This is a genomic window from Ensifer adhaerens (genome assembly GCF_002940685.1).
Taxonomy (GTDB): Bacteria; Pseudomonadota; Alphaproteobacteria; order Rhizobiales; family Rhizobiaceae; genus Ensifer; species Ensifer adhaerens_E.
Genome location: NZ_PNFP01000028.1, coordinates 1 through 56,919, shown reverse-complemented (window position 1 = coordinate 56,919; position 56,919 = coordinate 1). Strand labels below are relative to the sequence as shown.

Sequence of the window (56,919 nt, the reverse complement as noted above, 5' to 3'; positions counted from 1 at the left end):
CGAGCCTCAATTGGGCGGGGTTCTATTTCCTCGAAACCGACGACGAACTCGTGCTCGGGCCGTTCCAGGGCAAGCCTGCCTGTGTGCGCATCGCCGTCGGCCGTGGCGTCTGCGGCACGGCCGTCAAGGAAGACCGATCGATCCTCGTGGAAGACGTCCATGCCTTTCCGGGTCACATCGCCTGCGATGCGGCCTCGCGCTCGGAACTCGTCGTTCCGATCCGGCGTGACGGGCGGGTGATCGGCGTCATCGATCTCGACAGCCCGGAGCCTGCGCGCTTCGACCACGACGACCGGATCGGTATCGAAAAGCTCGCGGCGATCTTCGCTGCGGCGATCGCGCAAGCCGCCGCCGTGGATGATCTGGCAAGGATTGGCCGGCTCTCGCTTCGGGCCGCACGATGACGGATGCCGCTTCGCCCGTCGCTGTCGAAACGCACGCGCGCGTGGCGCGCAAGATCGATGTCGTCGTCATCGGTGCCGGGCAGGCGGGATTGTCCTCCGCCTACCATCTGGCTCGGCTCGGGCTGACGCCTCACAGGCAATATGTTGTCGTCGATCAGTCGCCGCAGCCGGGCGGGGCCTGGCAGTTTCGCTGGCCGTCGCTGACCTTGAATACCGTCAACGGAATTCATGATCTTCCCGGCATGAAATTTTCCGAAGCGGTCGATACCAGCAAGGGCGAGGTCCATGCGGCTGTCGCGGTGCCGCAATATTACGGCGCCTATGAGAAGGCGTTCGACCTCCCGGTCCGCCGGCCGGTGGCTGTCAAAGTCGTGTGCGAGCGGGGTGAACGCTTCAGGGTCGAGACGGATGACGGCGCCTACGCCGCCCGCGGCATCATCAACGCGACCGGCACCTGGGAGGCTCCCTATATTCCGCCCTATCCGGGCGCGGAACGCTTCAAGGGACGCCAGCTGCACACGAAGGATTATCAGGCGGCCGGGCAGTTTGCGGGGCAGCATGTGCTGGTCGTCGGGGGCGGTATCTCCGCCATCCAGCTGCTCGATGAAATATCGAAGGTGACGTCGACCACTTGGGTAACACGGGAGGAGCCTGCCTTCCGCGACGAGCCGTTTACACCAGACGTTGGACGCGCCGCCGTGGCGATGGTCGAGGATCGCGTTCGCCGCGGTCTGCCGCCGGGCTCGGTTGTCTCCGTGACCGGCATTCCGGTGACGCCTGCGATCATTGCCGCACGCGCACGCGGCGTGCTTGAGCGCCAGCCGATGTTTGCCGAAATGACCGAACACGGCGTGCGCTGGGCCGACGGCCGCGAACTGGCCGTCGACGTCATTCTCTGGAGCACCGGCTTCAGAAGCGCGCTCGATCACCTGGCGCCGCTCCAGTTGCGCAATGTTGACGGCGGTATCCTGATGACCGGTCGGCTGGCGACGCAGGTGGCAAAAGACCCGCGGATCCATCTCGTCGGGTACGGGCCGTCGGCTTCCACCATCGGTGCGAACCGGGCGGGAGGTGCCGCCGCCCGCGAGCTTGCCGATTTTCTTCATCTGACCTGACAGACACCAGCGCGATCGCGAAGGGTCGTCGCCAGAGAGCAGCCGCGCAGTGCTCGCCGGCCGCGTTGGAGTTGCGTGCCGCTTTCATAGATGTATGACGTTTACTCATAATATTGCGCGATTTTTTTCATTCGGTCATAGTTTCGATAACAAAAGCCGACGGGCAGGAGAATCGCGCTAGCGCGTGCGCCCAGCCTCAGTACGGGGAACCCATGATCAAGTTCATTCTCAATCGCCTCGTGATGGCGATACCGACGATTGTCATCGTCTCGGTGGCCGTCTTCACGCTCATCCGCCTCATTCCCGGCGACCCTGCCGCGCTGATGCTCGGCGACATGGCCGAGCCGCAGCAGATCGCCGCGTTGCGAACGGAGCTCGGTCTCGACCGCAGCATCCCGGAGCAATTCGTCATCTGGGCCGGCAACATCCTCTCGGGGGATTTCGGCACATCGATCGTCACCGGAGAGCCGGTGCTGCATCTGGTCGTCAGCCGCTTCTTCGTCAGCGCCGAGATCGTCGTCATCGCCGTGTTTCTCGCAAGTCTCATTGCGGTGCCGGCCGGCGTCATCGCCGCCTGGCGGCAAAACAGCCTGACCGACCTTGCGCTCGTCGGCACGGCGACCGTGCTTCTGTCGATCCCGACCTTCTGGCTCGGCCTTCTTCTTCTGCTCGCCTTCGGTCTCAAGCTCGGCTGGCTGCCGGTGCTCGGCTATGTGCCGATCTCGGAGAACTGGAAGGCCGGGCTGCTCTATATGGTGTTGCCGGTCATGACGCTTGTCATCCACGAGATGGGCGTGATCATCCGCATGGCGCGCGCCTCCACGCTCGAAGTGCTCCGGCTCGACTACATCACCCATGCCCGCGCCAAGGGTCTCTCAGAAAGTGCCGTTCTCTGGCGGCATGCCTTCAAGAATGCCTTCGGCCCGACCTGGACGATGATCGGCCTGATCCTCGGCAATCTGCTCGGCGGCATCGCGGTGATCGAGACGGTCTTCACCATTCCTGGCCTCGGCCGGCTGATGGTCGATGCGATCTTCCAGCGCGACTACCCGGTCATTCAGGGCTGCCTGCTGCTCGTCGCCTTCTCCTATGTCGTCGTCAACCTGGTGGTCGACCTTCTCTATCCTCTCTTCGATCCGCGGGTGGTGGCAGAATGAGAAAGCTCACTTTCAACGGCGTCATCGGCGGCGGCCTGATCGGGCTGCTTGTTCTCGTCGCCCTTATCGGCCTCGTCTGGACGCCCTATGACCCGATGGCGCTCGGCTTTACCGCACGGCTTGCTGCACCCGGTGTCGCGCACTGGCTCGGCACCGACGAGTTCGGCCGCGATGTCGCGAGCCGCCTGATGGTCGGCGCCCGCGCCAGCGTCTGGATCGGGTTCCTCACCGTCACCTTCGCCGTCGTCTGCGGCACCTTCATCGGCATTGTCAGCGGTTATGCCCGCGGTTGGGTCGATGGCGTGATCATGGCGATCAACAACGCGCTGCTCGCCTTCCCCGGCATTCTTCTGGCGCTCGGACTGCTCGCCGTCTTCGGCGCCAACCAGTACGGCATCATCTTCGCGCTTGGCATCGCCTACACGCCGTCGATGGCGCGTGTGGTGCGCGGCGCGGTGCTGTCGCTGCGGGAACGCGAGTTCATCGAGGCCTCGCGCGTCATGGGCAATGGCGAGATCTACACGATGCTGCGCCACATCCTGCCCAATTGCGTCGCCCCGATCACGGTGCTTGCGACCTCGATGTTCGGCTGGGCGATCCTCTCGGAAAGCGCGCTATCCTTCCTCGGCCTTGGCGTGCCGCCACCGGCACCGACCTGGGGCAACATGCTCGCCGCCGGCCGCCCCTTCATCGAACAGGCCGTCTGGCTCGGTTTCTTCCCCGGTCTCTGCATCGCGCTCACTCTGCTTGGCATCAACCTTCTGGGCGATGCGCTGCGCGACAAGCTCGACCCCCGCATGCGAGGCCTGAAATGACCGGAAAAACTCCTCTCAGCACCCCTCTTCTGAGCGTTGGGGGTCTCTCGCTTGCCGTCACCCACTCGGGCAACCAGGTGGTGAAGAACGTCAGCTTCGACATCGCTCCCGGCGAAATCGTCGGCATCGTCGGCGAGAGCGGCTCCGGCAAGACGCTGGCGACACGGGCGATCATCGGCCTCATTCCGCCGGCCGTCCGCCATGTCGGCGGCACGATCCTCTATCGGGGCAAGGATGTGCTCGGCATGAAGGACCGGGACCTGCGTCAGCTTCGCGGCGGCGAGGTCGGCGTCGTCTTCCAGGAGCCGATGACCTCGCTCAACCCGTCGATGACCATCGGCCGGCAGCTCGAGGAAGGGCTGATCCTGCACACGAAGATGTCGGTCGAGGAGCGTCGCGCCGCGATCCTGTCGATGCTGACGCGTGTCGGCATCCGCGAGCCGGAGCGGGCGCTGACGGCGTACCCGCACGAGTTCTCCGGCGGCATGCGCCAGCGCATCATGCTGGCTTCGGTCATGCTGCTCAAGCCGGCTCTGCTGATCGCCGACGAGCCGACGACGGCGCTCGATGCCGTCGTCCAGCGCGACGTGATGGAACTGATGGTCGAATTGACCCAGGCCGAAGGCACGGCGGTGCTCTTGATCAGCCACGACCTGCCGATGGTTGCCCGCTACACCAACCGCTTCGTCGTCATGGAAAAGGGCGTCGTCGTCGAGCAGGGGCTGACCGAAGAGATCCTCCAGGCGCCGCAGCATCCCTACACCCGCAAGCTGCTGTCGTCGCTGCCCTATCGCGGCACCGCCCGTGAACTCGACATGACCCGCACGCCGATGGTGTCGGCGCGCAACATCGTCGTCGAATATCCCGGCCGCAAGGGCTTGTTCCGTAAACACGCGCCGAAGCGCGCGCTGCACGGCGTCAGCGTCGACATCCATGTCGGCGAGGTCGTGGCGCTGGTCGGCGGCTCCGGCTCCGGCAAGACGACGCTCGGCCGGACGATTGCAGGCCTGGTGCAGCAGACGGAAGGCGAGATCCTGTTCCAGGGACGCGAGCGCAGTGCCGACTGGCGCGACTACCGCCTGAACTGCCAGATGGTGTTCCAGGATCCCTATTCGTCGCTTGATCCTCGCATGACCATCCAGGCATTGGTCGAGGAGGCGCTCCGACTGGTGCCGGATCTCGATACGCCAGCCAAGCGCCGTCGTGCGCTTGAAACGCTGGAGGAAGTGGGTCTCAGCGCAGATTTCGCCAATCGTTATCCGCATGAGCTCTCGGGCGGCCAGCGCCAGCGCGTGGCGATCGCCCGTGCGATCGCAAGGCGGCCGAAATTCCTGATCGCCGACGAGCCGGTGTCGGCGCTCGACGTCACGGTCCGCGCGCAGGTGCTGGAGCTCTTCTCCAACCTGCAGAAGCGCTACGGCTTCTCGTGCCTGTTCATCAGCCACGATCTCGGCGTCGTCGAGCAGGTCGCCGACCGCGTCATCGTCATGCAGGACGGGCGCATCATCGAAGAGGGCGATCGCGACCTTATCTTCGATGCGCCGAAGGAAGCCTATACCCGCAAGCTGCTCTCGGCGATCCCGGCGCTCGACCTCAACCAGACCGGCGGCGTTACCCTCAAATGGCGGCTGGAGGCCTGACATGACGACCGAACTCAAGGCAGCCGCGATCGCGGCCGAACTCCATGCGATCGCCGATGCCGAGCCCTTCGTCACCCGCTTCCTGGTGCGCAATCTCGTGACCGGGGAAACGATCGGACGCCGCGAGCGCGAGGAGACACCGTCGGCGAGCACCCGCAAGACCTCGATCATGATGGCGGCCTTGAAGGCGGTGGCCGAGGGGCGGCTTAATCTTGACGAGCGCATCACCTACGAAGCGCGTTTCGCTGAGGAAGTGGCAAGCGGCATGTTTCGCTACCTGACGCCCGGCATCGTGATCTCGCTGCGCGACGCCATCGTCGGCATGATGGTGCTGAGCGACAATGTCTGCACCAAGATGGTGTTCGAACGGCTGACGCTCGAAGAGGTCGATCGCTACTGCAAGGCGCTCGGCATGGTGGGTACCCACCATCGCTTCCTGATCCCGCCGCTGGCGCTGAAGCCCGATCATTCGCTGGCCGACGTCACGACGACGACGGCCGCCGACCAGGTGATGCTGCTGGAACTGATCCTGGCGGCGCAGGACGACGTCGGTGCGGCCGCGAGGCTCGGCATCTCCGTCGAGCTCGCCGCCTTCGCCCTGAAGACGCTGAAGAGCCAGGTGCTGCGCTACGGCATCCGCTCGCGCCTTCCCTTCGATACGGTGGCGGCCTGCAAGGGTGGTCGCGGCAAACGCGGCCGCATGGATGCCGGCGTCGTCTATCGCGACGGCAGGCCGCTCTATGCGATTGCCGCCTTTACCGACGGCGTCCCCGCGCTGATGCCTGACGGCACGCCCGGCTACACCATCGCGCTCGAAACCATCGGCAAGCTCTCGCAGGCCTGCTGGCGCGCCTTTTGAACCAACAACAAGAGAGAGGAACCCATGAAAACCATACTTCTTGCCGGCACCATGCTGATGAGCGCGATCGCACTCGGCCATGCCCGCGATCTGACAGTCGCCCAGAGCTCGGACATCCGCAGCAATGAGCCCGGCGTCAACCGGGACGGCAACACCGACTCGGTGATCTTCCACATCGTCGAAGGTCTCGTCGGCTATGCCGAAAACGGCGAAGTGAAGCCGCTGCTGGCGAAAAGCTTTGAGGCCTCCGCCGATGGCCTGACCTATACGTTCAAGCTGCGCGACGACGTGAAGTTCCACAACGGCAAGGCGCTGACCGCTGACGACGTGGTCTGGAGCTGGAACCGCTACATGAAGCCGGAGACCAAGTGGACTTGCGCCGGCGATTTCGACGGCAGCAAGTCGATCAAGGTGACGAACGTCGCTGCGGTCGATGCTTCGACCGTCACCATGAGCATCGAGAAGCCGTCGGCCGTGTTCCTTGGCCTGATGGCGCGCCCCGAATGCGGCTACACCGGCATCGTCTCCAAGGATTCCGTCGGCGCCGATGGTGCCTATGTCGCGCCCATCGGCACCGGCCCGTTCAAGTGGGCCGAATGGACGAAGGGTGAGTATGTCCGGCTCGAAAAGAACGCCGACTACCTTTCGCCCGCCAATGACGGCAAGCCGGATGGCATGGTCGGTTCGAAGCGGCCGCTCGTCGACGGCATCAAGTTCATGGTGATCCCGGACGCCTCGACCGTGAAGACCGGCCTGCTTTCGGGCGCGCTCGACACCGCCGAAGTCTCGGCCGATCTCATCGCCGAGTTCAAGGACAGCGACACGATGCAGCTCATCGTCAAGCGCAACAACGGCAAGAACCTGCTCTACTTCCAGACCCGCGACAAGATCCTGAGCAACGTTAAGGTCCGCCGCGCCATGGCCGAGGCGCTCGACCTCGACCAGCTCGTCGCCGCCGTCTCCAACGGCACAGGCGAGGCCAACGCCTCGATGGTCTCGGCCGACTCGATCTTCTACTCCGACGTCCAGAAGAAGAAGATTCCGATGGATCTGGAAAAGGCGAAGAAGAACCTCACTGACGCCGGCTACAATGGCGAACCGATCACCATCATCGCCAACAAGCGCGGCAACGTGCCGAGCTTCCCTGCCGCCGTCATCGCCCAGGCGATGATGCAGCAGGTTGGCCTCAACGTGCAGATCGAAGTGCTCGACTATGCGACCCAGGTCGATCGCCGCCGCTCCGGCAACTACCAGGTGATCTCGCAGTCGGTGTCGCCGCGCCTCGATCCGGCGCTGATGTACAGCTTCTATGTCGGCAACAAGGACAAGAACGCCTCCTTGATGTGGGACAACCCCAAGGCGGTCGAACTGATGAAGGCCGCCTATGTCGAGGCCGACCCGGCCAAGCGCCAGGCGATCTTCGACGAGTTCCATCAGCTGATGCTCGACGAAGTCCCCGGCATCTTCATGTACGACATGGTCGACATCTGGGGCGCGACCAAGAAACTGCACGGCCAGCCGGTCTGGCAGTCGAACACCCGCCTCTGGGAAGTGACGCTCGACGACTGATCCGGCTTCGGTCGCTCATCAACGACGGGATGGCGGCGGATCAGCCGCCCTCCTCATTTCATTCACAAACACACCGATGCGATCGCGCTCGCCGTCGCAAAAGGAAGATTCATGCCCAAGCCAGCCGCACTGACCGCCCTTGTCGACACCATCGAAGCGCTGAAACCCGAATTCGCCGCGATGAGCGACACCATCTGGGCGCATGCGGAACTGAGCTTCCACGAGGAAAAGTCGGTCGCGACGCAGATCGCGATGCTGGAAAAGCACGGCTTTGGCGTGACGCGCGGGCTGGCCGACATCGACACCGCCTTCGTCGGGGAGACGGGCGAGGGCGGTCCGGTGATCGCCTTCCTCGGCGAATTCGATGCGCTCGCGGGCTTGAGCCAGGTGGCCGGCGTGGCGGAGGCGCGGGCGGAGATCGAAGGTGCTACGGGGCATGGCTGCGGTCACAACCTGCTCGGCACCGGCTCGCTGCTCGCCGCCGCAGCACTTGCCCGTTACCTCAAGGACAACAAGTTGCCGGGCACTGTTCGGTACTATGGTTGTCCGGGCGAAGAGGGTGGCTCCGGCAAGACGTTCATGGCGCGCGCCGGGATCTTTGCCGATGTCGACACGGCGCTCACCTGGCATCCCGCACCTTTCAACGGCGTGCGCTCGACCAACAATCTCGCCGTTCTCGAAATCTACTACCGCTTCAAGGGCGTTGCCGCGCACGCGTCGAACGGAGCGCATCTCGGTCGTAGCGCGCTCGATGCGCTGGAACTGATGAATGTCGGCGTCAACTTCCTCCGGGAGCACATGCCGCAGGATTGCCGTGTGCACTATGCGATCACCGATGCCGGCGGCAAGGCGGCAAACGTCGTGCAGGCCCGTGCCGAGGCGCTCTATCTGGTGCGCGCGCCGCAGATGCCGGAGGCCTTGGCGCTCGCCGCCCGTATCGACAAGATCGCCAAGGGGGCGGCGATGATGACGGAGACCGAGGTTGAGATCGTCTTCGACCGAGCCGCGACCAACCTTCTGCCCAACATCACGCTCGAAACGGCGATCCACGAAAACATGGTGGCGCTCGGCCCGGTGCCCTTCGACGAAGCGGACATCGCCTTTGCCAAGGAGATCCAGAAGACGCTCACGCCGGAGGCGATTTCGAGCAGCATCCGGCTCTACCAGATCAAGGGCGACGTCTTTGCCAACAGCCGCATGGACGGTTCGACTGGCCTGCATCTCGGCCTTCGCGACTTCGAGGGCCAGTCACATTTCCGCGCCGGCTCGACCGATGTCGGCGACGTCAGCTGGATCACCCCGACGGCGCAATGCTGGGCGCCCGCCTGGGCGATCGGCACCGCGCCGCACACCTGGCAGGTGGTGGCGCAGGGCAAGAGCCCGGCGGCCCACAAGGCTTTCGCCCATGCGGCCAAATCGCTGGCCGCGACCGGTCTCGACCTGATTCTCGACCCTGATCTTCTTGCGCGGGCTAAGGCCGAGTGGCGCGAAAAGACCGAGGGCAAACCCTACCAGTGCCCGATTCCGGACCACATCGGCCCCAAGCTCTGACTTCATTTTTTTGATGGTCCCTAACGCCCGCGCAGTGACGCGGGCGTTTCGTTTTCTGACGTCTGGCACGTCCGTCTGCCGGACGCCTGCGGCGCCGAATGCCGTCCGACTCTTGACGCGAATCGCAAGCTCCGGCATCTCTGTTACGGAGTTTTCCGAATAAGTGCCGATTGGCCGTATTTGAATTGAATCTCTGTTAGCGCGATGTGGCGCCGTTGAGCCGCTGACGCGCGCAAGGAGTATGGCAGAATGAATATGACGGCAACCCAGGCAAGACAGGACGCGGGTCACTCCCAGGCACGCCGTCCGGCCGACGAAGCGATCGCGGCCGATGCTCGCGCGCTTTCCGAACAGTTGAAGGCGATGCGTGAGCGCCTGTTCGCGCCGACGGCGATGAAGACCTTGCGCAGCTTCACCTCGGGCGAGGCGGCCAAGCTGATCGGCGTTTCTGACGGCTATCTGCGCCAGCTCTCGCTTGCCGGTGAAGGCCCGCAGCCCGATACCGGGCTTGGCGGCCGCCGCTCCTATTCGCTCTCCGACATCAATGCGCTTCGCCGGCACTTGGCCGAACAGGCGCTTGCCAAGGGCAATGCCGCCAAGGCGCGCAGCTATCTCAAGTGGCGCGATGCGGAAGCGGGCGAACACCTGCAGGTGATCTCGGTCACCAACTTCAAGGGCGGCTCCGGCAAGACCACATCGTCGGTGCATATCGCGCAATATCTGGCGTTGACCGGCCACCGCGTGCTCGCCGTCGACCTCGACCCGCAGGCGTCGCTGTCCGCACTCTTCGGTTACCAGCCGGAACTTGACCTTACCGGCAACGACACGCTCTATGGCGCGATCCGCTACGATGCCGAGGCGCGGCCGCTGAAGGACATCATCCGCAAGACCTATTTCGACGGCCTCGACCTCGTGCCCGGAAACCTCGAGCTTCAGGAATTCGAGCACACGACGCCGCAGGCGCTCAGCGCCCGCCACAACGGCGCCGATGCCGGCCCGCTGTTCTTTGCCCGCGTGCAGGCGGCGCTTGCCAGCGTTGCCGACGACTACGACGTCGTCATCATAGACTGCCCGCCGCAGCTCGGTTATTTGACGCTGTCGGCGCTCTGCGCCTCGACCTCCGTTGTGGTGACCGTTCATCCGCAAATGCTCGACGTCGCCTCGATGAACCAGTTCCTCTACATGACCTCGGACCTCTTGAGCGTCGTGCGCGAGGCCGGCGGCGAACTCAACTTCGACTTCCTGCGCTACCTCGTCACCCGCTTCGAGCCGAATGACGGGCCGCAGGCGCAGATCGTCGGCTTCATGCGCTCGCTCTTCGGCGATCGCGTGCTGACCTCGGCCATGGTGAAATCGACGGCGGTTTCCGACGCCGGCCTGACGAAGCAGACGCTCTACGAAGTCGGGCGCGAGAATTTCACCCGCGCCACCTATGACCGGGCGATTGAATCGCTGAACGCCGTCAACGGCGAGATCGAAACGCTCATTCACGCGGCTTGGGGGCGCTGATCGGCATGGCTGGCAACCGCAAGAACGAACTGCGTGCGCTCTTTTCCGGCAACGTCGCCCCGACGGCCCCTGCTGCGGAGGCTGACGACAAGGCGCCGGCGGCAACCGGCGTGCAGCCGGTAAAGCCCGTGGTCGTCCCTGCCGCCCAGGCCGATGTGCCGCGGGCGGCCTCCGGCGCGATCAAGGCCATGGGGCTTTCGCTCGGCAGCATCACCCGCGAGGCGGAAGAGGCACGCGCGCTGCGCGAGGCTTTGCACCAGGGCGAGCGCGTCGTCGAGCTTGATCCGGATCTGATCGATGCCTCCTTCGTCGGCGACCGCCTGACCGATGGCGAGACCGACGATCCCGAGTTCCTGGCGCTCGCCGACAGCATCCGCGACAGCGGTCAGCAGTCGCCGATCCTGGTGCGCCCGCACCCGGAGAAGCAGGGCCGCTACCAGACCGCCTACGGTCACCGTCGTCTCAACGCCGTGCGCAGCCTCGGCATCAAGGTCAAGGCGATCGTCCGCCCGCTTTCCGATGACGAGCTGGTGCTCGCCCAGGGCAAGGAAAACGCTGAGCGGCGCAACCTTTCCTTCATCGAGCGGGCGATGTTTGCCTCTGCCCTGGCCGATCGCGGCTTCGACCGCAAGGTGATCGGCGAGGCGCTTGCCGTGCAGAAGAGCGAGCTTTCCCGTCTTTTGCAGGTGGCCGAAGGCGTACCGCCGGTCATCGCCCGGGCCATCGGCCCGGCGCCGAAGGTCGGCCGCGAGCGCTGGATGGCGTTCGGCGCGCTGCTTGAGGATTTGGCCGCCGTGGAAACGGCGCAGGAGGAATGCCGCTCGCGCCGCTTCCTCGAAGCCGAAAGCGACCAGCGGTTCCAGATCGTCTTCACTCGCCTGTCGCGCAAGCCGAAGCCGGAGGCAGCGGCGAAGCCGGAAACGCTGCTTGACGCGGGCGGTCGCGCCTTCGCCAAGCTCAAGCGCGACGGCAAGAATGCCCGCATCGAGTTCTCAGCCGATGTCGATCCCGCCTTCATCGACGAGGTCGTCGAGTTGCTTGCCAAGCGGCATGCAGTCTTCGCGGCAGGCCGCGAAGGCTGACCTAAGCCCGGCTTCTTCAAGGTTCCAATCGGGCCTGCGTGACGCTCTCACGCAGGTCCGATTCGTTTTCCAGAAGGCGCCGGTGGCAGGTCGCCGCGGGCAGCCCTTTCCGGGCGCGGATATCACCTCCATCCAAGAAATATTTTCGGCCGCGTCAGGGCGGCGACAGGAGGTCGCGGCGCCCTTGAGGCGTCGGGCCTTGCCGTTGCAGGAAGCCCACAGAAAGGCGCTAATCGACCGCGGGTCCCGGCTCGAAACGGGGCGTTGGAAGGGACTTGTTAACCTTCATTTCCTATCGGTTAGAAGGCCCCGCGGCGATGTCTCTAGCTCTTCCAGGACCCATGCGTATTCCCAGGACAAACTTCTCACAGGCTGCTTTGCATGATGCAAACCAGGCGGATTATTTCGATGGTCCGCAGGATGATGCGTTGAGCGGTATGCCCACCCATGAGGCGGAAACCGCCGATCCCTATCAGTTGTACGAGGCGCCGTCGGCGCCCCGCCGGCCGGCAAACCAGCAGGTCGAAACCATGAACCGTGCGACCCGCCTCTACGGGCAGGGTTCCGCCTACGCTCCTGCACAGGTGACGTCGACGATGAGCGAACCCTTGCCGACCCTTTCGGAGATTGCCGGCCACTACGGCGACAGCACCTGGGAGAGCCATTTCTTTCTGGCGCCGAACGTGCGCTTCACCCGCACGCCCGAACGCGAATTCATGAAGCGGCGCGCGCCGCAGGTCGAAGAAAGCGAAACGACAGCCGAGGTCGAGGAGACCATCGGCGCGGTGGCGGCGGAGCCTGCGCCCGTTTCCGTGGAAACTGCCGAGGCCGTCGTGACGGCCCCGGTCGAGCCTGCGCTGGTCGAGGCCTCTGCCTCCGCCACGGACGAGGCGACGCAGGTCGAGGTCCCACTGCCGTCCTATAGCCCGTCCGAACTGTTGCGCATGCTGACCAACCAGCTGCCGACGTGGACCGCGGCGCAAAACACCATCGAGCCGGCCATGCTCGAGCACGCCGAGGCCGCCGCCGAGGACAGCGTTGCGCTTGCGCCGGTTCTCACGACGCCGATCGCCGTGACCGAGCCGGTGGCGCAGGCGGCAGCCGCTACGTCCGCCGATCCGGGTGCCCAGCATTCTGTCTTCCTGTCGGATTTTGCGTTCTTCGAATTCGGCCCGGCCGACGATGCCGACGTTGCCGACGCGCAAACCGCGCATCCGAAGCCCTTTGTCGAGACGCCGGCCCCGGCACCGATGACGCCCGTCGTCGCTCCTGTCGCTGTGGTTGCGCCGCCGGTGCCCGTGCGCTCGGTCGAAATCCGCCGCATGCCGCCGACGGCGATCACCTCGCTGTTCCGCGTCGTCGACGTCCGCGGCGCAAAGGTCGAGACTGTCGCGATTTCGCATGAACAGGCTTCCGCGGCTGCGGAAGATCCGGTCGTAACGCCGGTGCACACTGTCGTTGCCGATGCGCCTGCAGCCATGGCTGCGGCCGAGCCGGAAATCATCGAGGTCGAGCCGGTCGAGATCGAACAGCCGGCACCTGTCGCGTCGAAAGCCGCAATCACCATGCCGGCACAGGTTACCCGCGCGCCGAACACGATGCCGGCGATCGGCGTGGTTGAACGCACATTTGCCGGGGATGCCTACGAGTTTCCGTCCGAGGACCTCCTGCAGGAAGCGCCTGTCGGCCAGGGCTTCTTCATGACGCAGGAGCAGCTGGAGCAGAATGCCGGCCTGCTTGAAAGCGTGCTTGAGGACTTCGGCGTCAAGGGCGAGATCATTCATGTTCGCCCCGGTCCGGTCGTCACGCTCTATGAATTCGAGCCGGCACCGGGCGTGAAGTCGTCGCGCGTCATCAACCTTGCCGACGACATTGCCCGCTCCATGTCGGCGCTTTCGGCGCGCGTTGCGGTCGTGCCCGGCCGCAACGTCATCGGCATCGAACTGCCGAACGCGACCCGCGAGACCGTCTATTTCCGCGAGCTGATCGAGTCCGTCGATTTCCGCAAGACCGGCTACAAGCTGGCGCTTTGCCTCGGCAAGACGATCGGCGGCGAACCGGTCATCGCCGAGCTTGCGAAGATGCCACATCTGCTCGTCGCCGGCACCACCGGCTCGGGCAAGTCGGTGGCGATCAACACCATGATCCTGTCGCTGCTCTACCGGTTGAAGCCGGAAGAGTGCCGCCTGATCATGGTCGATCCGAAGATGCTCGAACTCTCCGTCTATGACGGCATCCCCCACCTTTTGACGCCCGTCGTTACCGATCCGAAGAAGGCGGTGATGGCGCTGAAATGGGCCGTGCGCGAGATGGAGGACCGCTACCGCAAGATGTCGCGGCTCGGCGTTCGCAACATCGACGGCTACAACCAGCGTGCCGCTGCCGCTCGCGAGAAGGGCGAGCCTGTGATGTGCACCGTCCAGGCCGGCTTCGAGAAGGGTACCGGCGAGCCGCTGTTCGAGCAGCAGGAGATGGATCTCGCGCCGATGCCCTACATCGTCGTCATCGTCGACGAGATGGCCGACCTGATGATGGTTGCCGGCAAGGAGATCGAAGGCGCGATCCAGCGGCTGGCGCAGATGGCGCGCGCCGCCGGTATCCACCTGATCATGGCGACGCAGCGTCCCTCGGTCGACGTCATCACCGGCACGATCAAGGCCAATTTCCCCACCCGCATCTCCTTCCAGGTGACCTCGAAGATCGACAGCCGCACCATTCTCGGCGAACAGGGTGCTGAACAGCTGCTCGGGCAGGGCGACATGCTGCACATGCAGGGCGGCGGACGCATCGCCCGCGTGCACGGCCCGTTCGTTTCCGACCTGGAAGTCGAACACGTCGTGGCGCACCTGAAGACGCAAGGTCGACCGGAATATCTCGAAACCGTCACGGCGGAAGAAGAGGAAGAGGAGCCGCAGGAAGAGACGCCGGTGTTCGACAAGAGCGCGCTTGCGTCGGAAGACGGCAACGAACTCTACGACCAGGCGGTCAAGGTGGTACTGCGCGACAAGAAGTGCTCGACCTCCTACATCCAGCGCCGTCTCGGCGTCGGCTACAATCGCGCCGCCTCGCTGGTCGAGCGCATGGAAAAGGAAGGCCTCGTCGGCCCGGCAAACCATGTCGGCAAGCGCGAGATCATCTACGGCAACCGCGACCACATGAGCGCCCCCGACAACGACGACATGGATTGATACCGGTCGTAGGCGCTGCCTCAAAAACACGGATTTCAAGCCGTCGCTGACAGGTTGTTGGCGGCGGCTTTTCTATCTTGGAGTTGGTGGTAGTGTCGCGTGCGCCAGGCGTGGTTGCGATGCTTCCGGCCCGGATGTCGCGCATGGGATGATCTGATCGGTGCAAGCAGTGGCGCATCACCGCAATGAGACAACGCTCTGGCGAAGCCTAGCGGTTGCCCTCATCCTTCATGCCATCGCCGTCTTGGCGCTTTTCTTCCTTCCACCACCTCAGCAACCCGTCGCGACCCCAGACGAGGCGATCGCCGTTGAGATCCTGGACTTGCCGCCGCTTCGCCCTGACGTGGTGCAGCCAGCGTCCGGACTGCAGGATGCACCGCCTGCGGCGCAGCCGGTTCCGGAAACGAAGACGGCTGTGGAAGCAGCCACGCCGCCACCGGATACCTTGCCGATCATTCAAGCAAAGCAGTTCTTTTCGGCGGCGATACTCGCCGACCCGCGTAGCAGGCAGGCGCTGGAAGGGCTCTCGCAGCTTGCAGCCGATGAGCGGATCGTCCAGCTCTGCAATCTCGAGGCAATGGAGCAGGTCCATCGCTGGAAGGCGGACTTCAGGCCGGACACGCTCACCGCCTACGCAATGGCCAAGATCAGGCTGGCCGGCCGGAACCTCCGCGCCGATGGGGCCGCCTTTCGCAGCAAGGGCCGCTGGTTCAACATCAAGTTCGGCTGCGCTGTGGCGCCGGATATCAAGAGCGTCATCGCCTTCGAGTTCCAGGTTGGTGATGAAATTCCGGAAAGCGAGTGGGAGGCGCATTTCCTCTCCGCTGACGCCAAAACCCAGTGATCGGGGCAATGGTAGAAATCCGGTCGTTGGTGCGCGCTTTGGCGAATTGTCCCAAGCTGGCTGCGCAGGCGGATCACGCCGAGGCCGTTCCGCCTTTGGCGTGGCCCGCGCGGCAGCAGTTTTTGAGCTGCTTCCCTGATCCGCAGGGGCAGGGGTCATTGCCGCGCAGTTGCAGCTTGCCGACCAGCGGCAAAAGCGCCGCGGAAGGAAGGAAGCCTGCCATCAGGATCGCCAATCTGGCGGAAATGCCAGGAATGACCAGCCGGCGACGGGCCTTGAAACCGCGCCAGGCGCAATCTGCCACATATTCCGGACTGGCTTTCGGCAAAGCCTTGAACAGGGCAGCCCTGTTGGCGCCGGACTTTTCGAGGAATTCGGTCGATACCGGCCCCGGCGCAACGCAGGTCACCGTTACGCCCGTCCTTCGCGTCTCCTGGTACAGCGCTTCGGAAAAAGAGCGAACGAAGGCTTTGCTCGCATAATACATCGCCATGTACGGACCGGGCGTAAAACTCGCGACGGAGGCTAGATTGATGATGCCGCCACGACGACGCGCGACCATGCCCGGCAACAGGTGCAGGGTGAGGTCGGCAAGCGCGCGAACATTGACATCGATCATGCCAACCTGGTCGGCAACCGGCAGAGCGGTCGCAGCGCCACGCAGACCATAGCCGGCACTGTTGACAAGCACGTCGCAGACGAGGCCTTCGCGTGAGAGAAAGTCTTCGAGGATGCGCGTCGCATCATGGCCGGAAAGATCGACCGGCAGGGAGAATGCCTCGCCGCCCGCTTGCCTGATCGCGGACTCCACGACGCGCAACCCTTCGATGGATCGCGCGACCAGAACGACCGGCGCGCCGTCTCGTGCCGCCAGCTCGGCAATCGCCCTGCCTATGCCCCGGGACGCTCCGACAACGACAATGGCGGGCCGAGTTGATTGATGCGATGTCATGCCGATGGCTCCGACGCAGCGCTTGACGGGTTGTCGGCTTCGGAAAGGCGCGCCACTTCCTCGGCGATCTGCCCGTTCAAGATTTCCTCGAAACGCGCCAGGGCGCGCGCGACGTTGGCGCCGTCCATGACGCGGTGGTCATAGTGGATTCTCACGGTGACCGATCCGTCGTCACCGATCGGCCCATAGTTGAAGATCGTCGTCAAAGGCGTCAGCGGATTGAGCGATTCCGCGCCCAGGCCGGAATAGACGGACAATTGGAAGGTACCGAACCGGTGGCCCCGTTGACGACCCATGTTCAGGCTGAGCCACATCAGCAGCCGCCGCAAGGGCGCCGGCAACCGCGCGATCTTCAGCGCCCGCCGGAATTCCCTGATCTCGAGCACCGGACGGGACCGCGCCTCCTGGAGCAGGGCGCTCAATTCAGCAATGGACCGCCGTTCGGGTGTCTTGATCGTATTGAGAAGCACAACCCGTTCACCTTCATGCTCGCGCTCGTGGGCAACGGACGCGATGCTTCCGGGGTATTCATAGAGTTGCGGTCTCGGCAGCTTGACGTAAGCCCGGCGAAGCTCCGGTGTCTCCGTCGAAAGCAACCCGTAGCCCTTGAGAAACAACACCATCCACGAGGGCCGATCCGATCGGCCTGCGCGGGCTTTGTGCAACGCGCTGATGTTCATCTGTCGCTGCACCGTTACCCGGGGAACGCCGATCGAAAATCGCATCAGATCTCCGACAAGGCGTCTTGCCGCAGAAAGCTTGACCGGTCGGCCGCGCATCGTGCCACCTCTAGTAAAGATAGGGAATAATTCGCTTCGTTCTGTCCATGTAGGCGCGATATTCGGGGCCGAAGAATTCGAGCATCAGGCGCTCCTCCTTGTCCACACGCAGGAAAAAAAGCACAGCGAAGCCAAGGACACCGACGAGGCCAGCCACCCAGTTCGACAGCAGAAACATTTGCCCAACGCCCATGAGCAGGAAGCTGGTGTACATCGGATGGCGCACGAGGGCATATGGCCCCCTGCTGATCAGTTGATGTTTTTCGCGGATTTCCAGTGAGATCGACCAGTTTCGGCCAAGTTCCTTGTGGGTGCGGCGGAACGTCCAAAGAGCCATGGCAAAGATGACGCCGCCAAGAACCACCAACCACGGAGACGCGGGATAGTCGGCAAAGGCGGGGATTCCCGTTGCAACATAAAATGCCGGCAGGATCGCAAGGCCGAGCAACGCGGCAGCCAGGCCAATCGTATCGGTCGCCGAGCGGCGACTGCTCATCACCCGCACGCGCTTTGCACGGCGCTCAAAGGGATAACGGATGACGTACCAGGCAATGATCCCTATGACCCAGACGATTTCGCCGATGGAAGCGACAGACATGTTCACGTTGTATCACCCAAGCTTTCTTGCTGCAGGTTCGGTCACCGAAACGGCAAGCGCAGATGAGACTGCCACGCGCCGCCTCGACCTGACAAGGTATCGAACGTCAGCAGCCAACCGGTAGCCATGATCAGCAGCCATTGTCAGCAGGCAAGGGTGTTGGTGGCAGCGGGTGCTGGCGCAATCGATCCGTGTCGACCGTTTGGAGGAGTGTGCGTTGCTTCAGCCTAGCCGCCGTTCATCTCGCGCAGCCTCGTGATGAACTGCTGGGGCCTGAGCCAGATGCCTGGTGTCTTGTAGCCCATGGAGCGCGCGATGTCGGCGACAAACGCGTTGCAGTTGTAGACTGACGCCTGCCAGAACTTTGCTTCGGCCTTGAGTTTTCGGATCTTGGCGACGACGTCGCGATACTCCGGCTCCGTCAACATGACGCGCCAGCTCGCGGACCTGTATTGTTCCTCCAGATCACCGTCGCTGGCGCCGGTTTCGGCCGGAACCGGCAAAACGTGACCAATGACATAGGGAGCGGTGTCGCTTGTCGCGGGGGCAAGGCCTGCAACTTCCGGATTGACCATTGCTCCAGATTTGCTGAGCTGGCCGAAAACCACGTAGGAGTGGCCGTAACTGAGCGCATAACGCGAGCGGAATTCGATGAAATAGCCCTGATCGCGCTGCTGTGACGTGGTGCCCGCATAGCTTGAGACAAATCGTGGCTGCGGGGCCTTGTCTTGCGATTGACACGCCGTAACCGCCATTGCGGCCAGGACAGCGAAGGAAATGCGACCTCGTGAACGCGTCATTATTGCGTCATCTCTCCCGAGTTCTGATGGGCCCGTGACTATGCCACTCCAGGTGGCTTTTCGATCCGCGCGCCGCGATGTGTGGCCAAGCCGGCCACGATCAGACAGGGCGGGGAGGACCGTGAGATCCTCCCCGAACTAAGGTCGGTAACTACTTGTAAACGGGCGCTGGTTCTTCGGCCACCGGTGGTGGCGCCTTGCCCTTGCCTTTGCCGATCGTTCCGCAAGCCGCGAGACTGGCCACGGAAAGCAACGCAACTGTCACGATTAGAATTCTGCTCATCTATATTTCCTTTCCTCTGTTATCGGAATGGTTATTCGAAGGCAACACTCACAGTATTAGTAGCAATTCGCGATTCGGCCTAGTGCGGAAAGAGCACACCCATTGGTCGGCTTATCGTTACCGAACTTCAAACAGTGTATCAAAGTCATGTGGGCCCTACTCCAATACCGCAGTAAGATAGAGTGAGTGTTCAAATGATCAATACCTGAGTTCCAATTGGCGTGCGGGCGTAGAGATCGACGATGTCGTCGTTCGTAAGCCGGATGCAGCCATTGGAAACGGCCTGCCCGATCGTCCAGGGCGCATTCGTGCCGTGGAGGCGAAACTTGGTGTCCTGGCCGTTGCGATAGAGGTATAGGGCTGACGCTCCCAAGGGGTTGTGAGGGCCGCCGGAAACCCCACCGGCGTATTGCGCCAGTTCCGGTTTGCGTCGGATCATGCTTGCCGTGGGTGTCCAGGACGGCCACTCGGCTTTTCTTCCGATGACGGCCCGCCCCTTGAGGGTAAGGCCCTCCTCTCCGACGCCGATTCCGTAGCGCATCGCCCATCCGCCATTTTCGACCGCGTAGAGGTAGCGTTGCGATGTGTCGACAACGATTGTGCCGGCCGGCTCGTTGCCGTCGTATCGGACGTGCCGCTTTCGGTAGCGGCGGTCGACGCCCGGCGTGCCGCCGTACAGGGATGGGAAGGAAACGCCTTGCCAGGTCGAACTGCACCCGGCCAACAGGCTAAGACTTCCGGCGAGCAGAAATCTCCGTGTAATGCGGTGATTGTCCATCTTTACCTGCTGAGAAAAATGGTACGCCCCGACTCGCTTTTAGCATTACAATGCTCTTCGGCCAAGTTCCAATAAATCAATCTGGGCTTGGCGACAGGATAGGCAAATGGCGCCGCAAGTTTGTGGGGCCTTGTACCGGGGAAATGCATGGAAAGGATTGTATAACCGGGGGCGGGTTCTGGGCGCGGCGCATGATTCCAGGCAGGAATTCTTGCGATTCCTGTGTGTTGTTGCGGCAGAGGGATGGAAGGTGAAGCCCTGACGTTGCATTTGATGAAATGTCTTGCGATGTCGTGCGTGCCCGAATAGTCGAAACGCGTAAATTAGGAATGGCAGCATGAATTTAGGCTTCGCTGGCAAGGTAGCGCTCGTGACCGGTGCGGGTTCGGGAATTGGCAAAGCCGTGTGTCGGCAGATCGCTGCCGAGGGGGCAGAAGTGGTGGCTGCCGACGTTGACGCTGAAGCGGCGCGTCGGGTCGTTGCAGAGATTCGCTCGAACGGTGGCAGGGCCCATGACGTGGTCGTCGATGTTTCTGACGCCGCCGCCGTGGAAAAGTTGGTGACCTTCGCCGTGCGGACCTGCGGCGGTCTGCATCTGGCGGTCAACAATGCCGGCGTCGACGGCGTCCGCAAGGCGACCGCCGACTATCCGCTCGATGGCTGGCACGCATTGATGAATGTGAACCTGCACGGCGTCTTTTACTGCATGAAGTACGAGATCGCAGCCATGGCGGCCCAGGGTGGGGGCGCCATCGTCAACACGTCTTCCATCTTGGGTTCTGTCGCTCTGCCGGCCGCCGCCGCCTATACGGCCGCCAAGCATGCGGTGGTTGGGCTGACGAAGTCTGCTGCAATCGAGTATGCCCGAACGGGAATTCGCATCAATGCCGTGGCGCCCGGTTGGATCGATACGCCGCTCTCGGCGGAGAATGCGGACGCGGCAAGAAGCAGGCGCATCATGTCTCTGCAGCCCATGGGTCGCCTCGGTACGCCTGAGGAGGTCGCTGCTCTGATCTGTTTCCTGTTGTCGGAGCAGGCGAGTTTCATCACCGGGAGCGTTCATCTCGTCGACGGTGCCTACACCGCTCACTGAGCTGGCTGCATCGCCCAGCCGTTGAATTTCTTACCCTTCTCTCGGGCCTCATGGCCCTGCGCCGCGCGTGGCAATCGCGTTCTTCCGCGTACGCTTCGCCCAAAATAAAAACGTTTTTATTTTTCTTGAAAACGTTTTTATTGGCTGCTACCTCTGTGTTCAGGAGAAGCTGCGAGCCTGGGAGGGTGCATGGCGACTGAGATGCACAGGGCCCGGCGCGCGCCGACGCCGACGATCAAGACCCTGGCCGAGATGACGGGCTATTCCATCGCCACGATCTCGAAGGCCTTGCGCGAATCTCCGGTGGTCGCGCCTGCGACTCGAGACATCATCTACAAGGCGGCGCGTGAAGTCGGCTATCAGGCGAACGCGCGCGGCATGGCGCTTCGCACCGGCAAGAGCTTTCAGGCCGCCGTGCTGATGCCGGTGACCGCGGCGCGCGACTACGAATGGGACGGCGTCGAATACACCCAGACCCTGAGCGGCATCAGTCAGGCGCTCGAAGGCACGGACTACCGCATGTCCGTGCATGTGATCCGCGACGCCGCCGACGGCGCGGACGCGGCGCGACGCATCGTCGACCAGGGGCTTGCCGATGGCCTGATCTTCTCCGGCATTCTTGCCGAGGACCCGCGCATCGACCTGCTCGTCGCCGAGCATTTCCCCTTCGTTTCGATGGGGCGCTGCCGCAAGGAACTGGACTATGCCCATGTCGACATCGACAACGAATGGGCGGCGCATGCGGCGACCGCGCGGCTGGTCGCCGGCGGCCACCGGCGGATCGCGCTCGTCAATCCGGAACGGCGGCTTTCCTATGCGCTCGACAGGATCGACGGTTTCGTCCGCGCGTTTCGCGAGGCGGGTCTCGATGCGCCGATGGACCTGATCGCCGAGGGCGATCTCTCGACCCATTTCGGCCGGCAGACGGTGATCGACTTCCTGCAACGGGACGACGCCCCAACCGCCTTCGTCTGCATCAACGAATCCACCACGCTCGGCGTGCTCTCGGGGCTTGGCAGCCTCGGGCGGCAGGTCGGTGTCGACGTCGACGTCATCGCCTATGACGACATCAATGTCAGCGCCTATTTCACGCCGCCGATTACCACCTTCTACCAGCCGATCGAGGTGCTTGGCCGCACCCTCGGACAGTTCCTGCTGCGCCGCATGGAGGGGGAGGACCCCAAGGCGCTCAGGCAGGTCTTCAGGCCGACTCTGATCGCGCGCCAGCCCGACAATCTCGGCGGCCGCCTGACACAAAATTAATCATCAAAAGGAGGAGAACCATGAAAAAACTGATGATTGCCCTGGCTGTTGCAGCCCTTGCTTCGAGCGTGTCCCATGCCGCCGACCTCGGCGGCAAGCTGTTGAAGGTCGGCTCCGACACGACCTCGCCGCCGATGGAGAGCATCGACCCGGCAACCGGACAGGTCGTCGGCTTCGACGTCGATGTCGTCAATGCGGTCTGCGCCAAGATCAACTGCCAGGCGGAGTTCATCACGACGGGGTGGGACGGCATCTTCGCCGCGCTCGACCAGGGCAGCTTCGATCTCGTTGCCTCCGGCGTCTCGATCACCGAGGAGCGCAAGAAGGCGATGGACTTCTCCGATCCCTACATCGTCAACAGCCAGGCCGTGCTGATGCGCGCTGACGACCAGGGCATCACGCTCGAAGCCTTCAAGGACGCCGGCAGAAAGCTCTCCGCCCAGGCGAACACCACCGATGCCCAGGTCGCCGAGAGCGTCGTCGGCAAGGAGAACGTTGCCGCTTACGACACGTTCAGCGCCGCGATCATCGCGCTGAAGAACAAGGACGTCGACGGCGTCGTCATCAACGGCGCCAACGCCGCCGCCTACGAGCGCGAGTTTGCCGGCGAGCTTGTCGTTGCCATCAAGGACCTCGAATCCGATCCGCTCGGTCTCGTCTTCCGCAAGGGCGACGAAAACGTCGCGGCCTTCAACGAAGGCCTGAAGATGATCAAGGACGACGGCACGCTCGACCAGCTGATCAACAAGTACTGGGGCCTCAAGTAGGCTCATCCTGCCGATCCGGACCCGGAGCGCGCCCGCGTTCCGGGTCTTCCGTCCGTCTACTATGCCCCCGGAGGAATGAATGTCGTTCCTGAGAAGCGTGCGTCCGAGCAATCTGATCATCCTGACCGCGCTGCCCTTCATCATCTATCTCTTCATTTCCTCCGGCGACTATCAGCGCTCGCTGCGGGCGATCCTCGGCGTCGAGAACGGCTCGTCCGCTTTCGTGCCCGGCTTTCTGGCGCTGGCGATCGCCTTTGCATCGGGCATCGCGGTGCTCGTGTTCTCGCGCGCCAAGGCGCCGCGTCCGCGGCTCGCCAACGTCGCGGCGCTCCTCAATCTCGGCGCGGCCGCTGTTCTCGTCATCGGTCACAATATCCATCCCTTCATCACGTCCGTCGTCGCCAACGGTGTCGACCCGTTCAAGTCGACGCTGATCGTCAAGGGCGTGACGCCACGGCAATTGACCGAGGCTGCGGATCTGATGGTGCAGGGCGTCGAGGCCTGGCTGTTTCCCGCCTATCTGGCCATCACGCTTGTCGGCCTCGGGCTTCATTTCCTGAGCAGCCGTTCCGATGCCGCTCCCGACGGAAAGACGAGGCGCATCGCCCGCTGGATCATCGGTCTCATCAACGGTACGGGTCTGGTCTTCGTTTTCTTCTTCGCCCATATCGCCTTTGCAGCCGGGGTCGCCACCACCATTCGCGCGGCGATCGCCGCCTATATCCTCGCGGCGCTCATGGGGCTTGTCTGGGTCGGGTTGCTGCAGCTGCACTCGACGGTCCGGACCAGCCTCTACTTCGCGATCGCCACCCTGGTGCTCGCCCTTGCTGCCGGCTGGTTCCTCATGCAGCCGCGCGACACCTATGTGCTCGCCGGCACGCTCGACGGCAAGGTCGGCATCATCACCAACACGCCGGCGGGCCTGATTAGCGCGGTGCGTTTCGGCCAGTATGACGGCGCGCCGCAGACGGAAACGCCGGTGCGCACCTTCGTCGGGCCCAAGGAGGCGCTGGCCTCGATCGCCAAGGGTGAGGGGGTTTCGGCGGCGCTGTTGCCGGCCGCTGCCGCGCCCGCCGACATGCCGGTTCTCTGGAAGACCGAGGCGCTCAACGACCGCGATCGCGCCGCCGGCATTACCGTCGCCGTGCTTGCGATCATCCTTGGCCTGCTGACCTTCGGCGGCTACCTGCACCAGCGTCATCCGCTGGCGATCGGCTCGGAATTCATCGTCGATACGATCCGAGGCATTCCGATGCTGGTGATCGTGCTCTATGTCGGCCTGCCCTTGAGCGGGGCGCTGAAGGACGCAACACAAGGCGTGCTCGATCCGCCGAACCTGATGCGCGGTATCGTCGCCATGGCGCTCGCCTATTCGGCCTATCTTGCCGAAATCTTCCGCTCGGGCATCAACGCCATTCCCGTCGGCCAGGTCGAGGCGGCGCGCAGCATCGGCCTCAACCGCTGGCAGACGGCACGCCTCGTCGTCCTGCCGCAGGCCTTCCGCATCATCATTCCGCCACTCGGCAACGAACTGATCGCGATCCTGAAAGACACCTCGCTTCTGTCGATCCTCTCGATCCGCGACATCACCCAGCGGATGCGCGAGTTCCAGTCGGCAAGCTTCCTGCCGTTTGCGCCCTATAACTCGGCGGCGATCTTCTACATCTTCCTGACGTTGGCCGCGGCAAGCCTCGTCAACATGGTCGAGCGGAAATATGACATCAAGCACCGCTAGGCGACCGACGGTCCTGATCACGGGGGCCTCCCGCGGGCTCGGCGCGGGACTCGCGCGGCTCTATGCCGAAGACGGCTGGCGGGTGATCGCCTGCCAGCGGGCAGCTGTTCCGGTCGAAGATGCGACAGATCGGCTGACGCTGGACGTTGCCGATCCCGCATCGATCGACGCCTTGGGGCGGTCGCTCCGGGGTGTTGCGATCGATGTGCTGATCAACAACGCGGCCGTGCGCGGCGACACGGGCGGTCTGGCGACGCTTGAGGCAGACGACTTTCTCCAGGTGATGCGCGTCAATGCGCTCGCGCCGCTTCTGCTGACGCGGGCGCTTCTTGCCAACCTTAAGGACGGCAAACGTCGGGTCGTCGCCAATATCAGCAGCAGGGCGGGGTCGCTGGCCGAAGGCACGCTCGACGACGACGACGGCGATTATGCCTATCGTTGCTCGAAGGCGGCGCTGAACATGGCGACGGTCAAGCTCGCGCAGGATCTGAAGGGCGACGGGATTTCCGTCGTCTCGCTGCACCCCGGCTGGGTGCAGACGGACATGGGCGGCAGCGACGCCGTCATTTCGGTGGCGGCGAGTGCGGCCGGGCTGAAGGCGATCATCGACAAGGCAGATTTGGCCGCTAGCGGCAGTTTTCGCGCCTATGACGGGCAGCGGGTTTCGTGGTGACAGGACAGGGAAAATGGCAGAGACAGATTTGAGAACCGAGCGGGAACTGGCGACGATCCGCGCCTGGCTCACGGAGACCTACGGCATCGAGGCGAACCTCGCGCCGCTGCCGGGCGAGCACGATCTCAACTATCGCGTCACCGCTGCCGATGGCCAGGAGTACCTGCTGAAGCTGCATGCTGCCGGCGATGCGGACGAACTCGACATGCAGATGGCGGTGCTCGAACACCTCTCTGCCAAGGCACCGGCTCTGCCGATCTCGCGGGCGTTTCGCGCTCGCTCAGGCGGCGCTACCAGCAAGATCGAGCTCCGCGGCTCGCGGACGGCGCGGCTCCTGTCCTGGCTGCCCGGCGACACCTGGGCCAAGGCGCCGCTGCGCGAGGCGGCGAGTGCCGAAAGCCTCGGCCGGTTGCTTGCCGGCCTCGACCGCAGTCTGGAGGACTTCTCCCATGCCGGTGCCAAGCGGCTCTACGCTTGGGACATCGGCCGCGCCGACATGCATCGAAAGCATGTCGAGCTGATCGATGGTGCCGACAAGCATGCGGCGGTCGGCGCGATCCTCGACCATTTCGCCTCGACGGTCCTGCCGCGCCTGACGACCTGCCCGATGCAGGTCATTCACAACGACGCCAACGACTACAACGTGCTGCTCGACAAGGACGGTACGGTCAGCGGCCTTCTCGATTTCGGCGACATGGTCGAAACCTTCAGGGTGATCGAAATCGCCGTCGCTTCGGCCTATGCGCTGATCGGCTCGGCTGATCCGGTCGGCACGATTGCCGCCCTTGCCGGCGCCTACCACCAGGTCAATTGCTTGAGCGAAACGGAAGTCGAACTGGTTTTCGATCTTGTCATGACCCGCTACGCCGTCAGCATGTGCATGGCGGCAAAGCAGATCCGCGAAAACCCTGAGAATACCTATCTGCTCGTCAGCCAGGAGGATGTCTGGCGCGAGTTGAACCGTCTGCAGGGCGAGAACCATTCGATCGCCATCGCGCGCATCCGCGACGCCTGCGGTCTGGCGCCGATCCCGCATGCGGCCGCCGTCGTGCGCTGGCTTGAAAAGAACGCGCATGACTTCACGCCGATCGTTCGTCCATCGGTCGACAAGCCGAAAGTGACGGTGTTCGATTTCTCGGCCACCGGGCCGGAGGCCGCGCAGTGGGCAAGCCTCGATGCGGCGGAAGCCGAAGTCCGCATCATGGCGCAGGTCGGCCGCGAGGGCGCGGCCTTCGGCGTCGGTCTTTATGGCGAGGACCGCGGGATCTATCAGGGTGATGCCTACGAGACGGCGGGCGCTCGGCGCTCGGTGCATCTCGGCGTCGACATTTTTGCCCCGGCCGGCGAGCCGGTGTCCGCACCTTTTGCCGGCAAGGTCGCCTTCATTCACGACGACGCCGTCGCCTACGGGTTCGGCCCAACCGTGCTTCTCGAACACGAGATCGACGGCGGTGCGCGTTTCTGGACGCTCTACGGTCATCTCTCGCGCGACAGCGTCGCGAAGCTTTCCGCGGGGCAGGCGATTGCCAAGGGCGAGGTTTTCGCCGCCTTCGGTTCCGCAAACGAAAATGGCAACTGGGCGCCGCATCTGCATTTCCAGGTCGTCACCGATCATCTCGGTCTTGGCGGCCAAATGCATGGTGTCGGCGTGCGCGACCAGTGGCAGGTCTGGCGCGAGGTGAGCCCGGACCCGAGCGTCGTGCTTGGGCTGTCGGTCCCGGTCTCGGTGATTGTGCCGCGCGACAAAGCCTTTCTGGTGCGCGAGCGCCATCGTCGCATCGGCCGGTCGCTGAGCATTGCCTATAGCGCCACCCCCTTGAAGATCGTCGGCGGCGAGGGCGCGCATCTGATCGACGAGGACGGCACGCGCTGGCTCGACATGGTCAACAATGTCTGCCACGTCGGCCATTGCCACCCGCGCGTCGTCAAGGCGGCGCAGACGCAGATGCAGCGGCTGAACACCAATTCGCGCTACCTGCACGATTCGCTGGTCGAATATTCCCGCAGGCTTGCCGCGCAGTTCCCGGATCCGCTGAACATCTGCTTCTTCGTCAATTCCGGCAGCGAGGCGAACGATCTCGCGATCCGCCTGGCGCGCGCCTATACCGGCAACCGCGACATCATCACCGTCGACCATGCCTATCACGGCCATCTGTCGAGCCTGATCGACGTCAGCCCCTACAAGTTCGCCGGCAAGGGCGGCGAGGGCCAGGCGGCGCATGTGAAGGTCTCGGAAATGCCGGATCTCTATCGTGGGCGCTATCGCTATGACGATGCGGATGCGGGCCGGAAATATGCCGAGGACGTGCGCAACCAGGTGGCAGCGCTTGCCGCCGACGGCCGTCGCCCGGCGCTGTTCTTCAGCGAAGGCATTCTCGGCACCGGCGGTCAGCTGTCGCTGCCGGAAGGCTATCTGCGTGAGGCCTATGCCCATGTGCGCGCCGCAGGCGGCCTCTGCCTTGCCGACGAAGTGCAGGTGGGCTTCGGCCGCGTCGGCAGCCACATGTGGGCGCATGAGTTGCAGGGTGTCGTTCCCGACATCGTCACCATGGGCAAGCCGATCGGCAACGGCCACCCGATGGCGGCCGTCGTCACGACGGAGGCGATTGCCGCCTCGTTCGCCAATGGCATGGAATACTTCAACACCTTCGGCGGTAATCCGGTCTCGGCCGAGATCGGCCTGGCGGTGCTCGACGTCATCCGCGATGAGCGGCTGATGCACCATTGCCGCGTCGTCGGCGACAGGCTGATGGACGGGGCGCGGGCGCTTGCCCAAAAGCACGCGATCATCGGCGATGTCAGAGGCCATGGCCTCTTCAACGGCATCGAATTGGTGCGGGATCGAGAGACCCTGGAGCCGGCCGCGCGCGAGCTCGATTTCGTCATCGCCGAGATGAAGCGGAAGCACCGCATTCTCTTGAGCAGCGAGGGGCCGCACCACAATGTGCTCAAGGTGAAGCCGCCGGCACCCTTCAGCGTCGAGGATTGTGACTATTTCCTCAACGCGCTCGACGAGACGCTGGGACGCCTAAGCGTCTGAAGCAAAAGCGAAAACGGCCGCCATTTGGTGGCCGTTTTGCTGTCGGGCATCGCCTTCAACAGCAAAATCTGATCGACGCGATTTTTCCCTTTACAAGAAAGTTAAACGTTTTTATCGTGCATATAAACGTTTAACTTGGTGCTGTTTTTGAGCCTTTGGCCCTATTGCAGCGCTCCGCCGGCAGGGAGGGCCCGTTGGCAGCGATCCGCATCGACAATTTGCGCAAAGGCTTCGGTTCGCTTGAAGTCTTGAAGGGTATCAACCTCGATATCGCCGACGGCGAGTTCGTCTGCTTTCTCGGTCCGTCCGGTTGCGGCAAGAGCACGCTGCTGCGCTCGATTGCCGGTCTCGAGGATCTCGACGGTGGTTCGATCCATCTCGGCGAGCGCGACATCACCGATATCGCCTCGGCCAAGCGCGATATCGCCATGGTCTTCCAGAACTACGCGCTCTACCCGCACATGAACGTGCGCAAGAACCTCTCCTTCGGCCTGGCGCTGAACGGCATGAAGCGCGACGAGATCGATCGCCGTGTCGACAACGCCGCCGACATCCTGCGCATCAGGGAGCTCTTGGCCCGCAAGCCGCGCCAGCTCTCGGGCGGCCAGCGCCAGCGCGTCGCGATCGGCCGTGCGATCGTGCGCGAGCCGAAACTTTTTCTGCTCGACGAGCCGCTCTCGAACCTCGATGCCGGCCTGCGTGTCACCATGCGAGTCGAGCTTGCAGCCCTTCACGAGCGTCTCGGGGTGACGATGATCTATGTCACCCACGACCAGGTCGAGGCGATGACGCTTTCCGACCGCGTGGTCGTTCTCGACAAGGGCAAGGTCAGCCAGTTCGGCACGCCGCTCGAGCTCTTCTACCAGCCGGCGAACCTGTTCGTCGCCGGCTTCATCGGCTCGCCGCGGATGAACTTCGTCACATCAGACGTGACCGGGCAGGTTGACACCTCGGTGACCCTCAATGGTGGCGGTCTCGCCCATCCGCTGACGCTCGAAATGCTCGCCGCAGCGCCGATCGCCAAGCCGAAGTCGGTGACGCTCGGCATTCGCCCGGACAAGATCGAGCTGGTTTCGGCCGAGGAGGGTCACCTCGTCGGCGACGTGCGCCTCGTCGAGCGGCTCGGCACGGAAAGCCACGTCCATATCAGCCTTCAGAACGGCGGCGACATGACCGCGGTCGTGCGCGGCACGCATCCGGTTTCCGCCCGCGAGCGCGTGCACCTGCGCTTGGCCGCAGAGCATTGCCATCTGTTCGACGGCGACGGCCAGGCGGTCGCGCGGCGTCTCGATGTCGAGACGCAGACGCTCATCAATCAGGAAAAGGCAAAGCGGGTCGCGTAACCCGAACGAGGAGGAGAAACATGCTCAACAGGAAGTCGATCATCGGCTCGCTGATGGTTCTGGCGATCGCCGGAACCGCAACGGCTCGCGCAGAAGAGACCTTGCGCTTTGCGACCTGGGATACGGACGAAAGCTTGGCGATCCAGCAGGAAATCGCCAAGAAATTCGAGGAAAAGCATCCGGGCGTGAAGGTCCAGGTCGAACCTTACGCAGATGGATACGATCAGAAGCTGATCGCGGCCTTCGGCGCCGGCAACCCGCCTGACGTCATGTATATGTGGAACTTTCCGCAATATTACACGTCGCTGAAGCCGCTCGACGACCTGATCGCCAAGGACGCGGCCGAGATCAAGCCGGACGATTTCCCGAAGGGCCTGATGAACACGGTCCGTGTCGAGGGCAAGACCTACGGCATGCCCTCGGGCTTCACCACCCAGGTGGTTTTCTACAACAAGGACATGTTCGCCAAGGCCGGTGTCGAGGAACCAAATGACGGCTGGACCTGGGACGACCTGCGCGCCAAGGCCGCCAAGTTCCGCGACGAGCCGAACAAGGTCTATGGCTTTGCCGTCGACGCCAAGCCGGACCCCTATGACTTCGAGCAGTTCCTCTGGTCGAACGGCACGAAGTACATTTCCGACGACGGCAAGAAGATCGACGGCTACATGAACAGCGACGCGGCAGCGCAGGTGCTCGACATGTTCGGCGACATGGCCAAGAAACAGGAAGCGATCACGCTGAACCTCGGCGACGACACGACCGGCAGCACGCTGTTCAAGGGCGGCAAGATCGCCATGTTCCAGAGCGCCATGTGGTCGAAGTCGGGCATCGACGCATCCGGCATCAAGTATGGCGTAGCACCACTGCCGAAGTTCGGCGACAAGACCGCCCACTCGGCACTCGGCGTCTCGGCGATCTCGATCGCCAAGGATGCGGCCCATCCGGATCTCGCCTGGGAATTCGTCAAGTTCTTCTCCTCGCCGGAAGCCGTCGCCATGCGCGTCAACGACCTGCCGGTGCGCACGAGCGTTGCTGAAGAAAAGGGCATGACCAAGGACCCGATCTACAAGCCCTTCTTCGACATTCTGGCGACCTCCAACACCGAGACCCACGCGTTTCTGAAGAACGCCAATTGGGGCAAGGTCCAGGACAATCTCGCCCGCGCGATCGAGGCGACGATGATCGACCAGGGCAATGCCAAGCAGCATCTCGACGATGCGGTCAACCGCTCCAAGCGGCTGATCAAGTAAGAATAGGGAGTACGGGGAGATGGATATGACCTATGCCGGTGCAGAGCCAAAGGTGGCAAGGCGCAAGCGCTCCGCCATCGCGCGCTATGCAGCACCCTATCTGTTCATCTCCCCGTGGATCCTCGGGTTCCTGTTCTTCACGCTCGGCCCGCTCGTCTTCTCGTTGACGATGAGCTTCTATGACTGGCCGGTCGTCGGCGAACGCACGTTCGTCGGGCTCGAAAACTACCGTTCCATGCTGTTCGAGGACCCGCAGTTCTGGGAAAGCCTCTGGATCACGGTGAAGTTTGCGGCGATCTACGTGCCGTTCAACATCGTCATGTCGTTCCTCCTGGCACTGATGCTGCACCACATCACGTTTGCCAGCGGCTTCTTCCGCACCGCCTTCTACCTGCCGAGCGTCATCTCCGGTGTCGCCCTTGTGACGATCTGGAGCTGGATCTACAGCCGTGAATACGGCCTTTTGAACTTCATGCTGTCCTTCGTCGGCATCGACGGGCCGAACTGGCTCGGCGACCCGAACCTTGCGATCGTCGCGATCATCATCGCCAGCCTCTGGGGTCTTGGCGGCACGATGCTGATCCTCTTGACCGGTCTGAAAGCCATCCCGAAGGAGCTCTATGAGGCGGCGACCGTCTCGGGCGTTCCCGGCTGGGCGCAGATGGTGTTCATCACGCTGCCGATGCTTGGCCCGATGCTGCTCTTTACCTTCATCACATCGATCATCTCTGCCTTCCAGCAGCTGACGATCGCTCTGCTTCTGACCAAGGGCGGACCGCTCGGCTCCACCTATTTCTTCGCCATGTATATCTACGACAACGCCTTCAAGTATTTCGACATGGGTTACGCCGCCGCCGGCTCCTGGGTGATGTTCATCATCGTGCTTCTGCTCAGCCTCGGCGTCATGCGCTGGTCGGCCGCCTGGGTCTATTACGAAGGCGAAGTCCGCGAGAATGATGGAGACCGCAATGCGTAAGACGCTGCTCTATTCCGCGCTGATCCTGCTGTCGGCGCTGTTCATCGCGCCGTTCTACTGGACCTTCATGACGGCGGTCAAAAGCTCGGCCGAGCTTTACCAATTCCCGCCGGTGTTCTGGCCGTCGGAATGGCACTGGGAGAATTTCGCCGCCGCCTGGAACAAGCAGCCCTTTGGCACCTACCTCACCAACTCGCTGATCGTGGTGGTGTTGTCGACCATCGGCCAGCTGATTTCCTCGTCGCTGGTCGCCTATGGCTTTGCCCGCTTCCGCTTCCCCGGTCGCGACCCGCTGTTCATCCTGCTGCTCGCCACCATGATGATCCCGTGGGACGTGAAGATGATCCCGCTCTACATGGAGTTCAACCTGCTCGGCTGGATCAATACGCTGAAGCCGCTGATCGTACCTGCCTATTTCGCCGACGCCTTCTTCGTCTTCCTTTTGCGCCAGTACATCATGACCGTGCCGATGGAGATCGACGAGGCAGCCCGCATGGACGGCGCCAACGCCTTCGACATCTACTGGCGCATCCATCTGCCGCTGATGATGCCGGCACTGGTGCTGGTCGGTACCTTCCACTTCATGAACGCCTGGAACGACTATCTCGGACCGCTGATCTTCCTCAACGACCAGTCGAAGTACACGCTGACGCTCGGCCTCTCGATGTTCAAGGGCCTGCACGAGGTGGACGTGACCTCGATCGCCGCGATCACGGTGATCCTCTGCCTGCCGCCGCTCGCCCTCTTCTTCGTCGCCCAGCGCTACATCATGGATGGCGCCGTCGGCTCGTCGGTGAAGGGATAACGGCATGCTGTTCGATATCGAATTTGTCCCCTTCAGCCGCAGGGGCCGTTTCCTGACGCTCTCGATGATGCGGGTGCCCGGCCGTGACGGCGAGCGTGCGCTTTATCTCCGCCATGTCGCCGGCGGCGATGAGCGGCCGTCACTCGGTCGTCTCTGCCGCGTCGAGTTTTTCGATGCTGAGGGCGCGAGCGTGACGCCTGTGCTCGTGCTTTCCCCGGAACGGCTCGATGCTCGCATCGGCGAGGGCGAGGTGAGCTTCGTCATTGGCGACGGCGAAAGGCTGTACATCGCAGGCAAACGGGCCGGCGTGCGCTTCCATCTCGAGGGCTCGCGCTACGACTATGTCTACCGCATGCCAAGCGGCGAGGATTGCCTGGTGGCCGCGGTCGAAAACGTCAAATTCATCCCGCGGGCGATCACTGGTGACCTGAAGGTCGCTGGCGCCTGGCAGCGCGACCATTCCGAAGACGTGTCCTTCGCCTTTTCGGGTGCGGACATTTTCGAGGGCAATGTCGATTTTTTCCGCACCGTGCCGCCTGCTGATCGGCCCGGCCGGTTCGCCGAGGCGCTTTCGGATGCGGCGGCCGAATTCGGCGAATGGCACGCACGTGTTCCGAAGGGTGTGGAAGGCCAGGACGATGCACATCGTCTCGCAAGTTACCTGCTCTGGGCGAACGGCGTTCCTGCTGGTGGCGCGCTGACGCGGCCGGCGATCTACATGTCGAAGAACCACATGATCAACATCTGGAGCTGGGACAACGCCTTCTCCGCGCTCGGTGTGGCGGCCTTCGATCAGGATCTCGCCTTCGACCAGTTCGCGGCGATCTTCGACCATCAGGACGCCTCCGGCCTGCTGCCGGACTATATCAACGACCGCGACGTGCTCTTCGCCTTCACCAAGCCGCCGGTGCATGGCTGGGCGGTGTCGCTGATCGCAGCTGCCGATCCGTCCTTCCTCACAGTGGAGCGCAAGTCTTACCTGCGCGACGCAATCGGTCGCCAGGTCGACTACTGGCTGACCTACGGCCGTAAGGATGCGGCGAGCCTGCCGTCCTATTTCCACGGCAATGATAGCGGCTGGGACAACGCCACCTTCTTTGCCGAAGGCGGCCCGGTGATCTCGCCGGATCTGCCCGTTTTCCTGATCCTTGCCTGCGAGACGCTTGCCGATCTTCTCGAAGACGACGCTGACCGCCAGGCGGTGTGGCGGCAGAAGGCAGACGAGCTGCAGGCGCTGCTTTTCGAGCGCCTCTGGACCGGCGAGACCTTTGGCGCCCGGCTCGCTGCGGACCCGGAGCGGATACTGCCGGGCGAAAACCTCATCCAGTTCATGCCGCTGCTGCTCGGATCGCGTCTGACGCCCGACATGCGCGAGAAGCTTGTCGCGCGGCTCGTAGCTGGCGGCTTCATCACCGAATGGGGGCCGGCGACCGAAAGCCCGAAGAGTTCCTTCTACGAGGACGACGGTTACTGGCGCGGGCCGATCTGGGCGCCGACGACGCTGCTTCTCTGGGATGGACTGCGCCAGCAAGGGAAGATTGAGCTCGCGCGCAAAGTCGCGGAAAAGTTCTGTTCACTTGCGAGCAAAAGCGGTATGGCCGAAAACTTCGACGCGCGCTCGGGGAGGGGCCTTCGCGATCGGGCATTCGCCTGGACATCCGCAGTCTATCTTCAGCTGGCGGCATCGCTCAGCCGACCCAAATCTTCGTGATCTAGCAACCCGTGACGAACCGAGACGCCATGCAGAGACCGACGATCAAGACCATCGCGCAGGAGACGGGGCTTTCCATCGCCACCGTTTCCAAGGCCCTGAAGCACTCGCCTCAGGTCCGCCCGGAAACGCGCGCGATCGTGATCGAGGCGGCCGAACGGGTCGGCTACGAACTGAACATGCATGGCGTGCAGCTACGCACCGGCAAAACCTATCAGGTCGCCGCCATCATGACTGCGCCGGGCCCGAAGCAGAACGAATGGGAAGGTGTCGAATACGCCCAGCTGCTCAGCGGTATTTCCTGGGCGCTGGAAGACAGCCCCTATCGTGTCTCGCTTTATGCCGTGCGCAATTTCGAGGAAAGCCAGGCGGTCATCAAGCAGATCGTCTCGTTGAAGAAGGCCGACGGCATCATCATCTCGGGAACACGCGCCGACGATCCGCGCATCCGCACCATGCAGGCAGCCGATTTCCCGTTCGTCACCTATGGCACCAGCATCCACAATGCGCCGCATGCCTATGTCGATGCCGACAACGAGCAGATGATCCGGGTGTCGATGGCGCGGCTCACCGAGCGCGGCCATCGCCGCATCGCGCTGCTTAACCCGCTCTCGGACTTAAGCTACGGCATCACCCGGCTTGAAGCCTACAGGCATGCGCTTGATGTCGCGGGGCTTCCCTATGATCCGGCGCTCGTCGCCCATGGCCGTCTGACGCCGGCTTTCGGCCGTGAGAACGTTTTGACCATGTCGGAGCTCAGCAACCCGCCGACCGCCTATATCTGCGCCAACGAAGCCTCCGCACTCGGTGCCTTCTCGGGCTTTCACGAGCGCGGACTTGTGCATGGCCGTGACGCGGTGATCAACGCCACCGATGATCTCAACGTCAGCCAGTATTTCGCGCCGCCGATCACCACCTATTACCTGCCGATCAGCGAGCCGAGCAGCCTGCTCGGCGCCTATATCCTCAGGCGCATGGAGGGCGAGCCGCCGGAGGCATTGCAGACGCTTTTGATGCCGAACCTGATCGAGCGCTGCGACGACCGCTTGAACCCGAACCGTTGACGAACTTCGCGCCCGCTTAGGGCGCCCATTCATGCCCTTGAATATAAACGTTTATATTCAAGGGCGCACAGACAAAACCCGAGGTCGGACCCAACCGACCGTAAGACATGACGAAGGACCGGACCCGTGCACATGCCCCTGACGAGATTGAACCGCTTCAACGCCAAAGAGCAGCAGACCGACATGCTGGAACTCGGCGTCTGCTACTATCCGGAGCAGTGGCCGCGCGAAAAATGGGAAGAGGATGCCCGCCGTATGGTCGAGCTCGGTCTTGCCTGGGTGCGCATCGGCGAATTCGCCTGGGCGAAGATCGAGCCCCGCTCGGGCGAATTCCACTGGGAGTGGCTGGACGACGCGATCGAGGTGCTCGGCAAGGCCGGTCTTAAGGTCATTCTGGGAACGCCGACCGCCGCACCGCCGAAGTGGCTGATCGATCGCTATCCGGACATCCTGCCCGTCGACGTCAAGGGCGTGGTGCGCAAGTTCGGCGCCCGCCGCCACTACTGCTTCTCCAGCCGCCGTTATCGCATCGAGGCGGCGCGCATTTCCGAAGCCATGGCCGAGCGCTATGGCAAGAACGCCTTCGTCCATGCTTGGCAGACCGATAACGAGTACGGCGACCACGACACGATCTACAGCTATTCCGATGAGGCGCTGCGCGCCTTCCGCCAATGGCTTGAGGCCCGCTATGGCACGGTCGAGGAACTGAACCGCGCTTGGGGCACGGCCTTCTGGGCGATGAACTACCTGAGCTTCGATGAGGTCGAGCTTCCCAACAACCTCGTCGAAGAGCCGAGCCCGACCCATATCGTCGATTACATCCGCTTCTCCTCCGACCAGGTGAAGAGCTTCAACAAGGCGCAGGTCGACATCATCCGCAAGCACTCGCCGGGTCGTCCGGTGACGCACAACTTCATGTCGCAGAACACCGACTTCGACCATTACAAGGTCGGCGAGGACATCGATATCGCCTCCTGGGACGTCTATCCGATGGGCGGGCTGCTCAACGGCCGCCTCTCCTCGGAAGACAAGGGTCGCTACCTGCGCGTCGGCGATCCCGACCAGCCGGCCTTCAACCACGATCTCTACCGTGCCGTCGGCAACGGCCGCGTCTGGGTGATGGAGCAGCAGCCGGGCCCGGTAAACTGGGCCTCGCACAACCAGTCGCCCGCCGACGGCATGGTGCGGCTGTGGACCTGGCTCGCCTATGCCCACGGCGTCGACATGGTCTCCTATTTCCGATGGCGCCAGGTGCCGTTTGCGCAGGAGCAGTTCCATGCCGGCCTGCTGCTTCCGAACAGCGAGGCTGACCAGGGCTATCTCGAAGTCGCGCAGGTTGCCGAGGAAATGAAGCGTCTGCCGAAGGGTGAGCGCCGCGAGAAGGCCAAGGTCGCGATCCTGCTCGACTACACCTCGCGCTGGGCGACGCGGGCGCTACCGCAGGGCCGCACCTATCTGGCCTCGCAGATCGCGCTCGACTGGTATTCGACCGTCGCCCGCTTCGGCGTCGACGTCGACATCATCGGCCAGCATTCGGACCTTGACGGCTACCAGCTCGTCCTGGCGCCCGATCTCGTCATCCCGGAACAGGCCTTCGTCGAAAAGCTCGCCGCGTCAGGCGCTAAGGTGCTGTTCGGACCGCGCAGCGGCAGCAAGACGGAGGACATGCATATCCCCGAGGGCCTGCCGCCGGGTCCGCTCGCCGCGCTGATCGACGTCAGCGTCGCCCGTGTCGAGTCGCTGCCGGAATTCCACGCCGAAAGCGTGCTCTACGGCAACGAGACCTATCCGGCCGGTGTCTGGCGCGAGACGGTTCGCACCAACGAAACCGTGCTTGCGACCTTCGAGGGCGACTATCGCAATGGCGCCCCGGCGCTCGTCGGCAACGACAAGGCGCGCTACCTCGCAACCGCCGCGCGGGGTGACTTCCTCGGCAAGGTGATCGGCGATGCCCTCGGCTGGGCCTCGGTCGAGACGCTTCCGGATCTTGGTGATCTGCGCATCACCCGCCGCGGCAAGCTCGCCTTCGCCTTCAATTACGGCAAGTCGGCCGTCGATGTCCCGGCACCGGCCGGCGCGACCTTCCACGTCGGCGGCCGCAAGCTCGGCCCGGTCGATATCGCGATCTGGTCGGCGTGAGCGGGCACCGCGATAGCGCGCTTTGATGAACTGAAAGAAAAGAGCCCGGCTGTCGGACAGCCGGGCTCTTTTTATCTGGGAGGTCGAAACGGTTCAGACGCGCTCCAGCGCCACCGCGATGCCCTGGCCGACGCCGATGCACATGGTGGAGAGCGAGTAGCGGCCGCCGGTCTCCTGCAGTTCGAGTGCCGCCGTGCCGGTGATGCGGGCGCCGGACATGCCGAGCGGGTGGCCAAGCGCGATCGCGCCGCCGTTGCGGTTGACGCGCGGGTCGTCGTCGGCAATGCCGAGGTCGCGCAGCACGGCGAGCCCTTGAGAGGCAAAGGCTTCGTTGAGTTCGATGACATCGAACTGCGACTGCTTGAGGCCGAGGCGCGCCATCAGTTTCTTTGACGCCGGGGCCGGCCCCATGCCCATGATGCGGGGAGGCACGCCGGCGGTTGCGCCGCCGAGAATGCGCGCGATCGGCCGCAGGCCATATTTCTTGATGGCCGCTTCCGAGGCGATGACGAGCGCCGTCGCACCGTCGTTGACGCCCGACGCGTTGCCGGCGGTCACCGTACCGCCTTCCTTTTTGAACGGCGTGCCGAGCTTGGCAAGCGCTTCCATCGTGGTTGCGCGCGGGTGCTCGTCGCGATCGACGATCACAGGTTCGCCCTTGCGCTGCGGGATCGTCACCGAAACGATCTCCTTGGCCAGCCGGCCATTGGCTTGCGCAGCGGCAGCTTTCGCCTGGCTGCGGACGGCAAAGGCGTCCTGATCTTCGCGGCTCACGTGGAAATCCGCGGCGACGTTCTCGCCGGTCTCGGGCATGGAGTCGACGCCGTACTGCTTCTTCATCAGGGGATTGACGAAGCGCCAGCCGATGGTGGTGTCATAGATCTCGGCATTGCGTGAAAACGCGGTGTCGGCCTTCGGCATCACGAAGGGCGCGCGCGACATGCTCTCGACACCGCCCGCGATCATCAGCTCCGCCTCGCCCGCCTTGATGGCGCGGGCCGCAGCGATGACGGCATCCATGCCGGAACCGCAGAGACGGTTGATCGTCGTGCCGGAAACCCCGACCGGCAGGCCGGCCAAGAGCGCCGACATGCGGGCGACGTTGCGGTTGTCCTCGCCCGCCTGGTTGGCGCAGCCGAAGATGACGTCGTCGACCGCATCCCAGTCGACATCGGCGTTGCGTTCAAGCAGTGCCTTGAGCGGGATCGCGCCGAGATCGTCGGCTCGCACCGATGAGAGCGAGCCGCCGAAGCGGCCGATCGGTGTGCGGATGTAGTCGCAGATGAAAGCCTCGGCCATTACGCAGCCTCCTTGTCGCCCTGATGCGCCTTCTTGGTGCGGGCATTTATATCGCGAAGGGTCGTCAATTCCAGCGCCGTCGGTGCCGGCGTCTCGATCACTTCGTCAGCGAACTTGATCGCCCAGCCGCAATTCTCGACGATCTGCTCGCGGGTAACGCCCGGATGGATCGAAACGACCGTCAGTTCCTTCGTCTCCGGATCCGGTTCCAGGATGCAGAGGTCGGTGATGACGCGTGTCGGGCCTTTGGTCTTCATGCCGAGCCGCTCGCGGTGGTTGCCGCCTTCGCCATGGCCCATGGAGGTGATGAAGGGCAGCTTTTCGACGAAGCCGCGCTTGGAGAGCGCCATGGTGATGAAGATGCGGCCGCAATTGGAGGCGATCTCGGGGGCGCCACCGCCGCCGGGTAGCCGCACCTTCGGATGATCGTAGGGGCCGACGACCGTGGTGTTGAGGTTGGCAAATCTGTCGATCTGCGCGCCGCCGAGGAAGCCGGTGGTGATGCGGCCACCTTGCAGCCAGTAGCGGAACATCTCGGGCACCGAGACGGTGAAGAGGGCGGTGTCGCAAAGTTCGCCGTCGCCGATCGAAAGCGGCAGCACATCGGGCTTGGTTCCGACCGTGCCGCTTTCGTAGATCAGGGTAATGTCGGGCGCGTGCGTCAGCCGCGCGACGTTGCAGGCGGCCGACGGCGCGCCGATGCCGACGAAGCAGACGTCGTCGTTGGAAAGCGCCCGCGCGGCTGCGATCGTCATCATTTCGGTGGGGGTGAAGTCGCTCATCCTATCCTCCCTCAGGCCGCTTTGGCCGGCTTGTTGCCGGCATGCCTGGCGAAATCTTCCGGCCTGGCGTCGAGTACGTTTTCCTTGATCCAGGCGGAGAAGCTGTCGCGGTCGCGGGCGATCTCGTCCCAGCCGATGTAGAAGGCGTTGGAGCGCGGGTAATATCCGTGTGCATAGGACGGGAAGGCGCCGCCCGGAACGTGAGCAACCGACGTAATGGCCCAGCTCGGGAGAACGAGGGAATTCGGGGAGGGTGGGTTCAGTTCGTCGACGATCTCCTCGACCGTGACGATCGAGCGCTTGGCGGCGAGAACCGCCTCTTTCTGCACGCCGACAATGCCTTCGATCAGCACGTTGCCCTTCCTGTCGGCGCGTTGCGCATGAATGATCGTGACGTCAGGGCGGATCGCCGGCACGGCGGCGAGCACTTCGCCGGTAAACGGACAGGTGACGGACTTGATGTTAGGGTTCACCTTCGGCAGGTCGGCGCCGATGTAACCGCGCAGCGTCGCAAAGGGCAGGTTGGCAGCCCCCGCCTCGTAGGCGTTGGCCATCGCCGCATGGGAATGCTCCTCGATTTCGAGCGGTCGCGGCCACTGGTTCTCGACGGCATCGCGGAAACGGTGCAGCGAGCCGACGCCGGGATTGCCGCCCCAGGAAAACTTCATGCCACGGGCAGCACCGACACCGATCAGCTGATCGTAGAGAATGTCGGGTGTCATGCGCACGAGATAGAGATCCTTGCGACCCTGGCGGATCACCTCGTGGCCTGCGGCATAGGGGATCAGATGGGTGAAGCCTTCCATGGCGACGGTGTCGCCATCCCTGACATTGTCGCCGACGGCCTCGGCGAGCGAAACGATCTTCGCCATGTTTCCTCTCTTTGTCTGTTGGCGGCGGCTGGCGCGCCATCGGGCGGCAACGGCCTTCCTCTTCCGCATGCCAATAAGCGCCGATCGATCGGACCGGTCAAACAGTTTGTGCGATATTTGACTTTTGTTCGTATATCGCACAAAGTTGGTGATGTGATTTGGGAGGCAAGGATGCGCGAGACTGATTTCGTCAGTGGGTTTGCACGGGGGCTGACGGTGATCGAGGCCTTCGACGAAACGCGGCCGAAGCTGTCGATTGCCGAGGCGTCGAAGATCACCGGCCTCGATAGGGCAACGGTGCGCCGCTCGCTGCTCACCCTGTCCGAGCTTGGCTACGCGGACTATGACGGCAAGTTCTTCGCGCTGACGCCGAAGATCCTGAGGCTTGGCCATGCCTATCTGTCGGCAACGCCGCTGCCGACGATCATCCAGCCCTATCTCGACCAGCTTTCGGAACGGGCCGGCCAGAGCGCGTCGGCCTCGGTGCTTGATGGCACCGAAATCATCTATATCGCCCGCGCCTCGCAGAAGCGGGTGATGTCAATCAACCTGACGACGGGGTCGCGGCTGCCGGCCTATTGTGCCTCCATGGGGCGGGTGTGGCTCGCGGCGCTTCCGGAGCACGAGGCGCGAGACATCCTTTCACGCTCGAACCTCAAGGCGAATACACCCTATACCAAGATCGATCCGGAGGATTTGATCGCCGAGTTCCGTCGGGTGCGCGACCAGGGCTACGCGCTGATCGACCAGGAACTGGAGCTCGGTCTCTGCTCGATCGCCGTGCCGCTTGAAAACGACCGCGGCCGGATCGTTGCCGCGCTCAACATCGGTGCGCCGGCGGCGCATGTGGCCGCAGCCGAAATGGTGGCACGCTACCTGCCGCTGCTCAAAGAGACGCAAGGCGCATTGCGCGTGGTTCTGCGATAGCAACTTTTGAAGCTGCGCTTGACCTTCCGCCGTCGCGCCCTTCTTACTTTCGCTTGGCGAGTGAATTCGGGTTGGGGAGGAGAGCATCATGACCGACGACGCGCATCCGCCGGAAACCAAGCTCACGACGACGAAGCGGCGCTGGGCGGCCGACGGCAAGTTCCTGACCGGACGGGTCACCCGGCCGGAAGACGAGCGCCTGCCGCCCGGCCAGCATCTGGTCAAGGACTGGCCGGTGCTCGATCTCGGCCAGCAGCCGATCATCCGGACGGAAAGCTGGCGTCTCGATATCACCGGCCATGTCGAACACCCCCTGTCGCTCGACTGGACCGCCTTCAAGGCGTTGCCGCAGAGCGACCGTCTCTCCGACATGCATTGCGTGACGACGTGGTCGCGCTACGACAACCGCTGGCAGGGCGTGGCCACACGTGATCTGCTCGACCAGGTGATGCCGAAGCTTGAAGCGAGCCATGTCCTTCTGACAAGCTACGATGGCTACACGACCAATCTGCCGCTTGCGGATTTCGCGGCCGAAGATGCGATCCTTGCGACCGACTGGGAAGGCCAGCCGATCGGCCGCACCCATGGCGGGCCGATGCGGCTCATCGTTCCGCATCTCTATCTGTGGAAGAGCGCCAAGTGGCTGACGCGCATCGATTTCCGCGCCGGTGACACCCCCGGCTTCTGGGAGCGCAACGGCTATCACATGCGCGGCGATCCGTGGCGCGAGGAGCGCTATTCGGACGACTGATCAGGGGCCCGTGAAGGCTTGTCGGTCGCCGCCTGACGCGTCCGGGTCCAGCAGCGATTGCAGCCCCGCAAGCTGGTAGCGCCAGAAGAGCGAAATGGCCGACTGGATGGACGGGGCGTCGCGGTACGCACTGAGCGTGTCGGCAATGGTGTCCAGCGTTCGGGTAAAGGTACGCTCGAGCATGAAATCCATCAGTGGCGTCGGAGCGGCGCCGGCCTTGTCGGTCACGTAGCCGGAGGCCAGCCGCACCATCTCGCGGATCATCAGGTTTCGCACATGGGCGTAGCGCGTGCCATCCGCGCCGCGAAGCAGGATCAGGACCACGAGCCGCTGTTCGATCCAGAAGGACAGCAGCGCCCGCGCCCGTTCAGATCCGGACGCATCGGCCTGCAGCCAATTGCCGATCGCCCGCAGTTCTCGTATGCGGCCGCGCAGCAGGCGCAGCAATCGCCCGGCAAGCGTCGGCGTCACGATCTCATCAAACAGCGCCTCCTTGTCGGCGAAGTACTTGTAGATGTTGCTCGAACTCGTGCCCGCCCGTTCCGCCACATCGGCCAGCCGGGCCCTTTCGAAACCCTGCTCGGCAAACACCGCTGCCGCTGCCGCAAGCAGCCGCTCACGCACTTCCAGCTTCAGGCGTTGAGGCATGCGAGCCTCCCTGCAAGCGCGGTCAACCACGGCTGCCAGGGGGCGGCTTCCTCCAACTGGAAGGCAAGCGAGAAGAGCAGCGCGTCCTCACCCGTTGCCGCGGCGAAATGGCAGCCGATCGGCAGCCCCTCGGGCGACCAGAAGAGCGGCACCGACATGGCGGGCCATCCAGCAAAGGAAGCAACGTTGGTGAAACCGGCGAGGCGTTCCGTAAACGCGATGAGTTGGTCCGGATCCTCGCTCGGGCCCTTGGTTCCAAGCGGAAAGGCGGTGAAGGGAACGGTGGGCGAAAGCAGAATGTCATGGGCGGAGATCGCCTGATTTGCACGCGCCTCGGCCCTCGTCGTCGCGCCGATCGCTTCGGCAATTGCCGCCTCCGGCAGCCGCCTGGCGCGGCGGACGAGCGCGACCGTGTAGGGCTCGAACCGGGTCTCATCGAAGGCGCCGCCCATCGCGGCTGCGATCTGGTCGAACAGACCGGAAAGAACAATTCCCGTCAGATTGAAGAAGGCGCGGCTGGTTTCGGGCGCGTCGACGTCGGGGCCATCACACGCAGTGACGTCATGGCCGAGCGCTTCGCAAAGGGAAATGGCGGTCTTCAGAGCGCCTTCGGCCGCTTCAGACACGCCGCGCCCGAAAACATCGTGTCGATAGACGCCGATCCGCAGCCGCTTCTGCGGGCCACGGCGCAGATCGTCGATCGCAGGCAGCACCCGCGCCAGGTCCCGCCGTTCGGTTGCGGCCAGCCACGCGGCGCTGTCGCGCACGGAACGGCTGACGCAATGATCGCTGATCAGCCGCGCCGTCGGCATGGTCGGCGGCAGGCCGGCATTCACCGTGCGGTCACGGCTCGGCTTGAAGCCGAAAAGCCCGCAGAAGGAGGAGGGGCCGCGGATCGAGCCGCCACCGTCGGACGCGTGGGCAACCGGCACCATGCCGGAGGCGACGGCCGCCACCGCACCGCCGGACGAGCCGCCGGTCGAAAGGGCGAAATTCCAGGGATTGCGGGTCGCGCCATGGGCGAGGGTCTCGGTGGTGCCGAGCAGTCCAAACTCCGATGTCGTCGTCTTTCCAAGGACGATCAGGCCGGCCCTGTCGAGCGCGTCCGTATAGTCCGATCCGCCTGGAGCGGGTTGTCCCTTGAACAGCCGCGAGCCGAAGCCGGCCGGGTGGCCCGGATAGGCCAGCAGGTCCTTAAGCAGGGTCGGCACGCCCGGGAACGGCATGTCTGCTTGCGGCCTGGCATCTCTGGCGCATTCGCGCGCGAGCTCGAAATCCGTGGATGCGAGCGCATTGATGTGCGGCTCGAGCCGTTCGATCCGCTGGATGGCGGCATCGACGAGTTCGAGCGGCGAGGCCTGCCCCGTCGAAACGAGACGTGCCTGTGCTGTGGCGTCCAACGCGGAAAGGGCGTCCGATGCCTGTTGCGAGAGTTCGAGATTGGAGGCGCGCATCTGTTCAGCTTCCATTGACGATGAAAAGAGAATGAATGATTCTCTTTTCATCGTCAATGAGCGGTTGCATCGCCGAGCGTCTGATTGCATCTTCCCGTCTCCTGCAATGCTGGTGCAACTCACCCCCCGCAAAGCTCGTGGCAACGTTTCAACTAAGGACGTTGTCGATGCGCCTGGCCATTTTACCCATGTGGTTGATCCTTTTCGGTGTGGGCCCAAGCCATGCCGATGAAAACGGAGTGTGGATTGCGGACAATCCGTATCGGGCCGTGCAACCTCTGTACGATCCCTGTCGTGATGGTCGGCTAAGTGATGGAAAGCCGCGAACCTGCGCCGAGATCAAGCGCATGTACGGGCATGGAAGAAGCGGCGGCTGGTCCGAGGAGGACTATCGCCTGGATGCATGTAGCGACGGCCGCGTCAGCGACGGCCGGCCGCGCACATGCCGGGAACTGCTTGAATGGATGGAGCGTCGTTGATGAAGGCAGAGCGCAGAGGCACCGTGTCGAAGTTCGGACAGGTTTTCAGATTGGGGCTCGGGTACCTGTCGTGGCCGCTGGTGTTCTTCGGTGGATTGCTCGGCGCGTATTACGCGTTCGCGAGCGCAAGGCCGATGGTCGGTTTTGTGGCGGTCTATGCGGCCGCCGTCTTCATCCTGTTTCTTCTCGAACGCTATATTCCCCATGAGCGGAGCTGGCTTCAGTCGGATGGCGAAACGGTGAACGACATCGGCCATACGCTGGCGACGAAGGGCCTGCTGCAACTGGCTGGCCTGATCGCCGCCGTCTTTCCCATGTATGCCGCCAACATCCTGCAGCCGCTCGCAGCGCTCAAGTTCGGAATCTGGCCGTCCGATTGGCCGATGGTGGCTCAGGTGGCGCTCGCAGTGGTCGTTGCCGAATTCGGCCTCTACTGGGCGCATCGCATTGCCCATGAAAAGCTGTTCTTCTGGCGGTTTCACGCCCTGCATCATAGCGTTGTCCGGCTCTGGGTCATCAATACCGGCCGCTTTCACGTCGCCGATTCGCTGTTCAAGATCGCCATGAGCCAGATCTCGCTCTACTGCCTCGGCGCGCCGCTCCCGGTTTTCTGGTGGCTCGGCGCGGTCACGGCCTTCATGGGCATTCTCACCCATTGCAACGTCGACATGCGCACCGGCCTGTTCGATTATGTCTTCAGCACGCCGCGGCTTCACCGCTGGCATCATTCGAAAGACCTTCGCGAAGGCAATATGAACTACGGCGAGAACGTCGTGGTCTGGGACCTTTTGTTCGGCACGTACTACAACCCCGACCGCCCATCCTCCACCGACATCGGCATCAAGGGCCGGATCGCCAGGGGCTTCCTGGCGCAACTTGCGCAACCCTTCACCAAGAACGGCGTGCGCGAAATCCTCGGCCTCCCGAAGCGAGGCTTATGAAAGTGCGGCAGCATGCCCGGCATTCAACCGGGCATGCTGCGCAACAGCTAGGCCGCGAAGGCCGGCTTGCGGGCGCCGATCCTCAGGACGTAGTAGATCGCTCCGCCGATGGCGACGCCGAAGAACCAGCCATAGATTCCCCACCAGGCCGGCAGGATGTTGGTGAACGTCGGCAGGATCGAGGAGAACAGCGCCCCGATGGCAAAGGCGACGAAGGCGCTGCCGTGCCAGCCGCCCTGGAAGCGGAACTCGCCGTCCTCGTGGTAGAGCGCCTCGACGTTCAGCTGTCCGCGGCGGATCAGATAATAGTCCACCATCATAACCCCGAAGATCGGCCCCATCGTCGACCCGATGAAGTTGACGAAGTGCGCGGCACCCGTTTCCCAGGGGGCGAACGGGTAGAGGATGAGGGCGATCAGTGCGGCGATGTAGCCGCCGCGCTTGAAGTTGATCTGCCGCGGGAAGACGTTGGCGAAATCGAAGGCGGGCGACACGAAGTTCGCCACCACGTTGATGCCGAGGGTCGCCACCGCAAAGGTGAGTGCCGCGAGCAGCGCCAGGAACCAGCTGTCGAATTTCGCCGAAATCTGATCGGGATGCAGCAGCACTTCGCCATAGACGGCAAAGGCGGCCGTCGTCGTGACGCCGGCAACCAGGCAGAAGGCGAGCAGGTTGATCGGCAGGCCCCAGAGGTTGCCCTTGCGCAGCGTCTTCTCGTCGGTCGCATAGCGCGAGAAGTCGCAGAAGTTCAGATAGAGCGCCGCGAAATAGGTGATCCAGGTGGCAGCGACTGCCGCGAGCGCCGGGAAAGTGCCGGGCTCCCAGGGGACGCCCGCGTCCTTGGTCTTTTCGATCAGCACGTCGCGCGGAATTTCCGAGCCGAAGGAGAAGGTTCCTGATTTGACGACGAGGTAGACGGCAAGGATCAGCATCATGATCCAGACGGCCGGGCCCGCCCAGTCCTGGAACTTGCGTACGGTCTCCATGCCGCGCTGGATGATGAGCAGTTGCAGCGACCAGACGACGACGTAGCAGATGACCTCGAGCGTCGAATGGCCGAGCATGTGGCTGTTCTGGTGGAAGGCCAGCATGCTTTCGTTGCGAATGAGAAGCGCGACGATCGCGCCGGAGGCGGCAGCCGTCTGCGCGCCGTACCAGAAGCAGGCGACGACGGCGCGTACCAGCGCCGGCACGTTGGCGCCGAATGTACCGAAGGAGGCGCGGGCGAGAACCGGGAACGGCACGCCGGTGCGCACGCCCGCATTGCCGACAAGGCTCATCAGGAAGAAGATCACCAGCGACCCGATACCGATCGCGATCACGAAATTCACGAAGCTGCCGCAAAGCAGGAAAAGGCTCGCTGCGAGGTAGTAGCCCCACAGGCTATGCACGTCGGATGTCCACACATTGAAGATGCTGAAAGCGCCCCACCGGCGCTCCTCGGCCGGTGCCAGATCCTCGTTGTACAACGAGGGCGACGGATCGCGTACTGCCATGTCTTCCTCCGTATACCCTCCGGGTCCCCCTCGGATCCGGGCCCTGATTCTGCTCCCGTTTTGAGTCGTTTCAAAAGTCTTTTTGGATTGTATGCAATTCCGGCGCCGGGCTGCGCTCGGGTCAGGCGCCGAGCCGTTCGCGCTCGGCAAGCCGCCAGGCCCGCGGCGTCATGCCCGTCTGGCGCAGGAAGAAGCGGGAGAAATAGGCGGGGTCGGCAAAGCCGAGGCGGAAGCTGATTTCCTGCACGCTGGCGCGGGTGAAAACGAGCTCGCGCTTCGCCTCTCCGATGCGTTTCCGCGAAATCATCTCGTGGGCGCTGAGGCCGGTGACGGCGCGCGTGATCCGGTTGAGGTGGGTTTGCGACAGGCCGAGTTCGCGGGCATAGGCGGCGGCCGGCCAATGCGCGTGGTGGTGTTGCTGCAAGAGGGCCTGGAAGCGTTGGACCCGCCTTTCGTTTTCACTCTCGCCGCTGTCATCCCGCTCGTCGCCTGCCTCGTCGAGGCGCGCCGTCAGCATCAGAGCGGAGGTCAGATAGGCGTCCAGGAGATCGGCGCGGTTGCTGCGGCTGGTTTCCCACTCCTTGGCCAGGCGCGTGAGCGTTGCTGCGATATAGGCCGCATCGCTGCGGTCGTCGAGCCGGGTCAGGTGCGGGGCGGCGAGCCACGCGCCGAGACGGCTGCGCTCGCCGGGTGGCGTCTTCAGGTGCGAGGCAAGGATGGTGAAGACGAAACCGTCGATGTCGCGCGAGAAGCGGAAACCGTGGCCCAGCGCCGGCGGAACGGTGATGACCACGGGGGGCTCGATCATATGGACCGCATTGCCGAAGACGGCATCGCCGGAGCCGCCGGAAATGTACAAGATCTGAAAGAAGCTGTCGTGCCGGTGCAGCCCGATTTCCCAGTGATAACGGCTGCTTCGCGACGGGATCGTCTCGCAATGCAACCAGAAATCCGGCCGTTCCCCGGTCCTCTCGCCGTAGAGCTCGTAGGTCGGAACCGCCTTCTTCATGTCGCATATCCTGAAGTCATGTTCGATTTGTGCAATTTCATGGCGCTTTTGTCCATTGAGAGCGAGGCCGGCTGCGCGCAGATTTTGCCAAAAGACAATTCCACCAAAGGGCAATTCCGGAGGAGAGCATGCGCACCAAGGTCGTCATCATCGGATCGGGCCCCTCAGGGCTGCTGCTCGGACAATTGCTGACGGAAGCCGGCGTCGACAACGTCATCCTCGATCGGGTCAGCAAGGACTACATTCTCGGTCGCGTGCGCGCCGGCGTGCTCGAGGAGGGCACGGTCGGCCTGATGGATCGCGCCCGGGCCGGCGCGCGCATGCACCAGGAGGGGCTGCCGCATGACGGCTTCTCGCTCGCTTTCGATGGCCGCGACCATCGTATCGATCTCAGGCAGCTGACTGGCGGCAAGCGCGTGATGGTCTATGGCCAGACGGAGCTGACGCGCGACCTGATGGAGCACCGCGAGCGCTCCGGTGCCACGACGATCTATGAAGCGGCCAATGTCGAGCCGCATGATTTCGACGGCCATCTTCCCTATGTGACCTTTGAAAAGGAAGGTGTTGCGCAGCGCATCGACTGCGATTTCATCGCCGGCTGCGACGGCTTTCACGGCGTCAGCCGCAAGTCGGTGCCGCAAAAGGCGCTCAGGACCTTCGAGAAGGTCTACCCCTTCGGCTGGCTGGGCATTCTCGCCGACGTGCCGCCGGTCGATCATGAGCTGATCTACGCCAACCATCCGCGCGGCTTCGCGCTGTGCTCCATGCGGTCGACGACGCGCAGCCGCTATTACATCCAGTGCCCGTTGAGCGAGAAGATCGAGGACTGGTCCGACGAGCGCTTCTGGGACGAGCTGCGCCGGCGGTTGCCGCAGCACCATGCCGACGCGATGGTGACGGGGCCGTCCTTCGAAAAATCGATCGCCCCGCTGCGCTCCTTCGTCGCCGAGCCGATGCGCTTCGGCCGGCTGTTTCTGGTCGGCGATGCCGCCCATATCGTGCCGCCGACGGGAGCGAAGGGGCTCAACCTCGCCGCCAGCGACGTGCACTACCTCTTCGAGGGGCTGCTCGAACACTATCAGGATCGCTCGAACGCCGGCATCGACGCCTACTCCGCGCGGGCGCTGGCGCGCGTGTGGAAGGCCGTGCGTTTCTCCTGGTGGATGACGACGATGCTGCACCGTTTTCCGGATACCGGCGATTTCGACCAGCGCATCCAGGAAGCCGAACTCGACTACCTCACCCATTCGGTGGCCGCCGAGACGGCGCTGGCAGAGAACTATGTCGGATTGCCCTACTGAGAAAGGGCGGCGCGATCGGCCCACTCGCGCCGCAGCAGGCCATAGAGCGCCGTGTCCCACCTGGCATCCCCGACCTTCACTGAGGAACGCCTTATCCCTTCCTCGCGAAAGCCGAGGCTCAGATAGGTGCGGATCGCCGCCTCGTTGAACGTGTAGACGTTGAGCTCGAGCCGCTCGAAGGCGGGGTCGGCGAAAAAGCGGCGGGTCACTTCGCCGAGGAAAGGCTGGGCAAGGCCCTGGCCGCGCATGCGCGGATTGACGGCGACGCGGGCGAGGCGGCCAACGCCGTTTGCCCAGTCGAGCGCCACCTGCGCGTGGCCGGCGAGCTTGCCGTCGACGACGCCTGCAAACATCAAGCGCTCGGGTTCGGCACCGTTGGTTTCAGCGAGCATCGCTTCGAGCTGTGCTGCTTCCAGCGGAAAGGAGAGGCCGGGGCCGCCCCATTGCACCAGCGCCTCCAGGCTCGAAAACCAGTCGAGCATCTTGGGAATGTGTGCTTCGGAAAATGCGTCAACGACGAGGGGAGCGGTCGGCATGGTTCACCATCTTTGTCGGGCCGCAATCTCAACCGCTGATCGCAGCTTGTAAAGCCGCGAAATCCGGCAGGCCACCGCGCGCAGTCTCAGTTGGTATCCATCGCTTGCCGCATGTCCTGGACCGTGGCGCGGGTCGCCTCGACATAGGCGTCGACCAGGTGCCGGTTTCGCGTGTCGCGCAGCCAGCAGAGGCTGAGATCCGACGCGATGCTGGGGAGGAAAGGTCGGATCGTCAGTCGGTCGCGCTGGCCGAAGGCGAATACCGGATCGACGATGGCGATCCCCAGTCCGTTGGCGACCATTTCACACACGGCCGGTGCAAGCGTCGCGTCCATGATGTAGTTCAGGCGGGTGCCGTAGCTGTCGAGCGTGCTTTCGATCTTCTGCCGGATGCGGTTGTCGGCGGCAAAGCCGATATAAGGTTCGCCATGGATGTCGGAGGGCACGATCTCCGCTTTCGCGGCGAAGCGATGGTCGCGCGGCGCGATGCAGACGAGGTCTCCGCCGCGCAGCGGAACGCACTCGATATAGGGGTTGTCCGTATTGCGGTTGATGAGGCCGATATCGACCTGCTTGGAAAGCAGCCATTCGACGATGAACTGCGAGCTGCGGATCACCACCGAGATGTAGGCGTCGCCGTGCCCGGCAAGGAAACGCTTGTTGGTGTCGCTGATGAAGAGGCCGGAAAGCGCCGGCATCACGCCGACCGAGATCTGCCCGAGTTCCTCGCGCCGGATCAGGTCGACGGCGCGCTCGATCTGCTTGATGCCGGCAAACACACGATCGATCTCCTTGTAGAGCCGCATCCCATGCTCCGACGGAATGAGCCGGCCCTTGATGCGATCGAACAGTTCAAGCTCCGTGTCTTCTTCGAGATGCGCCAGGAGCTTGCTCACCGCGGGCTGCGAGATATGCAGGACCTCCGCGGCACGGCTGACGGTGCCGCACTCGATCACGGCTTTCAGGGCCTCGATTTGTCGCAGGTTCGGTGCGCGTTTCATCCCATAACTTCTCACGTGACATATGCGTGTCAAACCTATCGCTGCCTGCGGATCTTGACAATGAACCCAACCGCAGACCCTGCGAAATAACGTCGCCTGCCGAGGGGGAGGCGATTGGAACGTATAACCTTTTGGAATGGACGCAGGCTTAAAAACAATTAGACGGGTCAAATTTGCTACGCCAATCTTTGTGTGAGCTGCGATCGGGTTGATCGATTGCACGATTGGAGACGGGACCGAAAGAGCGCGCATGCGCGCACCGGCGCCGTCAAGTCACGCTGGGAGGCGCGAGGAGGAACAATGGTATTCGGGCAGAAGATCAATCGCAGGAACGCGCTCAAGCTTTTGGGTGCAGGTGGCGCAACGGTGCTCGCCGCGCCCTACATCATCCGGTCGGCGCGTGCTGAGGGCGCGGTTCTCAACATCACCACCTATGACAAGTTCCTGCCGCAGGATTTCATCGAGCAGTTCCAGAAGGACAGCGGTATCGAGGTTCGCATCCGCCTGACCGACGACCAGGGCAAGCAGTACAACCTGTTGACGGCGGAAGGCGCAAACCCGACGACCGATATCGTCACGGTCGCCGGCCACCGCTACGGCCAGTTCATCGGCTCGAAGCTGGTGCAGGCGCTGGATACGGCAAAGCTGCGCAACTGGTCGAACCTCAATCCCGCCTATCAGGACGCGGCCTGGGCTCGTTACGAAGGTAACCTCTGGGGATTGCCGATCCTTGCTGGCTACGAAGGCCTCGTGCGCAACACCGACTACGTGCCGGAAGCCGACAGCTGGGGCATCATGTTCGACGAGAAATACGAAGGCCTGACCGCCTACATGGCCGGCGATTTCATGTCGATCACCATGAAGTATCTGGGTCATGACGGCGACTTCGTCACCTACACCGACAAGGTCGAGGCGGCCCAGAAGGCCGCCAGCGAAGCGCGCGACCACCTGATCAAGCACAAGCATATGGTTCGCAAGTACTACGATGCGGCCAGCGAAGTGCAGCAGATGTTCATCAACGAGGACATCCATCTGGCGCAGGCCTGGTCGGGCCCCGCCGCCAAGCTGATCATGGACGGCGTGCCGGTCAAGCTCTCCGTGCCGAAGGAAGGCACCTACGGGTTCTGCTACACGCTGAACATCGTCAACAACGCGCCCAACGCCGAGAATGCCTACAAGCTGTTCGACGCGATCCTGGCGAACCCCGAGGTCGGCGCGGCGATGACGCGCACCTCCGGCTTCAGCTCGACGATCTCGGGCGTCGACAAACTGCTGAACGACAAGGAACGGCTGGCATCGACGCTGCCGCAGGAAGAGCTCGAGCGCGTCACCTTCTTCAGCTCGCTCAATCGCTCGATGAAGAACGAGATCATCGACCGCGCCGTCGCCGAACTGAAGGCGGCCTGAGCAATCGCATTGTGATGACTGACTGACCTCGCTGTGGCGGCGGGGTCAGAACGGTGACGCATGTCCTGCCAATACCCGCCGGGTCGCGGACAAGCCTTGGGATAATTCAATGGCCGTGGGAACACATGCGGCAGGTGGCGGTATCCCCGTCCGCGCCGCGCAGATGAAATATTCAACCGGTATCGCGAGGGTGATCCACTCGCCGCTCTATCGCTACACCTTGGGCGCTGTTGCCGAGTGGCGATATGGGCGCATCCTGCTTCTGGCCGGCGTGCCGGTTGTCTGGATGCTGATGATGCATATCGGGCCGATCTACGAGATGCTGCGCATCAGCCTTCTGTCCAGCTATCCGCCGCAGCCGGGCGTGGAAGCCCGTTTCACGCTCGACAACTACGCGCTCTTCTTCAGTGAAAAGCTCTACTGGATGCCGCTGTTGCGCAGCTTCATCTATGCCTCCATCGCAACCGCCGTCACCCTGGTCGTGGTCTACCCGGTGGCCTATTACGTGGCGAAGGTGGTTTCGGCGGGCAGCCGGTCGCGCGCGCTGCTCCTGCTCCTGGCGCCGTTCTGGGCCGGCGAGATCATCCGCATCTTCTCCGTCATCATGCTTCTGGCCAATCGCGGTGCCGTCAACGTGCTGCTCAGGGAAATCGGGCTGACCGAGCGTCCCATCCAGATGCTCTACACGTCCTTCTCGATCAGCTTCGGCCTGGTCTACATGGTCTGCCTCTACATGCTGCTGCCGCTCTATTCGGCGATCGAAAAGATTCCGAAGTCGCTGCTCGATGCGTCGGCCGATCTCGGGGCAGGACCGTTCACGCGCTTTCGCCGCATCATCCTGCCGCTTTCGCGCGACGGCATCGTGTCGGGCTGCTCGCTGGTCTTCCTCACCTGCATGGGCGTGTTTGCCGCTCCCATTCTGCTTGGCGGGCCGACCACCAGCATGTTCTCCGAAACGATCAGCAGTTTCTTCCACGGCGCCAGCAGCCGTTGGCCGGCCGGTGCCGCCTTCGCGATGATCATGCTTGCCGCATCCCTCGTCACCGTCGGTCTGTTCATGCGGGTCGTCGGCGGCACGAAACAAAGGACATTCTGATGCGCGCCATGTTTCACGATTGGCCGGGGCTGGCCCTCAAGTCCTTCTACTGGCTGTTTGTTCTGTACCTGTTTCTGCCGCTGTCGCTGATGGTCGCCGTCAGCTTCAAGGATGCGAGCTTCATCTCGTTTCCGCTCGGAAACCTGACGATCGACTGGTACGCCAAGGTGATCCAGGACAAGCAGTTCCTGGACGCCTGCCTCTACACGATCATGATCGCCGCGGCGACGACGGCGATTGCGACGGTGATCGGGGTCTGGATCGCGATGCTGATCGGATCGCTGCGCGGTGCCACTCAATACGTAGCCTTCGCCATCGCCTGCCTGCCGGCCGTCGTGCCGGGCATGATCTCGGCGATTTCGCTTCGCATCTTCATCACCACCATCGACCTGCCGACGGGGACAGTCGCCATCATTCTCGGCCACGTCGTCCATGCCGTACCCTTCGTGGTGGTCATGGTGCTGACGCGGCTGCGCTCCATGCCCGGCAATCTGGTCGACGCCGCGCGCGATCTCGGCGCCGACAGCACCGTCACCTTCTTCCGCGTCACCCTGCCTTACCTGGGACCGGCCATCTTCGGCGGCATGATCTTCTGCCTGCTGCTGTCGAGCGACGACTTCGTCCGGACCTTCTTCCTCGGCGGCTATCGCCCGACGCTGCCGATGCTGATCTTCGCCCGGGTGCAATCCGGCATGTCACCGGAGATCAACGTCATGGCGACGCTCGTCCTGGTCGTGACGGCTGTCGTCGGGCTCTACGCAGAATATCTCACACGTCGTTCGAGGATCCGCTGATGGAACCGGTTGTTCAGTTCGAAAATGTCAGAAAGAGCTTCGGCAGCTTTGTCGCGGTCGATAATCTCAACCTCAACATCGAGCGCGGCAAGTTCGTCACGCTGCTTGGTCCCTCGGGCTGCGGCAAGTCGACGACGCTGCGCATGCTCGGCGGGTTCGAAACGCCGACGGAGGGCCGCATCCTGCTCTCCGGCCGCGACGTGACAATGGTTCCGCCGAACCGGCGCAACGTCAACATCGTGTTCCAGGATTACGCGCTGTTCCCGCATATGACGGTCGCAAAGAACATCGCCTTCGGGCTGGAGCTTAAGGGCGTCGACCAGAAACAGATCCAGAGGCGCGTATCGGAACTGCTGGAACTCGTGCAGCTGCAGGAATTCGCGAGCCGCCTTCCATCCGAGCTGTCGGGCGGCCAGCGTCAGCGCGTTGCCCTGATGCGCGCCCTTGCGCCCGATCCCGACGTACTGCTTCTCGACGAGCCGCTTTCCGCGCTCGACGCCAAGCTTCGCCAGACGATGCAGATCGAACTCAAGGCGATCCAGGAACAGACGGGCAAGACCTTCATGTTCGTGACCCACGATCAGGAAGAGGCGCTCACCATGTCGGATACGATCGTGGTCATGAACAATGGCCGGATCGAGCAGATGGGCGATCCGGCGAGCCTCTACAAGCGCCCCGGTTCCGCCTTCGTGGCGACCTTCCTCGGCGAAACCAACCTGTTGCGCTCCGATGTCGTCGGCACCGACGCCGGCGAAGCCGCAGTGCGGTGGAACGGCATGACGATCAAGGCGTCGGCCGGCGCGCTGTCGCCCAAGGCGGGCGACGCGATCTACGTCGTGCTGCGGCCGGAAGCGATCCAATGCTCGGCCGGCGAACCGGGTGTCGCCAACCGGGTAAAGGGGCGCATCCGCCAGCGCGTTTTCAAGGGCAACCACACTTCGCTCAAGGTCGAGATCGGCGAGGGGCATCTGCTCAACGCGCTCGTTCACCCGAGCGAAGTGGAGGGCCTGAGCCTTGACGACATCTGGGTTGGCTGGTCGGCGGAGGCGACCACGCTCATTCCGTCCCGCAACGCTTCATAACAACGACGTCTCGACGGCGGGCGGAGCCCGTCACCGACTATCAGATGAATTGGAAAACGACATGCGTGTAGGTATCGCGGGTGCTGGCTCTATTGCCTTCGGCACTGCCGCCCTTCTGGAAAAACTCGGACACAAGGCAACGCTCTGGTCGCCATCCGGCACGGGGACTTTGGCACTGGCCGAGGGTGAGAGCCTGACGGCAGAGGGTGCCATCGAAGGCACCTTCCTTCCGGCCGTTGCCGAAAGCGCGGAAGATCTGGTCAGCGACGCGGATGCGATCCTCGTCGCGCTGCCGGCCTACGGTCACCGGTTCGTGCTGGACGCGATCGCGCCGCATCTGACCGCCGGGCAGGTGGTGATCTTCAGCTCGCACACCTCGTTCGGAGCGCTCTATCTTTCGTCGCTGCTGGCGGCGCGCGGCATCACCGTGCCGATCGTTGCCTGGGGCACAACCATCGTCAGCGGCCGGAAGCTCGGCCCGGCGCTGGTGCACGTAAATACGATCCGCAAGCAGGTCGACCTCGCGACCGTTCCCGCGTCACAGAGTGCACGCGGGCACGCGGTCTGCACGGCGCTGTTCGGCGAACACTTCGTTGACCGCGGCAGCCTGCTGGCAATCGCGCTTTCGAACCTGAACCCGCAAAACCACCTCGGCATCGCGCTCGGCAACATGTCGCGCATGGAGCGCGGCGAAAGCTGGGTGCAGGCGCAAAACGTCACCCCAAACATCGGCCGCCTGCTGGAAACGCTCGACCGCGAGCGTCTGGCCATAGCCGAGAAGCTGGACCTGAAGGTGCGCGACATTTTCCAGCATTTCCACCTGTCGTTCCATGTGCCCGTCAGCACCATCTCGCAGATGAACCAGGAAATGTACCAGGCCGGAAACAACGGCACCGGCCCCGCGACGGCGGACAGCCGCTACGTGACGGAAGATGTCCCGTTCGGCTTGGTGGTCACCGCGCAGCTTGCACGTCTCGCGGGCTGCCCGGCAGTCCTGCATGAATCGGGCATCCGCATCTTCTCTGCCATGTACGGCCGGGACTTCGAGGGCGAGAACGACCTCCTGCCGGAACTGGGTCTCGAGCGGCTGGGCCTCGAAGGCCTCGACGCGCTCTGCCGCACCGGCTTTCCGACCATTGCCGCCGCCGTCGATCGAGCCGAGGGACGCGTCTGAATGAACGAACGCTTCCTCACCCATCTCCGTTTAGAACTCGAGGGCCTGAAGACGGCCGGGTTGTACAAGTCGGAGCGTGTGATCACCT

General features: G+C 63.4%; 50 protein-coding genes (1 of these 50 only partly in view). 35 read left to right on the top strand and 15 right to left on the bottom strand.

What is annotated here, in order from left to right; all coding sequences use genetic code 11:
- From C1A35_RS33750 to C1A35_RS36920, 12 genes are all read left to right on the top strand, one after another.
- Positions 1-404 carry the 3' portion of a GAF domain-containing protein gene (locus tag C1A35_RS33750; RefSeq protein WP_104668600.1) on the top strand. Its footprint begins 145 nt before the window's first position, so 404 of the gene's 549 nt are visible here — the last part of the coding sequence; the start codon falls outside the window, past its left edge; it ends in the stop codon at positions 402-404.
- Positions 401-1,519, top strand: a complete 1,119-nt coding sequence (locus C1A35_RS33745; protein WP_104668586.1) for an FAD-dependent oxidoreductase — start codon at positions 401-403, stop codon at positions 1,517-1,519. The genes C1A35_RS33750 and C1A35_RS33745 overlap by 4 nt, the downstream gene beginning before the upstream one ends.
- A 212-nt stretch (positions 1,520-1,731) precedes the next feature.
- On the top strand, positions 1,732-2,676 hold the full coding sequence (locus tag C1A35_RS33740) for an ABC transporter permease (protein ID WP_104668585.1): 945 nt from the start codon (positions 1,732-1,734) through the stop codon (positions 2,674-2,676).
- Positions 2,673-3,491, top strand: a complete 819-nt coding sequence (locus C1A35_RS33735; protein WP_104668584.1) for an ABC transporter permease — start codon at positions 2,673-2,675, stop codon at positions 3,489-3,491. Before C1A35_RS33740 ends, C1A35_RS33735 begins: the two co-directional genes overlap by 4 nt.
- The gene (locus tag C1A35_RS33730) at positions 3,488-5,131 is read left to right on the top strand and encodes an ABC transporter ATP-binding protein (RefSeq protein WP_104668583.1); all 1,644 of its coding nucleotides are present in this window, start codon (positions 3,488-3,490) and stop codon (positions 5,129-5,131) included. The genes C1A35_RS33735 and C1A35_RS33730 overlap by 4 nt, the downstream gene beginning before the upstream one ends.
- A 1-nt stretch (position 5,132) precedes the next feature.
- On the top strand, positions 5,133-5,990 hold the full coding sequence (locus C1A35_RS33725; RefSeq protein WP_104668582.1) for a serine hydrolase: 858 nt from the start codon (positions 5,133-5,135) through the stop codon (positions 5,988-5,990).
- Positions 5,991-6,014: 24 nt separating this feature from the next.
- Positions 6,015-7,559 (top strand): ABC transporter substrate-binding protein, encoded by a 1,545-nt coding sequence (locus C1A35_RS33720; protein ID WP_104668581.1) that lies wholly within the window; start codon positions 6,015-6,017, stop codon positions 7,557-7,559.
- Between the two features lie 111 nt (positions 7,560-7,670).
- On the top strand, positions 7,671-9,110 hold the full coding sequence (locus tag C1A35_RS33715) for a M20 family metallopeptidase (protein ID WP_104668580.1): 1,440 nt from the start codon (positions 7,671-7,673) through the stop codon (positions 9,108-9,110).
- A 249-nt stretch (positions 9,111-9,359) separates the two neighbouring features.
- Positions 9,360-10,619, top strand: coding sequence for a plasmid partitioning protein RepA (repA, locus tag C1A35_RS33710; protein WP_104668579.1), 1,260 nt, complete (start codon positions 9,360-9,362; stop codon positions 10,617-10,619).
- Positions 10,620-10,624: 5 nt separating this feature from the next.
- On the top strand, positions 10,625-11,701 hold the full coding sequence (repB, locus tag C1A35_RS33705; RefSeq protein ID WP_104668599.1) for a plasmid partitioning protein RepB: 1,077 nt from the start codon (positions 10,625-10,627) through the stop codon (positions 11,699-11,701).
- A gap of 341 nt (positions 11,702-12,042) precedes the next feature.
- The gene (locus tag C1A35_RS33700) at positions 12,043-14,889 is read left to right on the top strand and encodes a DNA translocase FtsK (RefSeq protein ID WP_104668578.1); all 2,847 of its coding nucleotides are present in this window, start codon (positions 12,043-12,045) and stop codon (positions 14,887-14,889) included.
- Positions 14,890-15,049: 160 nt separating this feature from the next.
- Complete coding sequence (locus C1A35_RS36920; protein ID WP_234823111.1) at positions 15,050-15,733, top strand: DUF930 domain-containing protein; 684 nt, start codon at positions 15,050-15,052, stop codon at positions 15,731-15,733.
- A gap of 73 nt (positions 15,734-15,806) precedes the next feature.
- Here C1A35_RS36920 and C1A35_RS33690 read toward each other — a convergent pair whose 3' ends face one another.
- From C1A35_RS33690 to C1A35_RS33665, 6 genes are all read right to left on the bottom strand, one after another.
- The gene (locus C1A35_RS33690; RefSeq protein ID WP_104668577.1) at positions 15,807-16,685 is read right to left on the bottom strand and encodes an SDR family NAD(P)-dependent oxidoreductase; all 879 of its coding nucleotides are present in this window, start codon (positions 16,683-16,685) and stop codon (positions 15,807-15,809) included.
- Positions 16,682-17,464: a hypothetical protein gene (locus C1A35_RS33685; protein WP_104668576.1), complete on the bottom strand. Its 783-nt coding sequence runs from the start codon at positions 17,462-17,464 to the stop codon at positions 16,682-16,684. The genes C1A35_RS33690 and C1A35_RS33685 overlap by 4 nt, the downstream gene beginning before the upstream one ends.
- A gap of 10 nt (positions 17,465-17,474) precedes the next feature.
- The gene (locus tag C1A35_RS33680) at positions 17,475-18,062 is read right to left on the bottom strand and encodes a protein-S-isoprenylcysteine O-methyltransferase (protein WP_104668575.1); all 588 of its coding nucleotides are present in this window, start codon (positions 18,060-18,062) and stop codon (positions 17,475-17,477) included.
- Positions 18,063-18,289: 227 nt separating this feature from the next.
- On the bottom strand, positions 18,290-18,862 hold the full coding sequence (locus C1A35_RS33675; protein ID WP_104668574.1) for a hypothetical protein: 573 nt from the start codon (positions 18,860-18,862) through the stop codon (positions 18,290-18,292).
- A gap of 151 nt (positions 18,863-19,013) precedes the next feature.
- Positions 19,014-19,145 (bottom strand): ABC transporter, encoded by a 132-nt coding sequence (locus C1A35_RS33670; protein ID WP_077963089.1) that lies wholly within the window; start codon positions 19,143-19,145, stop codon positions 19,014-19,016.
- Between the two features lie 190 nt (positions 19,146-19,335).
- A complete protein-coding gene (locus tag C1A35_RS33665) occupies positions 19,336-19,923 on the bottom strand; it encodes a L,D-transpeptidase (protein WP_104668573.1) in 588 nt (195 codons plus the stop codon).
- 337 nt (positions 19,924-20,260) lie between these two features.
- Here C1A35_RS33665 and C1A35_RS33660 point away from each other — a divergent pair, with 337 nt between their 5' ends.
- The 13 genes from C1A35_RS33660 (at position 20,261) to C1A35_RS33600 (ending at position 37,782) form a co-directional block, all read left to right on the top strand.
- Entirely contained in the window at positions 20,261-21,016 is a 756-nt protein-coding gene (locus C1A35_RS33660) for an SDR family NAD(P)-dependent oxidoreductase (RefSeq protein ID WP_104668572.1), read from the top strand.
- A gap of 189 nt (positions 21,017-21,205) precedes the next feature.
- Positions 21,206-22,279: a LacI family DNA-binding transcriptional regulator gene (locus C1A35_RS33655; RefSeq protein WP_234823110.1), complete on the top strand. Its 1,074-nt coding sequence runs from the start codon at positions 21,206-21,208 to the stop codon at positions 22,277-22,279.
- 20 nt (positions 22,280-22,299) lie between these two features.
- On the top strand, positions 22,300-23,046 hold the full coding sequence (locus C1A35_RS33650; RefSeq protein WP_104668571.1) for a transporter substrate-binding domain-containing protein: 747 nt from the start codon (positions 22,300-22,302) through the stop codon (positions 23,044-23,046).
- Positions 23,047-23,125: 79 nt separating this feature from the next.
- Positions 23,126-24,781: an amino acid ABC transporter permease gene (locus C1A35_RS33645; protein WP_104668570.1), complete on the top strand. Its 1,656-nt coding sequence runs from the start codon at positions 23,126-23,128 to the stop codon at positions 24,779-24,781.
- Positions 24,762-25,454: an SDR family oxidoreductase gene (locus tag C1A35_RS33640; protein WP_104668569.1), complete on the top strand. Its 693-nt coding sequence runs from the start codon at positions 24,762-24,764 to the stop codon at positions 25,452-25,454. The genes C1A35_RS33645 and C1A35_RS33640 overlap by 20 nt, the downstream gene beginning before the upstream one ends.
- A gap of 13 nt (positions 25,455-25,467) precedes the next feature.
- Positions 25,468-28,494 carry an aminotransferase class III-fold pyridoxal phosphate-dependent enzyme gene (locus tag C1A35_RS33635; RefSeq protein ID WP_104668568.1) on the top strand — a complete coding sequence of 1,009 codons (3,027 nt, stop codon included), beginning with the start codon at positions 25,468-25,470 and terminating at the stop codon, positions 28,492-28,494.
- A 194-nt stretch (positions 28,495-28,688) separates the two neighbouring features.
- Entirely contained in the window at positions 28,689-29,837 is a 1,149-nt protein-coding gene (locus C1A35_RS33630; RefSeq protein WP_104668567.1) for an ABC transporter ATP-binding protein, read from the top strand.
- 20 nt (positions 29,838-29,857) lie between these two features.
- A complete protein-coding gene (locus C1A35_RS33625) occupies positions 29,858-31,087 on the top strand; it encodes an ABC transporter substrate-binding protein (protein WP_104668566.1) in 1,230 nt (409 codons plus the stop codon).
- Between the two features lie 19 nt (positions 31,088-31,106).
- The gene (locus C1A35_RS33620; RefSeq protein ID WP_104668565.1) at positions 31,107-32,063 is read left to right on the top strand and encodes an ABC transporter permease subunit; all 957 of its coding nucleotides are present in this window, start codon (positions 31,107-31,109) and stop codon (positions 32,061-32,063) included.
- Positions 32,056-32,868, top strand: a complete 813-nt coding sequence (locus tag C1A35_RS33615) for a carbohydrate ABC transporter permease (RefSeq protein WP_104668564.1) — start codon at positions 32,056-32,058, stop codon at positions 32,866-32,868. The genes C1A35_RS33620 and C1A35_RS33615 overlap by 8 nt, the downstream gene beginning before the upstream one ends.
- 4 nt (positions 32,869-32,872) lie before the next feature.
- Entirely contained in the window at positions 32,873-34,579 is a 1,707-nt protein-coding gene (locus C1A35_RS33610; RefSeq protein ID WP_104668563.1) for an amylo-alpha-1,6-glucosidase, read from the top strand.
- A 29-nt stretch (positions 34,580-34,608) separates the two neighbouring features.
- Positions 34,609-35,643: a LacI family DNA-binding transcriptional regulator gene (locus C1A35_RS33605; RefSeq protein ID WP_104668562.1), complete on the top strand. Its 1,035-nt coding sequence runs from the start codon at positions 34,609-34,611 to the stop codon at positions 35,641-35,643.
- A 126-nt stretch (positions 35,644-35,769) separates the two neighbouring features.
- Positions 35,770-37,782 carry a beta-galactosidase gene (locus tag C1A35_RS33600; RefSeq protein ID WP_199773097.1) on the top strand — a complete coding sequence of 671 codons (2,013 nt, stop codon included), beginning with the start codon at positions 35,770-35,772 and terminating at the stop codon, positions 37,780-37,782.
- A 93-nt stretch (positions 37,783-37,875) separates the two neighbouring features.
- Here C1A35_RS33600 and pcaF read toward each other — a convergent pair whose 3' ends face one another.
- From pcaF to C1A35_RS33585, 3 genes are read right to left on the bottom strand one after another with little or no spacing between them, the layout of a single operon-like run.
- Entirely contained in the window at positions 37,876-39,081 is a 1,206-nt protein-coding gene (gene pcaF, locus C1A35_RS33595; protein ID WP_104668561.1) for a 3-oxoadipyl-CoA thiolase, read from the bottom strand.
- Positions 39,081-39,863, bottom strand: a complete 783-nt coding sequence (locus C1A35_RS33590; protein ID WP_104668560.1) for a CoA-transferase subunit beta — start codon at positions 39,861-39,863, stop codon at positions 39,081-39,083. The genes pcaF and C1A35_RS33590 overlap by 1 nt, the downstream gene beginning before the upstream one ends.
- A gap of 11 nt (positions 39,864-39,874) precedes the next feature.
- Entirely contained in the window at positions 39,875-40,735 is an 861-nt protein-coding gene (locus C1A35_RS33585) for a CoA transferase subunit A (protein WP_104668559.1), read from the bottom strand.
- A 171-nt stretch (positions 40,736-40,906) separates the two neighbouring features.
- Between C1A35_RS33585 and C1A35_RS33580 the strand changes: the two genes are divergently transcribed.
- Both C1A35_RS33580 and C1A35_RS33575 read left to right on the top strand, forming a co-directional pair.
- Positions 40,907-41,662, top strand: coding sequence for an IclR family transcriptional regulator (locus tag C1A35_RS33580; RefSeq protein WP_104668558.1), 756 nt, complete (start codon positions 40,907-40,909; stop codon positions 41,660-41,662).
- Positions 41,663-41,750: 88 nt separating this feature from the next.
- Positions 41,751-42,413 (top strand): sulfite oxidase-like oxidoreductase, encoded by a 663-nt coding sequence (locus tag C1A35_RS33575; protein ID WP_104668557.1) that lies wholly within the window; start codon positions 41,751-41,753, stop codon positions 42,411-42,413.
- Here the strand turns inward: C1A35_RS33575 and C1A35_RS33570 are convergent, their stop codons facing one another.
- Both C1A35_RS33570 and C1A35_RS33565 read right to left on the bottom strand, forming a co-directional pair.
- A complete protein-coding gene (locus C1A35_RS33570) occupies positions 42,414-43,061 on the bottom strand; it encodes a helix-turn-helix domain-containing protein (protein WP_104668556.1) in 648 nt (215 codons plus the stop codon).
- Entirely contained in the window at positions 43,046-44,515 is a 1,470-nt protein-coding gene (locus C1A35_RS33565; protein ID WP_104668595.1) for an amidase, read from the bottom strand. Before C1A35_RS33565 ends, C1A35_RS33570 begins: the two co-directional genes overlap by 16 nt.
- Positions 44,516-44,682: 167 nt before the next feature.
- Here C1A35_RS33565 and C1A35_RS36190 point away from each other — a divergent pair, with 167 nt between their 5' ends.
- Both C1A35_RS36190 and C1A35_RS33560 read left to right on the top strand, forming a co-directional pair.
- Entirely contained in the window at positions 44,683-44,994 is a 312-nt protein-coding gene (locus C1A35_RS36190) for a hypothetical protein (RefSeq protein ID WP_158665236.1), read from the top strand.
- Positions 44,994-45,935, top strand: coding sequence for a sterol desaturase family protein (locus tag C1A35_RS33560; protein WP_440271585.1), 942 nt, complete (start codon positions 44,994-44,996; stop codon positions 45,933-45,935). The genes C1A35_RS36190 and C1A35_RS33560 overlap by 1 nt, the downstream gene beginning before the upstream one ends.
- Before the next feature lie 47 nt (positions 45,936-45,982).
- Here C1A35_RS33560 and C1A35_RS33555 read toward each other — a convergent pair whose 3' ends face one another.
- Together C1A35_RS33555 and C1A35_RS33550 are read right to left on the bottom strand one after the other, a co-directional pair.
- The gene (locus C1A35_RS33555) at positions 45,983-47,431 is read right to left on the bottom strand and encodes an NCS1 family nucleobase:cation symporter-1 (RefSeq protein ID WP_104668555.1); all 1,449 of its coding nucleotides are present in this window, start codon (positions 47,429-47,431) and stop codon (positions 45,983-45,985) included.
- A gap of 121 nt (positions 47,432-47,552) precedes the next feature.
- Positions 47,553-48,440 (bottom strand): helix-turn-helix domain-containing protein, encoded by an 888-nt coding sequence (locus tag C1A35_RS33550; protein WP_104668554.1) that lies wholly within the window; start codon positions 48,438-48,440, stop codon positions 47,553-47,555.
- Positions 48,441-48,568: 128 nt separating this feature from the next.
- Between C1A35_RS33550 and pobA the strand changes: the two genes are divergently transcribed.
- Positions 48,569-49,741 (top strand): 4-hydroxybenzoate 3-monooxygenase, encoded by a 1,173-nt coding sequence (gene pobA / locus C1A35_RS33545; RefSeq protein WP_104668553.1) that lies wholly within the window; start codon positions 48,569-48,571, stop codon positions 49,739-49,741.
- On the opposite strand, the gene C1A35_RS33540 is transcribed toward pobA, so the two are convergent.
- Positions 49,735-50,277 (bottom strand): GNAT family N-acetyltransferase, encoded by a 543-nt coding sequence (locus tag C1A35_RS33540; RefSeq protein ID WP_104668552.1) that lies wholly within the window; start codon positions 50,275-50,277, stop codon positions 49,735-49,737. The genes pobA and C1A35_RS33540 overlap by 7 nt on opposite strands.
- An 86-nt stretch (positions 50,278-50,363) precedes the next feature.
- A complete protein-coding gene (locus C1A35_RS33535) occupies positions 50,364-51,278 on the bottom strand; it encodes a LysR substrate-binding domain-containing protein (protein ID WP_104668551.1) in 915 nt (304 codons plus the stop codon).
- 300 nt (positions 51,279-51,578) lie between these two features.
- Here C1A35_RS33535 and C1A35_RS33530 point away from each other — a divergent pair, with 300 nt between their 5' ends.
- The 5 genes from C1A35_RS33530 (at position 51,579) to C1A35_RS33510 (ending at position 56,831) form a co-directional block, all read left to right on the top strand.
- Positions 51,579-52,685 (top strand): extracellular solute-binding protein, encoded by a 1,107-nt coding sequence (locus tag C1A35_RS33530; protein ID WP_104668550.1) that lies wholly within the window; start codon positions 51,579-51,581, stop codon positions 52,683-52,685.
- 109 nt (positions 52,686-52,794) lie between these two features.
- Positions 52,795-53,781 (top strand): ABC transporter permease, encoded by a 987-nt coding sequence (locus C1A35_RS33525; RefSeq protein ID WP_104668549.1) that lies wholly within the window; start codon positions 52,795-52,797, stop codon positions 53,779-53,781.
- The gene (locus C1A35_RS33520) at positions 53,781-54,575 is read left to right on the top strand and encodes an ABC transporter permease (RefSeq protein WP_104668548.1); all 795 of its coding nucleotides are present in this window, start codon (positions 53,781-53,783) and stop codon (positions 54,573-54,575) included. Before C1A35_RS33525 ends, C1A35_RS33520 begins: the two co-directional genes overlap by 1 nt.
- Positions 54,575-55,657, top strand: a complete 1,083-nt coding sequence (locus tag C1A35_RS33515; RefSeq protein WP_104668547.1) for an ABC transporter ATP-binding protein — start codon at positions 54,575-54,577, stop codon at positions 55,655-55,657. Before C1A35_RS33520 ends, C1A35_RS33515 begins: the two co-directional genes overlap by 1 nt.
- Positions 55,658-55,718: 61 nt before the next feature.
- On the top strand, positions 55,719-56,831 hold the full coding sequence (locus C1A35_RS33510) for an NAD/NADP-dependent octopine/nopaline dehydrogenase family protein (RefSeq protein ID WP_199773096.1): 1,113 nt from the start codon (positions 55,719-55,721) through the stop codon (positions 56,829-56,831).
- The last annotated feature ends 88 nt before the right edge of the window (positions 56,832-56,919 follow it).

What these genes read in the sequence shown, in the direction of transcription:
- C1A35_RS33745 (WP_104668586.1), top strand. Translation starts at nt 401, where the DNA reads ATGACGGATGCCGCTTCGCCCGTCGCTGTCGAAACGCACGCGCGCGTG.
- C1A35_RS33740 (WP_104668585.1), top strand. Translation starts at nt 1,732, where the DNA reads ATGATCAAGTTCATTCTCAATCGCCTCGTGATGGCGATACCGACGATT.
- C1A35_RS33735 (WP_104668584.1), top strand. Translation starts at nt 2,673, where the DNA reads ATGAGAAAGCTCACTTTCAACGGCGTCATCGGCGGCGGCCTGATCGGG.
- C1A35_RS33730 (WP_104668583.1), top strand. Translation starts at nt 3,488, where the DNA reads ATGACCGGAAAAACTCCTCTCAGCACCCCTCTTCTGAGCGTTGGGGGT.
- C1A35_RS33725 (WP_104668582.1), top strand. Translation starts at nt 5,133, where the DNA reads ATGACGACCGAACTCAAGGCAGCCGCGATCGCGGCCGAACTCCATGCG.
- C1A35_RS33720 (WP_104668581.1), top strand. Translation starts at nt 6,015, where the DNA reads ATGAAAACCATACTTCTTGCCGGCACCATGCTGATGAGCGCGATCGCA.
- C1A35_RS33715 (WP_104668580.1), top strand. Translation starts at nt 7,671, where the DNA reads ATGCCCAAGCCAGCCGCACTGACCGCCCTTGTCGACACCATCGAAGCG.
- repA (WP_104668579.1), top strand. Translation starts at nt 9,360, where the DNA reads ATGAATATGACGGCAACCCAGGCAAGACAGGACGCGGGTCACTCCCAG.
- repB (WP_104668599.1), top strand. Translation starts at nt 10,625, where the DNA reads ATGGCTGGCAACCGCAAGAACGAACTGCGTGCGCTCTTTTCCGGCAAC.
- C1A35_RS33700 (WP_104668578.1), top strand. Translation starts at nt 12,043, where the DNA reads ATGCGTATTCCCAGGACAAACTTCTCACAGGCTGCTTTGCATGATGCA.
- C1A35_RS33690 (WP_104668577.1), bottom strand. Translation starts at nt 16,685, where the DNA reads ATGACATCGCATCAATCAACTCGGCCCGCCATTGTCGTTGTCGGAGCG.
- C1A35_RS33685 (WP_104668576.1), bottom strand. Translation starts at nt 17,464, where the DNA reads ATGCGCGGCCGACCGGTCAAGCTTTCTGCGGCAAGACGCCTTGTCGGA.
- C1A35_RS33680 (WP_104668575.1), bottom strand. Translation starts at nt 18,062, where the DNA reads ATGTCTGTCGCTTCCATCGGCGAAATCGTCTGGGTCATAGGGATCATT.
- C1A35_RS33675 (WP_104668574.1), bottom strand. Translation starts at nt 18,862, where the DNA reads ATGACGCGTTCACGAGGTCGCATTTCCTTCGCTGTCCTGGCCGCAATG.
- C1A35_RS33670 (WP_077963089.1), bottom strand. Translation starts at nt 19,145, where the DNA reads ATGAGCAGAATTCTAATCGTGACAGTTGCGTTGCTTTCCGTGGCCAGT.
- C1A35_RS33665 (WP_104668573.1), bottom strand. Translation starts at nt 19,923, where the DNA reads ATGGACAATCACCGCATTACACGGAGATTTCTGCTCGCCGGAAGTCTT.
- C1A35_RS33660 (WP_104668572.1), top strand. Translation starts at nt 20,261, where the DNA reads ATGAATTTAGGCTTCGCTGGCAAGGTAGCGCTCGTGACCGGTGCGGGT.
- C1A35_RS33655 (WP_234823110.1), top strand. Translation starts at nt 21,206, where the DNA reads ATGGCGACTGAGATGCACAGGGCCCGGCGCGCGCCGACGCCGACGATC.
- C1A35_RS33650 (WP_104668571.1), top strand. Translation starts at nt 22,300, where the DNA reads ATGAAAAAACTGATGATTGCCCTGGCTGTTGCAGCCCTTGCTTCGAGC.
- C1A35_RS33645 (WP_104668570.1), top strand. Translation starts at nt 23,126, where the DNA reads ATGTCGTTCCTGAGAAGCGTGCGTCCGAGCAATCTGATCATCCTGACC.
- C1A35_RS33640 (WP_104668569.1), top strand. Translation starts at nt 24,762, where the DNA reads ATGACATCAAGCACCGCTAGGCGACCGACGGTCCTGATCACGGGGGCC.
- C1A35_RS33635 (WP_104668568.1), top strand. Translation starts at nt 25,468, where the DNA reads ATGGCAGAGACAGATTTGAGAACCGAGCGGGAACTGGCGACGATCCGC.
- C1A35_RS33625 (WP_104668566.1), top strand. Translation starts at nt 29,858, where the DNA reads ATGCTCAACAGGAAGTCGATCATCGGCTCGCTGATGGTTCTGGCGATC.
- C1A35_RS33620 (WP_104668565.1), top strand. Translation starts at nt 31,107, where the DNA reads ATGGATATGACCTATGCCGGTGCAGAGCCAAAGGTGGCAAGGCGCAAG.
- C1A35_RS33615 (WP_104668564.1), top strand. Translation starts at nt 32,056, where the DNA reads ATGCGTAAGACGCTGCTCTATTCCGCGCTGATCCTGCTGTCGGCGCTG.
- C1A35_RS33610 (WP_104668563.1), top strand. Translation starts at nt 32,873, where the DNA reads ATGCTGTTCGATATCGAATTTGTCCCCTTCAGCCGCAGGGGCCGTTTC.
- C1A35_RS33605 (WP_104668562.1), top strand. Translation starts at nt 34,609, where the DNA reads ATGCAGAGACCGACGATCAAGACCATCGCGCAGGAGACGGGGCTTTCC.
- pcaF (WP_104668561.1), bottom strand. Translation starts at nt 39,081, where the DNA reads ATGGCCGAGGCTTTCATCTGCGACTACATCCGCACACCGATCGGCCGC.
- C1A35_RS33590 (WP_104668560.1), bottom strand. Translation starts at nt 39,863, where the DNA reads ATGAGCGACTTCACCCCCACCGAAATGATGACGATCGCAGCCGCGCGG.
- C1A35_RS33585 (WP_104668559.1), bottom strand. Translation starts at nt 40,735, where the DNA reads ATGGCGAAGATCGTTTCGCTCGCCGAGGCCGTCGGCGACAATGTCAGG.
- C1A35_RS33580 (WP_104668558.1), top strand. Translation starts at nt 40,907, where the DNA reads ATGCGCGAGACTGATTTCGTCAGTGGGTTTGCACGGGGGCTGACGGTG.
- C1A35_RS33575 (WP_104668557.1), top strand. Translation starts at nt 41,751, where the DNA reads ATGACCGACGACGCGCATCCGCCGGAAACCAAGCTCACGACGACGAAG.
- C1A35_RS33570 (WP_104668556.1), bottom strand. Translation starts at nt 43,061, where the DNA reads ATGCCTCAACGCCTGAAGCTGGAAGTGCGTGAGCGGCTGCTTGCGGCA.
- C1A35_RS33565 (WP_104668595.1), bottom strand. Translation starts at nt 44,515, where the DNA reads ATGCGCGCCTCCAATCTCGAACTCTCGCAACAGGCATCGGACGCCCTT.
- C1A35_RS36190 (WP_158665236.1), top strand. Translation starts at nt 44,683, where the DNA reads ATGCGCCTGGCCATTTTACCCATGTGGTTGATCCTTTTCGGTGTGGGC.
- C1A35_RS33560 (WP_440271585.1), top strand. Translation starts at nt 44,994, where the DNA reads ATGAAGGCAGAGCGCAGAGGCACCGTGTCGAAGTTCGGACAGGTTTTC.
- C1A35_RS33555 (WP_104668555.1), bottom strand. Translation starts at nt 47,431, where the DNA reads ATGGCAGTACGCGATCCGTCGCCCTCGTTGTACAACGAGGATCTGGCA.
- C1A35_RS33550 (WP_104668554.1), bottom strand. Translation starts at nt 48,440, where the DNA reads ATGAAGAAGGCGGTTCCGACCTACGAGCTCTACGGCGAGAGGACCGGG.
- pobA (WP_104668553.1), top strand. Translation starts at nt 48,569, where the DNA reads ATGCGCACCAAGGTCGTCATCATCGGATCGGGCCCCTCAGGGCTGCTG.
- C1A35_RS33540 (WP_104668552.1), bottom strand. Translation starts at nt 50,277, where the DNA reads ATGCCGACCGCTCCCCTCGTCGTTGACGCATTTTCCGAAGCACACATT.
- C1A35_RS33535 (WP_104668551.1), bottom strand. Translation starts at nt 51,278, where the DNA reads ATGAAACGCGCACCGAACCTGCGACAAATCGAGGCCCTGAAAGCCGTG.
- C1A35_RS33530 (WP_104668550.1), top strand. Translation starts at nt 51,579, where the DNA reads ATGGTATTCGGGCAGAAGATCAATCGCAGGAACGCGCTCAAGCTTTTG.
- C1A35_RS33525 (WP_104668549.1), top strand. Translation starts at nt 52,795, where the DNA reads ATGGCCGTGGGAACACATGCGGCAGGTGGCGGTATCCCCGTCCGCGCC.
- C1A35_RS33520 (WP_104668548.1), top strand. Translation starts at nt 53,781, where the DNA reads ATGCGCGCCATGTTTCACGATTGGCCGGGGCTGGCCCTCAAGTCCTTC.
- C1A35_RS33515 (WP_104668547.1), top strand. Translation starts at nt 54,575, where the DNA reads ATGGAACCGGTTGTTCAGTTCGAAAATGTCAGAAAGAGCTTCGGCAGC.
- C1A35_RS33510 (WP_199773096.1), top strand. Translation starts at nt 55,719, where the DNA reads ATGCGTGTAGGTATCGCGGGTGCTGGCTCTATTGCCTTCGGCACTGCC.